42 protein-coding genes, 1 tRNA gene, 1 rRNA gene and 1 pseudogene (1 of these 45 running past the window's edge) are annotated in these 57671 nt (G+C 42.6%); 19 read left to right on the top strand and 26 right to left on the bottom strand.

The window, feature by feature from the left end; genetic code table 11:
- The 3 genes in view from dnaE to ACRD7P_RS01605 are tightly spaced (at most 19 nt apart) and all read right to left on the bottom strand, a layout consistent with a single transcriptional unit that may run on beyond the window.
- Positions 1-2788 carry the 5' portion of a DNA polymerase III subunit alpha gene (dnaE, locus tag ACRD7P_RS01615; RefSeq protein ID WP_430905944.1) on the bottom strand. 263 nt of this gene lie to the left of the window's left edge, so the window shows 2788 of its 3051 coding nt (coding positions 1-2788); it begins with the start codon at positions 2786-2788; its stop codon lies off the left edge, out of view.
- 2 nt (positions 2789-2790) lie between these two features.
- Positions 2791-3948 (bottom strand): DNA polymerase Y family protein, encoded by a 1158-nt coding sequence (locus ACRD7P_RS01610; RefSeq protein WP_430905725.1) that lies wholly within the window; start codon positions 3946-3948, stop codon positions 2791-2793.
- A gap of 19 nt (positions 3949-3967) precedes the next feature.
- Positions 3968-4297: a hypothetical protein gene (locus ACRD7P_RS01605; protein ID WP_430905724.1), complete on the bottom strand. Its 330-nt coding sequence runs from the start codon at positions 4295-4297 to the stop codon at positions 3968-3970.
- A 42-nt stretch (positions 4298-4339) separates the two neighbouring features.
- Here ACRD7P_RS01605 and ACRD7P_RS01600 point away from each other — a divergent pair, with 42 nt between their 5' ends.
- Positions 4340-5722, top strand: a complete 1383-nt coding sequence (locus ACRD7P_RS01600) for an exonuclease domain-containing protein (RefSeq protein WP_430905723.1) — start codon at positions 4340-4342, stop codon at positions 5720-5722.
- A gap of 129 nt (positions 5723-5851) precedes the next feature.
- Positions 5852-7909 (top strand): ATP-dependent helicase, encoded by a 2058-nt coding sequence (locus tag ACRD7P_RS01595; protein WP_430905722.1) that lies wholly within the window; start codon positions 5852-5854, stop codon positions 7907-7909.
- A 105-nt stretch (positions 7910-8014) separates the two neighbouring features.
- On the opposite strand, the gene ACRD7P_RS01590 is transcribed toward ACRD7P_RS01595, so the two are convergent.
- From ACRD7P_RS01590 to ACRD7P_RS01545, 10 genes are all read right to left on the bottom strand, one after another.
- Positions 8015-8215, bottom strand: a complete 201-nt coding sequence (locus tag ACRD7P_RS01590) for a CsbD family protein (protein ID WP_430905721.1) — start codon at positions 8213-8215, stop codon at positions 8015-8017.
- Positions 8216-8332: 117 nt separating this feature from the next.
- Entirely contained in the window at positions 8333-9448 is a 1116-nt protein-coding gene (locus tag ACRD7P_RS01585) for a hypothetical protein (RefSeq protein ID WP_430905720.1), read from the bottom strand.
- A gap of 2 nt (positions 9449-9450) precedes the next feature.
- Positions 9451-10107: an ATPase gene (locus tag ACRD7P_RS01580; RefSeq protein ID WP_430905719.1), complete on the bottom strand. Its 657-nt coding sequence runs from the start codon at positions 10105-10107 to the stop codon at positions 9451-9453.
- Positions 10091-10738, bottom strand: a complete 648-nt coding sequence (locus ACRD7P_RS01575; protein ID WP_430905718.1) for a hypothetical protein — start codon at positions 10736-10738, stop codon at positions 10091-10093. Before ACRD7P_RS01575 ends, ACRD7P_RS01580 begins: the two co-directional genes overlap by 17 nt.
- 6 nt (positions 10739-10744) lie before the next feature.
- Positions 10745-11026: a helix-turn-helix domain-containing protein gene (locus ACRD7P_RS01570; RefSeq protein ID WP_430905717.1), complete on the bottom strand. Its 282-nt coding sequence runs from the start codon at positions 11024-11026 to the stop codon at positions 10745-10747.
- A gap of 271 nt (positions 11027-11297) precedes the next feature.
- On the bottom strand, positions 11298-12143 hold the full coding sequence (locus ACRD7P_RS01565) for an RteC domain-containing protein (protein ID WP_430905716.1): 846 nt from the start codon (positions 12141-12143) through the stop codon (positions 11298-11300).
- A 223-nt stretch (positions 12144-12366) separates the two neighbouring features.
- Positions 12367-13278 (bottom strand): helix-turn-helix domain-containing protein, encoded by a 912-nt coding sequence (locus ACRD7P_RS01560; protein ID WP_430905715.1) that lies wholly within the window; start codon positions 13276-13278, stop codon positions 12367-12369.
- Positions 13279-13289: 11 nt separating this feature from the next.
- Positions 13290-13778, bottom strand: a complete 489-nt coding sequence (locus tag ACRD7P_RS01555; protein WP_430905714.1) for an asparaginase domain-containing protein — start codon at positions 13776-13778, stop codon at positions 13290-13292.
- A gap of 204 nt (positions 13779-13982) precedes the next feature.
- On the bottom strand, positions 13983-15206 hold the full coding sequence (locus ACRD7P_RS01550) for a site-specific integrase (protein ID WP_430905713.1): 1224 nt from the start codon (positions 15204-15206) through the stop codon (positions 13983-13985).
- A gap of 242 nt (positions 15207-15448) precedes the next feature.
- A tRNA-Lys gene (locus tag ACRD7P_RS01545) sits at positions 15449-15524 on the bottom strand.
- 138 nt (positions 15525-15662) lie between these two features.
- On the opposite strand from ACRD7P_RS01545, the gene ACRD7P_RS01540 reads away from it, so the two are divergent.
- Positions 15663-16178 carry a shikimate kinase gene (locus ACRD7P_RS01540; protein WP_430905712.1) on the top strand — a complete coding sequence of 172 codons (516 nt, stop codon included), beginning with the start codon at positions 15663-15665 and terminating at the stop codon, positions 16176-16178.
- On the opposite strand, the gene ACRD7P_RS01535 is transcribed toward ACRD7P_RS01540, so the two are convergent.
- Positions 16170-16667, bottom strand: a complete 498-nt coding sequence (locus tag ACRD7P_RS01535; RefSeq protein WP_430905711.1) for a phosphoribosyltransferase family protein — start codon at positions 16665-16667, stop codon at positions 16170-16172. The genes ACRD7P_RS01540 and ACRD7P_RS01535 overlap by 9 nt on opposite strands.
- An 83-nt stretch (positions 16668-16750) precedes the next feature.
- On the opposite strand from ACRD7P_RS01535, the gene ACRD7P_RS01530 reads away from it, so the two are divergent.
- The gene (locus ACRD7P_RS01530) at positions 16751-17659 is read left to right on the top strand and encodes a class I SAM-dependent methyltransferase (RefSeq protein WP_430905710.1); all 909 of its coding nucleotides are present in this window, start codon (positions 16751-16753) and stop codon (positions 17657-17659) included.
- A gap of 259 nt (positions 17660-17918) precedes the next feature.
- Here ACRD7P_RS01530 and ACRD7P_RS01525 read toward each other — a convergent pair whose 3' ends face one another.
- The 4 genes from ACRD7P_RS01525 to ACRD7P_RS01510 all read right to left on the bottom strand — a co-directional run bounded on the left by ACRD7P_RS01525 (position 17919) and on the right by ACRD7P_RS01510 (position 20752).
- Positions 17919-18560: a 4'-phosphopantetheinyl transferase family protein gene (locus ACRD7P_RS01525; RefSeq protein WP_430905709.1), complete on the bottom strand. Its 642-nt coding sequence runs from the start codon at positions 18558-18560 to the stop codon at positions 17919-17921.
- A 4-nt stretch (positions 18561-18564) separates the two neighbouring features.
- Positions 18565-19308, bottom strand: coding sequence for a thioesterase II family protein (locus ACRD7P_RS01520; RefSeq protein WP_430905708.1), 744 nt, complete (start codon positions 19306-19308; stop codon positions 18565-18567).
- Positions 19309-19418: 110 nt separating this feature from the next.
- Entirely contained in the window at positions 19419-19820 is a 402-nt protein-coding gene (locus tag ACRD7P_RS01515; protein ID WP_430905707.1) for an RNA-binding S4 domain-containing protein, read from the bottom strand.
- A gap of 170 nt (positions 19821-19990) precedes the next feature.
- Positions 19991-20752, bottom strand: coding sequence for a hypothetical protein (locus ACRD7P_RS01510; protein WP_430905706.1), 762 nt, complete (start codon positions 20750-20752; stop codon positions 19991-19993).
- A gap of 342 nt (positions 20753-21094) precedes the next feature.
- Between ACRD7P_RS01510 and ACRD7P_RS01505 the strand changes: the two genes are divergently transcribed.
- Entirely contained in the window at positions 21095-22048 is a 954-nt protein-coding gene (locus ACRD7P_RS01505; protein WP_430905705.1) for an FKBP-type peptidyl-prolyl cis-trans isomerase, read from the top strand.
- Positions 22049-22156: 108 nt separating this feature from the next.
- On the opposite strand, the gene ACRD7P_RS01500 is transcribed toward ACRD7P_RS01505, so the two are convergent.
- The 3 genes from ACRD7P_RS01500 to ACRD7P_RS01490 all read right to left on the bottom strand — a co-directional run bounded on the left by ACRD7P_RS01500 (position 22157) and on the right by ACRD7P_RS01490 (position 24692).
- Positions 22157-22780: a porin family protein gene (locus ACRD7P_RS01500; protein ID WP_430905704.1), complete on the bottom strand. Its 624-nt coding sequence runs from the start codon at positions 22778-22780 to the stop codon at positions 22157-22159.
- Between the two features lie 49 nt (positions 22781-22829).
- Positions 22830-23783 (bottom strand): transketolase family protein, encoded by a 954-nt coding sequence (locus tag ACRD7P_RS01495; protein WP_430905703.1) that lies wholly within the window; start codon positions 23781-23783, stop codon positions 22830-22832.
- 63 nt (positions 23784-23846) lie between these two features.
- The gene (locus ACRD7P_RS01490; protein WP_430905702.1) at positions 23847-24692 is read right to left on the bottom strand and encodes a transketolase; all 846 of its coding nucleotides are present in this window, start codon (positions 24690-24692) and stop codon (positions 23847-23849) included.
- Positions 24693-24978: 286 nt separating this feature from the next.
- On the opposite strand from ACRD7P_RS01490, the gene tgt reads away from it, so the two are divergent.
- The 12 genes and pseudogenes from tgt to ACRD7P_RS01430 all read left to right on the top strand — a co-directional run bounded on the left by tgt (position 24979) and on the right by ACRD7P_RS01430 (position 51903).
- Entirely contained in the window at positions 24979-26109 is a 1131-nt protein-coding gene (gene tgt / locus ACRD7P_RS01485; protein WP_430905701.1) for a tRNA guanosine(34) transglycosylase Tgt, read from the top strand.
- A gap of 2 nt (positions 26110-26111) precedes the next feature.
- Positions 26112-27191, top strand: a complete 1080-nt coding sequence (locus ACRD7P_RS01480) for an LptF/LptG family permease (protein WP_430905700.1) — start codon at positions 26112-26114, stop codon at positions 27189-27191.
- Positions 27178-28065, top strand: coding sequence for a DMT family transporter (locus tag ACRD7P_RS01475; protein ID WP_430905699.1), 888 nt, complete (start codon positions 27178-27180; stop codon positions 28063-28065). Before ACRD7P_RS01480 ends, ACRD7P_RS01475 begins: the two co-directional genes overlap by 14 nt.
- Before the next feature lie 65 nt (positions 28066-28130).
- A complete protein-coding gene (locus tag ACRD7P_RS01470; protein ID WP_430905698.1) occupies positions 28131-29084 on the top strand; it encodes an acetyl-CoA carboxylase carboxyltransferase subunit alpha in 954 nt (317 codons plus the stop codon).
- A gap of 168 nt (positions 29085-29252) precedes the next feature.
- On the top strand, positions 29253-30803 hold the full coding sequence (gene dnaB / locus ACRD7P_RS01465) for a replicative DNA helicase (RefSeq protein ID WP_430905697.1): 1551 nt from the start codon (positions 29253-29255) through the stop codon (positions 30801-30803).
- 188 nt (positions 30804-30991) lie between these two features.
- Entirely contained in the window at positions 30992-32254 is a 1263-nt protein-coding gene (locus ACRD7P_RS01460) for an asparagine synthetase B (RefSeq protein ID WP_430905696.1), read from the top strand.
- Between the two features lie 716 nt (positions 32255-32970).
- Positions 32971-35721 carry a glycoside hydrolase family 9 protein gene (locus ACRD7P_RS01455; RefSeq protein WP_430905695.1) on the top strand — a complete coding sequence of 917 codons (2751 nt, stop codon included), beginning with the start codon at positions 32971-32973 and terminating at the stop codon, positions 35719-35721.
- 542 nt (positions 35722-36263) lie between these two features.
- Positions 36264-37090: pseudogene (locus tag ACRD7P_RS01450) on the top strand (glycoside hydrolase family 9 protein).
- Positions 37087-39102, top strand: a complete 2016-nt coding sequence (locus ACRD7P_RS01445) for a glycoside hydrolase family 9 protein (RefSeq protein ID WP_430905694.1) — start codon at positions 37087-37089, stop codon at positions 39100-39102. Before ACRD7P_RS01450 ends, ACRD7P_RS01445 begins: the two are co-directional and overlap by 4 nt.
- A gap of 924 nt (positions 39103-40026) precedes the next feature.
- A complete protein-coding gene (locus ACRD7P_RS01440) occupies positions 40027-43917 on the top strand; it encodes a glycoside hydrolase family 9 protein (RefSeq protein ID WP_430905693.1) in 3891 nt (1296 codons plus the stop codon).
- A 118-nt stretch (positions 43918-44035) separates the two neighbouring features.
- Positions 44036-46867, top strand: coding sequence for a glycoside hydrolase family 9 protein (locus ACRD7P_RS01435; protein WP_430905691.1), 2832 nt, complete (start codon positions 44036-44038; stop codon positions 46865-46867).
- 470 nt (positions 46868-47337) lie between these two features.
- A complete protein-coding gene (locus tag ACRD7P_RS01430; RefSeq protein WP_430905690.1) occupies positions 47338-51903 on the top strand; it encodes a glycoside hydrolase family 9 protein in 4566 nt (1521 codons plus the stop codon).
- A 183-nt stretch (positions 51904-52086) separates the two neighbouring features.
- Here the strand turns inward: ACRD7P_RS01430 and ACRD7P_RS01425 are convergent, their stop codons facing one another.
- On the bottom strand, positions 52087-52905 hold the full coding sequence (locus ACRD7P_RS01425; protein ID WP_430905689.1) for an HAD family hydrolase: 819 nt from the start codon (positions 52903-52905) through the stop codon (positions 52087-52089).
- A 314-nt stretch (positions 52906-53219) separates the two neighbouring features.
- Between ACRD7P_RS01425 and ACRD7P_RS01420 the strand changes: the two genes are divergently transcribed.
- Positions 53220-53642 (top strand): secondary thiamine-phosphate synthase enzyme YjbQ, encoded by a 423-nt coding sequence (locus tag ACRD7P_RS01420; protein WP_430905688.1) that lies wholly within the window; start codon positions 53220-53222, stop codon positions 53640-53642.
- Between the two features lie 58 nt (positions 53643-53700).
- On the opposite strand, the gene rplT is transcribed toward ACRD7P_RS01420, so the two are convergent.
- The 4 genes from rplT to thrS all read right to left on the bottom strand — a co-directional run bounded on the left by rplT (position 53701) and on the right by thrS (position 56938).
- Positions 53701-54045 carry a 50S ribosomal protein L20 gene (gene rplT, locus ACRD7P_RS01415; protein WP_430905687.1) on the bottom strand — a complete coding sequence of 115 codons (345 nt, stop codon included), beginning with the start codon at positions 54043-54045 and terminating at the stop codon, positions 53701-53703.
- Between the two features lie 89 nt (positions 54046-54134).
- Positions 54135-54332: a 50S ribosomal protein L35 gene (gene rpmI / locus ACRD7P_RS01410; RefSeq protein WP_430905686.1), complete on the bottom strand. Its 198-nt coding sequence runs from the start codon at positions 54330-54332 to the stop codon at positions 54135-54137.
- Positions 54333-54419: 87 nt separating this feature from the next.
- The gene (gene infC, locus ACRD7P_RS01405) at positions 54420-54974 is read right to left on the bottom strand and encodes a translation initiation factor IF-3 (protein WP_430905943.1); all 555 of its coding nucleotides are present in this window, start codon (positions 54972-54974) and stop codon (positions 54420-54422) included.
- 26 nt (positions 54975-55000) lie between these two features.
- Positions 55001-56938, bottom strand: coding sequence for a threonine--tRNA ligase (gene thrS / locus ACRD7P_RS01400; protein ID WP_430905685.1), 1938 nt, complete (start codon positions 56936-56938; stop codon positions 55001-55003).
- Positions 56939-57607: 669 nt separating this feature from the next.
- Here thrS and ACRD7P_RS01395 point away from each other — a divergent pair.
- Positions 57608-57671: ribosomal RNA gene (locus ACRD7P_RS01395) — 16S ribosomal RNA — on the top strand; the annotation flags it as partial.

Genomic DNA, 57671 nt, shown 5'->3' with positions numbered 1-57671 from the left:
AATGAGCCGTATCGAAATAATCGCCATCATTATCGATCCATGTTCCAAAATACATATTCCCATTTTTTGTAGGTACTTGTTTAGTAGATACTAAATAGGCAAGCATACGTACTGTTTTCTTGTAATTGTCAAGAAGCTGTTTGTTCATAATGTCGCCGCGATACTTTGTTTTTAAAAGTTCAAAGGGAGAAAGGGATACTGAAAAGCCGAGTATCTCAATTTCATCGAATGCATCTTCGATGCTATTACGCTCCATTACCGGAAATTTGTATTCTTGTATCGGCTCTTCTATGAGAAGGGTAGGTGACTTTGACACCTCCCCCGATTGCAACATTTTGGCAATGATGATAAGGTCGCTCTTGGGTTTTCCAGTAAACCGAAAAGCACCCACAAATATTAAAGTTTGTAAAGTTTCACCACCAATATGTGTTCTTGATAGAAAATTCTCCAAGGAAGTATAATCGCCATTCGCTCTTCTTTCTTCAACCAACTGCACAGCCAGTTTTTCATCCATGGATTTTATAAGACCGAAACCAAGATAGATATCCTCACCTTTCAAAATAGTCTCCTGTTCGCTATTGTTCACGCACGGAACAAGAACATTGCCCCCTGCACGCTTGGCTTCATGGACATAAATTTCCGTACGATAGAATCCACCTCCATTATTTATGGCACACACCATGAATTCAATTCCGTAATACGTTTTCAGGTAGAGACTCTGGTAACTCTCTACCGCGTAGGACGCGGAGTGGGCCTTGCAAAAAGAGTATCCGGCAAAGCTCTCTATCTGCCTGAAAACCTCTACGCTCAATTGTTCATTACGTCCTAGTCTTTTGCAGGATTCGAAGAACATATACTTCACTCTTTCTATTTCCTTTTTAGAACGTGATTTACCACTTATTGACCTTCTTAGTATATCGCCATAGGTAGGCTCAAGACCGCCGTAATGAAGTGCTATTTTGATGACATCCTCTTGATAAACCATAATGCCATAGGTGTCACCCAAAAACTCTTCGAACACTTCATGGAAGTATTCAAAACTGTTCGGGTTGTTGTGGCGAAAAATATACTCCTTCATCATACCACTTTTCGCTACTCCAGGTCGGATGATGCTCGAAGCTGCCACGAGGGTCTGATAGTCATTACACTTTAACCTTCTAAGTAGGCCACGCATGGCAGGGCTTTCGATATAAAAACAGCCCAGAGTGTTTCCGATTTGTAGGTTGGTATTACATTGGATATCGTTTTTAAATGTATTGACCTGTTCAATATCGATACTGATGCCTTTATTCCGTTTGACCAATTCTACCGTATCGGCAATCGTTCCCAATCCGCGTTGGCTAAGGATATCAAACTTCTCAAAACCGATATCTTCGGCAATGTGCATATCAAACTGAACGATTGGAAAACCTTTCGGCTTAATCTCCAAAGCTGAAAAATTAGTTATCGGTTCTTCGGATATAATCACACCGCAAGCATGCATACTTCTCTGATTCGGGAACCCTATAAGCATTGCACCAAGTTTTGCCACACGGTCAACCACAGAATCAGTTCCGCCAGATTGCAAGCCTTCTCTGGACAACTGGTCCAACTCCGCTTTTTGCAGACCATACACCTTGCCTAGTTCGCGCATTATGGAGCGATGTTTAAATTCCACGATTGTTCCGCAGAATGCTACATGACCAGGAGAGAATCTTTTAAAGATATAATCCAGAATTTCATCACGCTCTTGCCAAGACCAATCGATATCGAAATCTGGTGGACTCTTTCTATTTTGGTTCAGGAAGCGTTCAAAATATAAATCAAGTTCAATGGGGCAGATATCTGTAATGCCCAGGGCATAACTGACAATACTATTTGGACCACTACCACGCCCAACATGCATAAATCCTTTGCTCTGGCTATATCTGACAATATCCCAAGTAATTAGGAAGTATCCTGTAAAGTTGAGCTCACCGATAACTTTAAGCTCCTTTTTCATTCGAACTTGAGCGTCCTTATTTTTTGCACCATAACGCCTTATAATTCCATCTTTGGCTAGCTGACTCAACAATAGCATATCCCCAGACTTTGTACCCGTATACAGTTTTTTATTCCTTGGTACCGTAAAATCAAATTTAAACGTACAGCGTTTGGCCAATTTTTCAGCATTGCGAATAATACCGGAATATCTTGAAAATTGTTTTTCTAAGGCCTTTGAAGTGTCCATAACCTCAGAAGGATGACAATGTGCATGCTCCGTTAATTGTGATAATAAAATATTATGGTCGATGCATCGAAGCGTCTTGTGAAGCTCGAATTCGTCCTGATTACGAATCGTGACGGTTTGAAATGCAATGGTCTTTCTCAGTAATTTTTGATATATAGGTTTAATCAATTGTGTGGTTTGGTGACCGTTCACTCCAAGAAATTCGTTCTTTTCCAAACGCACAGGAGCATTGGACAAGGGATAGACTATGAAAGCATTCTTAAACTTTGGTGCTAAGTTTGGCAGCAGTATTTTGCTAAGATTATATTCCGTCAAAAATTTACATAGCTCACCAATACCTTTCGTGTTTTTTGCAAGTCCGGTATATAGCTTTTCATCATCATTTCGAAATTCAATACCTACAATGGGCTTGATATTTTTTGTAGCGCACATTCGAATGAAATCGTAAATGCCTGTCACCGTATTGATATCGGTAAGACCCAAGGTGGTTACACCCAACTGCGAGGCCAATTCCACAAGTTCGTCCAATGGTATTGTTCCGTACCTAAGACTATGGTATGAATGGCAGTTGAGGAACATCTTCATTTCGTCCTGAAATTTTGAAAAGCGGAAGAAGTTCCAACAGCATTCATTCCGTACTTGTTTCTTATAGAATCGAGGGCGTTGTAAAGGGATAGTATTTCACCAGTATCCTCAAAGAGATTGATTTGATGCGAACCCGATACGATATCGGAGAAACGAACGCCAACTTTTACTAGGCGCATTCTTCTATGGTATAATTTGGAGAACAGTAGCTGCACTTCTTTTTTTAGAATGTGATCTAGTGAAGTATAGGGTATTCGGGATTGTTTAGTTTCCGTATCAAGGTTATTATATTTTACCTTGACGATGACCTTAGCGGTTACGAGGTTATCCTGTCTTAGCTTAAATGCTAATTGTTCAACCATGGCCATCAGCTGGGTTTTTATGGTTTGTAGGTCAATACAGTCCATCTCGAAGTCGTGTTCCATGTATACCGCTTTCTTTTCAGAATATGGTTTTACGGGTTCCCTATCAATACCGTTAGCATGTTGCCAAATGGTGTTGCCCCGCTTTCCCAACATTTTCTGTAGCACCATGGGTGGCATTTCCGAAACTTTGCCGATTTGGCGTATGCCGATCCTCGATAACAGCTGAAAAGTGGTATCACCGATTTTCGGTAATCTTTGTATCGGCAATGGATTTAAATAATGCTGGACTTTATCTTGCTCCAAAAGTCTTGGCATTCTGGGGGTGGAATCGACGGCGCCTATTTTTGAAACGGTTTTATTGACCGATAACGCCCAGGATGGGTCAAGCCCAGAGTTCTTTGAAATTTGTACCGAAAGTTCTTTAGTCCAATCGTAACAGCCAAAAAAACGGTCCATACCGGTAATGTCCAAAAAGAATGAATGAATCGACGACTTCTCGACTACGGGGGCATGCTCCTTGATTATTTCTGTAAGCTCCTTTGACTTATTGGCGTATGAACCATAATCTCCTTTGAGCACGGTCGCATTTGGGCATAACTTTAATGCATAGCCTGTGGGCATCGATACTCGAACGCCGAATCGGGCAGCTTCTTTGGAGCAGGCAGCAACTGTCCCCCGGTTTGTGCCACCTCCAATAATAAGGGGCATACCTTGCAAGGATGAATTTGCCAAACGCTCACATGCAATGTAATACTCATGCATGTCCATATGTACTATTGCTCTTTCCATTATCTTTTATCCAGAATCTTTAAGATGCCTGTTTGATTGTGTTAGGCTCTATTTGCCCGATTAATTTTTGCTCTGCTTCATAATAGAATCCCTCTTTCAATTCAGCTTCATATTTAGCTATGCGATGCGCTATAGTAGTCTGCGAGCCAAATAGTTCAATACGACACATAACAGTCTTATCCATTGCGTAATACGCCTCCACAATCACTTGCTCATATTGATAATCCGCCAATCTATAATCAAGTAACACTTTGATTTCTTCTTCTAAACATATCAGGTTTGGGTAGTTCATCATCTTAAAAGTATTTTCTAAATATGGAATATATCCAAAATTATGGATTAATTCCATTGGTTATAGTATTTTTACTGAACGAAATAAAATTTTAACGAAATGGACTATGTTGTCGTAGATATTGAAACAGCCGGAAAAGGGATTCGGAACAACCGTATTACGGAGATTTGTATCGTTCGAATGAACGAGGAAAAGATTTTGGATAAGTTCGTTTCGTTGGTAAATCCTCAAGTTCGCATTCCTAATTTTATAACAGGATTAACGGGCATTGATGATGACATGGTACGAACTGCCCCGCTATTCGAGGAGATAGCCGCAAAAATTATTGAGATTACCGAAGATGCGGTTTTTGTGGCACATAATGTCACTTTTGATTATACCGTTCTGCGTTCCGAATTTCGGTATCTGGGGTATAATTTTAATCGTCAAAAACTGTGTACGGTGCGACTTGCCAAAAAACTGATGCCGGGTAAACTATCGTATAGTCTTGGCCGACTGTGCTCAACATTGGGAATTCCACTAGTTAATCGGCATCGCGCTGAAGGCGATACTGATGCCACGGTTATACTCTTTCAACGATTGATGAGCCTTGACGATGGTGGCATTGTTTTCGATTCCTTCCTGAAATCAAGAAAGACCACCTTAGCACCGAATATCGATATGGAAATTATCGGGAATCTTCCACAGCGACCAGGAGTTTATTATTTTAAAAACGCCAAAGGAAAGATAATCTATGTCGGCAAGGCCGTTAGAATCAAAGAACGTGTCCTCAGTCATTTCTATGATAAAAAGAACAAGGAATATGACCTTTGCCAAGCGACCGCAACGGTAGATTTTATTGAAACCGGGAATGAGCTTATAGCTTTATTACTGGAAGCTGACGAGATACAAAATTACTACCCGATGTTCAATGTGGCGCAAAAGAAGTTGCGAGCGCCATACTGCATCATTCACTATGTAAACAGAAAAGGAATCATTCAATTTGCAATCGACAGAAAATCCGCAGCTGACTTGGGAGCGGTAACATATTATAAGCGTGATGAGGCAGTCGCTAAGTTGAAAAAAATCTGTGAGGAATTTGTCCTTTGTCCACGCTTCACAGGATTACAGAGTAGTAAGGAAAGTTGTTCCCATTACAGTATCAAGGATTGCAATAAAGTCTGCGAAGGGAAGGAGTCTGTGGCCATCTATAATATTCGTGCAAAGCAAGCGATATCGGAACTTCATAAGAATCGGGACAACTATGCCATAATTGGCAAGGGCCGCTCAGATAGTGAGCATGGTTTTATTTTGGTTAAAGACAGTCTTTATCAGGGCTATGGTTTTTTCGATAAGGAGGAGGGTATAGACGGTCTTGTAGATTTGGAAACATTTCTTACCGCCAAAAAGAATACCTACCATACTATGCGAATTATCGCTAGCTATTTGAATGCAAATCCGAAATCCATCAAGATTATGGTGCCTGAGGAAATAGTAGCCTAAAAGCACATTATTTAGTTTAACAGGATTAAAATATAATGTGATGCAAATAATCGAAACTGATAGAAGTGAATAATTTTACTGTCGTGCCTAATATCAGATGAACAAATTAAATTTTACCTTAGTTGTACTATGAATATTCCCGATACACTAAATAAAGGTCAAAAGAGAGCTGTCGAATATGACGGACAGCATCTCTTGGTGCTTGCCGGTGCCGGTACGGGAAAAACAAAAACGATTATCGCTAGGGCGGCCTATTTGATAGCATCAGGTGTAAACCCCTCTAAGATTCAGATACTGACCTTCACCAAGAAAGCGGCTAACGAAATCGTTGAACGGGTAAAAGCAACATTGCCCCAGTCCGCCGGAAACTCTTTAAGCGGAGCTACTTTTCATTCTTGGTGCAATCAGTTGATTGTTCGTTTCCCCAATTTATTCGGTGCGGCGGCCTATACGGTAATCGACCCTGACGATCAGTTGAGTATCATGAAAATGGTTTGCGGAAATCAAAATCTTGATTTTGGAAAGTTGAGGATAAAACCACAACAGTTAATCGATATCTATTCCCTGGCCCGAAATACAAAAAAGAACTTAACGGAAAGCCTACGGATCAAACTTTTTAAAAATAAGAAGGATGCGGACACCGACTATGAGATTTCCAGTATAAAGCCAAACGTCGAAAATATACTACGAGCCTATCAAATCAAGAAGGGTGAACAGCGGTACTTAGATTATGATGATTTACTTTTAGTAGTTTCAACACAGTTGCGAACCAATCCCGAAGCTCGGAAAATTCTGGCGCAGCATCTCGACTATTTATTGGTAGACGAAATGCAGGATACCAATCCCTTGCAATGGGAACTACTAGACCCGTTCGTAAATATCTGCAAGTTATTTTGTGTTGGGGATGATGCACAATCGATTTACTCTTTCCGTGGTGCTGATTTTAAAAACGTGCACTTGTTCAAGGAGCGCGTCCCAAATTCAGAAGTATACAAACTTGAAAAAAACTATCGTTCCACCCAGGAGATTCTGGATATATCGAATTGGCTGCTGGAAAAGTCGCCAATTGATTATAATAAAAAATTACAGTCGATTCGAGGAGAAGGCGAGTTACCGCAGCTTGTTAATGTCAGCGATGAATGGCAAGAAGCCAATTGGGTCGCAGATGAAATATTGAAGAACTTCACACATGAGGATAGAACTTTCTCCGACCATCTCGTATTAGCTCGGTCGCAATATTATTCCAAATCGCTACAAGCGGTCTTTATCAGAAGAAAGATTCCATATGTCACCTATGGCGGGCGAAAGTTTATGCAAGCGGCCCATATCAAAGATTTAGTTTCTTTATTACGCATTGTAAACAATCCATACGATGGGATAGCATGGATTCGTTTTTTAACTTTCCAAGAAGGTGTGGGAGAAGTAAGAGCCTCTCGAATTTTACAGCAGGTCATTGATAATGTGGAGAAAGATGATATTCCAAAAATTCTTCAAAATGCAATGCCTGGTGAAGATGGGAGTAAGATCGCGGGATTGTATGAGACCATTGCGGCTCAAAACGATGTAGGTCAAATGGTCGATACGGCGTACGATGCTATGTCTCTTGGGTTGGCATTTCGATATCGAAAAGATTGGAACGAAAAGCGAAAGGGGGACTTTCCCGTATTAAAGCTACTTGCCAAGAGTTATCCTACTCTAGGAGAATTTATTGGCGAAGGTCTTTTAGATAATTCAGAAAATATGAATGGCGTAAATGTGCTTAACGAATCCAAGCTTAAAACAGATGAGAATAAAGACCACGTCATCATATCTACGATTCATTCCGCAAAAGGATTAGAAGCCGAAGTCTGTATCGTTCTCAATGTATCGCCAAAGGCTTTTCCTTCTGCATGGTCGTTAGATAATGTTGATGAAATTGAAGAGGATAGACGTGTTCTTTATGTCGCTCTTACACGAGCGAAGAGTAGGTTGATAATAACGCGAAATACAGCATCGATTTCCGCTGTGCACCAAAGTGCTATTCCTCAGATTAAAAGTGGAAGCGGCGATGATGCAGAGACCTACTTTTTTAATGAACTACCCGATAATTTAGTAAATCAAGTAGTAGTCGAACACAAATTCGGCAAGGTCAAAGATGCAGCAACCCCGAATAAAATTGATTTGTCATCGGGTATGGATTTTAGTTGACACAAGAAACTATTACTTTAAATATAAAATTCACGTAATCGAATGATGCATATAAATAAAAAATCCCGCGGTTAGTAGCGGGATTTCAAAATGATAAATGTCGACCTAATACTTCAAATCGTCGAGAAACTCATTGACACGCTCCTTGCTTTCACCTGTCTTCTTTTGAATGCGACCTACCAACTCATCTTCCTTTCCCTCTTCATAATCGAGGTCATCATCGGTAAGGTCCCCCCATTCTTGTTTAATTTTTCCTTTAGCAATGTTCCAATTTCCTTTAAGCTTATCTTTCCATGGAGCTGACATAATATAAATTTTAAAATTAGATATTAAAGTAAATATTTAATAATTAGACTCTTAACCTGATTGCTATAACTTTTAACTTGATAAGAAAGTGTGAAATTCTAATTTTAATGTACAAACTCAAAGGACAACCCTCCCCCAAACTAACGGATGTTCACTAGCAGAATTATATCGACTCGTGACTTCCTTATAAGTAGACCATTGTGGTTTTTTGTTCGGCCACATCGCCTTACGATTTAGACCACTATCCTGCATTTGTTCAAAGAGTACTGGGGAAAATAATAAATAATCTTTCTGTTTGATATTTACGCCCATTCTGTAAGCACCCAATCTGAAATAGGTAGCATCCTCACCTTCATCAGTAACTACTTCAAAAGAAAAGTGTTTGGTAATATCTTTGGCATCGGTATTTTGAAATAGGGGAGCCAAGGAGTCACAATATGATGGGGTGTTAAATGTGCCTGCAATAATCACATTGGTCTTACCTTGAGCAACAAGGCCTTTATATATTCTGGCAATGTTTTCCACTTGACTTTTTCGAATGGTATCTGCTATTTTTATATCATCCGTTTGTCTGGCTAAGTAAGTTGCCAAAACATATATTTTCTCTGATGTAGGAGTACTGATTTCATACTCGATAAGATTTTGAAAAAGGTCACTATAACCCCCGATTAAATGAGTTTTAATTGTTTGTAGTGTATAACCACCACGTAGCAAAATAGCAATTTCCAATCCCTTCATATCATTGCATTGTATAACTAAAGAGTGGTCATAGGGTTTGCAATCGAACTTTGGCAAAACCTTCTGGTTGAAATCTTCTAAAGATGCTCTGTCCTCAACTTCTTGCAGTAAAAGAATATCCGCATTCACGTTTGCAATCACCCTAGCTTTATTATCGGTCGCACTTGGGGGTATGGGTTTGGTCTGAAGTTCAATCCATCCATTCCAATTGGTCAAATGGCCTGCCCTTGTTTCTGTGGAATGGTGAATGCCTTTTAGATATAGTAATCCTGCTTTTCTTCTTAAAACTGCATAGGGTAGGGGCTTGGTTTTTTCAAAACCTAACAAGAATGATAACTCTCGTATACGTTCTTGCTCTGAAATTGTTTTACCAGACTTTCGCATAAGGGTATCGAGTTCTTGAATCCAATCTGTGATGGATTTACTTTTTGGATTATCAAGAAGGCTTTTATCTCTATGGAATAAATTCTGAATGTTGAAGGTTGCTATTTTCATATCTATTTTCTTTTATCGTTCGTGTTTTTATCAAAGGCGACCAAATTGAATAACTGGCGCATCCGGCTTCGTACTCTATTGCCATACATCTCTTCCAGTTCCTTAGCGCTCAAATTGGTTGTTGCATGTGTTTTAATCTTGGTCTTTAAAAAGAGCTCGTAACGAGATAGAAGCACTTCACCCATTACATTACAATCTTTGCCAAAATGCCTACCGATAGGCTCCACGCCCAAGTCATCAAAGCAAAAGAATTGTCCATCGCCATAATCCTCGATAGTTTTATAACCAATGTGATTAAAACCAAAAACAATGTTACGGGCAGGAATAACCCGATAAGGTCGCTGAATGGGTACGAGATGTTTTAGTAAGCGCATCAAGGTAGTTTTGCCGCATCCTACAGGTCCAGATAGTAAAATTCCTTTGTTTGGGTCAATGTCGTTTTTAGCGCACTTCTCAACGTCCTTTATGAAGTAATTACAGAGTTTGAAGATGATAGCGTGGTCTTCTTCAAAGATTTTGAAATCCTTCCCAAAAAGAAGTTTTCCCTTTGCGTTCAAGTACACGAGCACTTTAGGGAAATCATAGGTGACGGTTTGTCCGTCAAACTTTCCAATGGAATACTGTACTCCGCCTTCAACAATTTCAGAGGGGTTCACCATAGTCTTTTATTTTAGTTGTTCGAAGGTTGTCCTTAAAATGGGACAGCTCTTTTTCGGTTTCTATTTTCTTTGCTTTTAGTACCCAATTAGCCGCGCTTCCCGTCCAATTCACGATTTTTATCTTACCACCTATTTTCCATCCAATGGCTGTATAGTGGTTATGAAATTTCTTTGCTTCTAATACGGGCCAATCTTTATTTTTAAAAAAATCAATTACTTCATTTTCATTTTTTGGTAGCTTAGGTTTACTATTGTTTTCTTTTTGTTTAATACTGTTTGTATTAGATATCGGTACTTGTCCATTCCTTGTTTCATGGTTGGCCTGCGCTTGTCCAGAGCTTGTCCCAAAAATGGGCATCCTTACTTCGCTGCCTTTGTACATATTATGTGAGGGCAGGTATTCAATGTATTTCCAGTTTGTTAAATCGGTTAAACATCTGTGATAGGTGCTTTTTGAGCCTATTTTTGAAAGTTGCATCACCTCTTGTCGGTTGATATAAAATACCTTCGAGAAACGTGTGATATTCCAGAGTTGAAACAATGCCATATACAAGCTTACATGGGTAGGGTTGAGCCTGGAATCGTCCACAATTAATTGAAAGGCAGCATTGAGTTGTTTTATGTAGTTCATACATCCTTAATCTCTTTTATTGTGAATGCGATTGGAAAGCATTACTTTTTGAATCTCATCAGAATCGTAGAAAATGATATTTCCCATTTTTGTATAGGGTAGTGTACCATTGATTCGAAGATTCTGTAATGTGCCTTGACTAATTTGAAGTAACTCCATTATCTCGGCAGATTTTAAGTACTTCTTTAATTTTGCATCTGATTGCTTGGTGAGTAATTTCTTGATATCGTCAAGGAGTTCCAATTTGAAATCCTGGAGGTCATCTGTAGTTATTAAACTTGTCGGCATAATGAATTGCTTTTTAGAAAGGGACCATCAATGGTTACACTTTTTAGATGATAGTCCCTGACCTGATTTGACTTTTGTTCGACAAATTTGATTTGATTTAATGGGCTTTATTCACCAGTACAACAGGACTACGGTGAAAATTTAACATCTTGATAATTGATGTGTTTTGATACTATTTGGTGACAGGGATTGCCCTACTGGACGTTAAAAAGAGACACATTCTAATCAGAAGTGATAAAACAGGAGTTCCACCGTAATACGGTATTTAATGCTAGTTTTCTGAGTCGTCCATAAAGGAAATAAGACCTGTGGAAAGGTTGTCCATAAACTTCGTTCTACTGTTTTTTCGAAATTTGATTTCAGCATATATTTTGTAGAAGTCACCCATGTCAAAGTGAAAGACTCTCTGTAGTGCAATAGCAATTTCTTTAATCTCTGCATTACCATTATTAAGAGCCCCGTTTACATATAGGGCATACACCAGTTCGGTAAGCGCTGCCTTAGTTGAAGTCCATTTTAAATTTGGAATGGAGTCAAAAGCTCTTGTCTGATTACTGTTATAGTCTTGTCTTTTATCAGTTGGTCTGTTCTGAAGATATTTTATAAACCGACGATACGCTTTTACTTTACCTAACAACATATCACGTGAAGTCGTGAAATCAGGATCCTGAAAATAAAACTTAGAAGAAATGATATGATAGGAGTCTAAAAATGTTCTAGTAAAGTATTGTTGGTCGAAATGAGTATGACCTTTTTCTATGTATTGTACGAAATCGATATTGAGATTAAAGAAGCGATTCAGTTTGGTGAGTTTTTTATTGATATACTTTCTCTGCGTATGGGTATTAGCCATGGGAAATTGAAGTTCAAACGAACGTACTTCTGAATAGTAAATTAGGGGAGTGGCAGAAATCTGCTTGATATTCCTAAAGAAATTAATTTCATTTTCTACGGATTTAAAATCTTTTTGAAGAAGCAGACTTTTAAGGCTATGCAATGTTCGGCGACAAAGAATGATAACATCATTGGCGCAATCCATACTATTAGGATTACCAGCTTCAATGTCATTTAGCTCTGACAAGAATTCGTTCGATATTTCTTTAAGGCGCACGAGCATTTAATTGATTTAGTCTTAGAACTATATCTAGAAAATGACCCTTTTAAGAATGCCTATTCATTCCTTACGTCATACTTAAGTAAAATTTGAGTTTTTTTTCATTGGACATAGCTATTAAAATTAATCTATGATGTCTATAAATGCATAAAGGATTGCCCGTATTTTTTACGGAATCAACCGTATTTTTCTACGGAACAAAAGTAAATTAAAGGTGATGCGGCATTTAATCAGGTGAAAATTGTTTCAAAAAAGTAACTCGATTTTTCACATCCATCTTTTTGAAAATATTTGAGGCATGTTTTGACACCGTACTATCTGCAATAAATAAGTCTTTGGCTATTTGCTTATAGTTTTTGTTTTCGAGAATTGACATTGCTATTTCCATTTCTCGCCTTGAAAGACCATTCTTATCAAATTGTGAAGCAATGCTGTCACTCTTGAGATTGCTGTAATAATTAAATACCTCTCGCATTTTTCCTTTATTCTCTAGGAAGTATAAATACCTATCAATTTCCATGAATGTAATGCAGTAAAATGCGGTATTCATAACTGAAAAAGTTAACCACGGATAATCGCCTACAACGGTTAATATTGGCAGCAGACCGATGCAAACGATGCTTATAAGTGAAAATCGATTTCTACGTACTACAAACGGATATGGTTTTTCAGGGTCTGATATTTTTTTAAAGAAAGCCCAACAGATATAGAGGCAAATAGCAGAAACAGGAACAGAAAAATAGATTCTTGATAGTTCTATTGAATCATTGAAGTAATATGGAACTAGGAACAACAATAAGAAGCAAGCAATTACGTAGTACGCAATATTGGAAACCGTTAATCTAAATTTTAAAACAACGATATCATATTCATTGTAAAGGTATTTAACTACATAGACGCACATTGCAATAGCTACACCATATGTTATGATGTATTGTGTGATAAATGGACCAGGAAAATTATCGATTGGAAGTAAACCTCCAGTTAGGTTATAGACAATAAATAAACCCCCTAGAATCATATATCTGTTAAGATTGGTGTGTTCCAATCTTTTTGATTGTATGAATGCTAAAATGATTAAGATTAAATCAATGAGCGTATAAAAGAAGGTTGTCCAATGTAGCGAGGTTCCAAACATAGGCTATTGATTTAATCCGCATTTTTTTCAAATCTGTTTTTATCTATATTTTTTTTGACATTATTCCAAGGAAATAGTTCCCCGTTCATAGCAATATAAACTCCTTTTTCTAAAGTTTGTAAAGCACAAATCGCGTAACCTAAATTGAAACTAGCATCTGAATTTTCTTCGGTACCCAGTATAAATGAACCTACGATAACAATAGTTTTATCAATGTTAAGCTTGCCTAAATAAGAAGCAGTTTCAACCATGCTAATGGTACCATGGGTAATTAGTATTTGTTTCGAGTTAATGGTGTCTATTTTTTCCTTCAGTAACGCTCTATCTTCGGTTGTGATAAAACGACTATCTTTTGAAAAAGCTTGGACAACTTCGAATTCGAACGAAACGTTTACATTTTGTAAGAGACTTTTGATGGAAACAGTTGCGCCTGTATTTTCAGACTCATTCTTGTATTCGAGTCCTTCAATAGTTCCACCTGTAGTAATTATGTGAATCATAGAAATAGGCTTTGCGTGAACAAAAGTTCAAACTTTAATAATCCCATTACCAAAAAATATCTTGTTTGTTTTTCGGGGTTTAAAAAGTATTCTGTATGGTTTAAGATACGTAATTATAATTAAAAACTTACAAATTGTGAATTTGGTATTGTACGTGTTTACAATATCAAAATACCTATTCTGTTACTTCGTCGGATGTTTAAACTAGGCTAACTTTTTTTTGAGAACCATCATATCTGCACTTAATTTTCTCTCGATTACTCTAGCGTATATCTGAGTTGTTGCTAATTTAGTGTGTCCTAATAGTTTTGAAACAGTTTCAATGGGTACACCGTTAGTGAGTGTTACCGTGGTAGCAAACGTATGTCTGGCCATATGAAAGGTTAAGTTCTTTTCTATGTCGCAGAGGTCTGCCACTTCTTTTAGGTAACTGTTAAGTTTTTGGTTGGAAATAGATGGCAATAATTTACCATTGAAATGTGTACGATGATGATTCTGGTATTTGTGAATCAATTTTTCAGCTACCGGTAGAATTGGAATTTTGAATGGGGTGCCCGTTTTATTTCTATTTGCCATTAACCATAGGTTTCCGTCAATACCGGTAACAATGCTGTGTTTGTTCAAATCCATGATATCACCATAGCATATTCCAGTATAGCAACCGAATACGAAAAGGTCTTTAACTACCGCTAATCTCTCAATAGAAGTTGAAAACTGTTCTATGCGCTCAAGTTCTTTCTCGGTAAGAAATTCACGTTCTTTCTTTTCTAATTTGGGTTTGAATTTAACAAATGGGTCGCGTTCTAACCATTCCATGTGATAGGCCAAAGTAACCATTCTTCTGAGTCTTTGAATATGTTTCATCACGGCATTATTGCCAATACTACCTTGATAATGTCTTGGCTGATATGAACGTAGAAAGCTCTCAAAGCCTAGTACGAATTCATAGTCCAAATCTTGGAGATACATATCTTCTTTATTATACTCAGCTTTAATATATTCTAAAATATATTTTTGGCTTGTTTTGTAGTGACAAAGGGTTTTTCGAGCCAGTTTGCTTCCCATTTTATCATTATGATACTTAAAAACATCTCTTAATGATTGGTTTTTTTTATCATCTCCAAAAAATCGTGCTTTTATAAGTTGTGGTGTTATCACTTTTGACTCAGCCTTTAAATCGCTATAAGCACTTACTAGTTCTGATTTAACTTCATCTAAATAATAATTGATGGCTCTAGATTTTTCACTATTACCTCTTGCCCTTTGACGTTTTGAATCCCAAGAGTCGACATTGATTTTTCGCTTTACGCTGAAATTGAGTTTTTGACCATTTAGAGTAATTCGAGCATAAATGTTAGAAGAATTGTTTCCGTCTGCTCGACTGCCGTAAATCCAAAAAAGAATTGAAAATGTTAGTTTTGCACGCATAGTTGTTGTCTTAATTGTTAAACAATAATTGAGACAAAAGTCAAATCAACTAGGCAAGTATTTTGTTGTTCTTAGAGGTCAATTTATAAAACTGTTGACACTTATGTTGACGAATTGAATAAATGTTGACGATTTGTGAACATTTAGAATCATATTAAATCAATTTAAATGACTTCCCTAAAAACAAAAAACCTTGCAAATCATAAGATTAGCAAGGTTTTGGTCTCGGATGATGTTCCGATTGGTGACCTGGCTGGGGCTCGAACCCAGGACCCTCTCCTTAAAAGGGAGATGCTCTACCAACTGAGCTACCAAGTCAAAATTTAAGCACCAAGTTTTTGCCCTTGGCGGGTGCAAATATAAGGTCAATAATTTATTTTACAAGTCGATTTTACCAGAAATTTATCTTTTCTTTGAATTCGGAAAAAAATGAATTGACGTTTTAAAACAAAGTCTTTGAAAATCATATTGTTAGGGTACATGGGTAGTGGTAAGTCTACCGTAGGAAAAGTGGTCGCTCAGCTTTCCGCAACCAGGTTTATTGATTTGGACGACTATATCGGTACACGGGAGGGCATGTCCGTTCCGGAAATTTTCTCCAACAAAGGAGAACTTTATTTTCGAAAAAAGGAATTGGAATACTTAAAAGAGGTACTTGCAATGGATGGGAATGTTGTGTTGGCCACCGGTGGAGGTACACCCTGTTATGGCAACAATGTTGTGGCGATGTTGTCCGCTACCAAAAATGTGTTTTACTTAAAACACGGGTTGCCGCAATTGGTCGAACGGTTGAAAACGGAGAAAGAACAACGCCCCTTGATCAAAAACGTTCCCGATGCGGAACTGATGGAATTTATAGGGAAACATTTGTTCGAACGAAGCTTTTTTTATAATCAGGCCCCACATAAAATAGCATGCAAGGCCAAAACTCCAGAACATTTGGCTCAGGAAATCCTAGAAAAATCAGTCTAGAAAAACACTGTCGTTTCGGGCCTGAAACGCCACATGTACATGCTCCTGTAAAGAGGTGGAAAGCGAAATACCTTTAAAATCGGCCTTTACCGGATACTTTTTATGGTTTCGATTCACCAGCACAGCGGTTTTCAACTGTTTTAAAGGGGTTTTTAGAAAATGATGGACCCCATAGATCAAAGTTGTTCCGGAATTTAAAACATCGTCCACCAGAACAATGGATTTATGTTCGTAATCCGAACTCGCAATGGAGGTAGTAACTCCGCTACCAAGCGGATTGGTTTTGTCCATGCTTACCTTACACAATAAAATTTCCGCATCGGTAATCCTGCGCAAAACCCGTTGCAGCTTTTTGGCCAGTTTTAATCCGCCCCCATCGATACCCGCAATCACGATTTCGGTTTCCGTTACATTCGCCTCATAAATTTGATAGGCAATGCGCTGTACGGTATGCTGTATTTGTTGGTGCGATAATATGTTATTTTTCATGGAACAGGACCTTTGCTTTTTCAAAGATAAAGAAGAAGGGGCTTACTTGTAACCGATACCTAATTTACACTGTTATTCCTCTAATGAAAACAATACATAATTTTTTAGGACTGTCGCTATATTATTTTTTTAAACCGTTTTTGGTACTGATCGAGCACTATAAAAATGCGCGCTACCATCCAGGTTATAATTCTTCTTCCGTAGTTTCCGTACCGGAATTAAAGAAAAGACAGGATGATATTTGGACCGAAAAGAATGTAAATGATATACAGGGTATCGATTTCAATCATTCCCACCAATTGGGGCTGGCCAAACAATTTGCGGAACATTATAAGGAAATGCCCTACCCTGAAAAAGCGTTATCGGATTTCAGGTACCATTTGAACAACCTTTGGTATCCGTACACGGATGGAATCGTCCTATATGCCATGATACGACAGTCCAGGCCAAAGAGGATTATAGAAGTCGGGTCTGGATATTCTTCCGCAGTAATGCTGGATACCAACGAATATTTTATGGACCACAAAATGCAGCTTATGTTTATTGAACCCAATCCAAGAAGGTTGTTTTCGATATATAAGAAGGAAGATTATGGGCAGTGCGAAATTTTGGAGTCCACCATTCAACAAGTCCCTTTGGAAACGTTTAAAAAGTTGAAAAAGGGGGATGTCTTTTTTGTGGATAGTAGCCACGTAGGAAAAACGGGAAGCGATGTATTGCATATTTTGTTTGAAATACTCCCCGTGCTGAAATCTGGTGTCATCATTCATTTTCACGATGTTTTTTATCCGTTCGAATATCCGAAACAATGGGTTTTTGCAGGTAGGAATTGGAATGAGGATTACTTTCTAAGAAGTTTCTTAATACATAACCAGCACTATGAAATCCTTTTCTTTTCGCATTATCTTCATACAGTATCCCCGGAGGCATTTGAAGAAATGCCCTTGGCGTATAAGCAATTGGGAAGTAATCTATGGATCGAAAAAAAGTAGTTCCATTTAGAACGCCCATGTTTTAGCTACCGTGGAATTTTTCTTTGGTTTGGTTCCGTTTCTTTTGGACAAGTAAAAAAAATGAACGGAAGGCCAAATGAAATGATAAACAGCCGATTTATGGTGTTCATTTTATAATAAGGCCGTTTTTTACGTCGAACTCACGTTATTTATACACTTGCAATCCAAATCAAATGGACAATGAAGGAGTTAGAATAGCTTATTTTAAAAGTAAATTGGTATTAATGATATGTCGGTATTAAAACACCATTTCTAGCAACTGGATTTTAGGAAAGTGTTGTTCTAGCACATAACTACAGGCATACCCTTCCCATTCAAAACTATGGATACGCCATTTTTTTTGTTCCAATACTATTTCGGGTTTTTGGGTGTCGATAGCGGTGAAGGGAATCCCCATTCCTTTTCCATTTGCTTTGACCACCGCCTCTTTACGGGTCCAGTAGTAAAAAAAACGATGCATGCCCCCAGTAGTAATATCCTTTAATTCTCCTTCGGTAAAAAGATTTGGAAAATCTTCTAGTTTGTTGGCCTGTATTTTTTCCACGTCAATGCCAACAGGGGTAGTGCCGAATAGGGACGTTACCGTATGACCACTATGTGAAATGTTGAAGTGCAGGGGACTGTTTAAAAGGAACGGTTTTTTATGGAAACCTTTCGAAAACGTATCGAAGTCCAATAAGGTTCCGGTGCCAAGATAATGGCCTGCATACAATAATAGCTTACCGACCAAGCAATTCGCTTGATCCACTTTTCTGCGGTACCTGAAAACCTCTTTTTGTAGCGTTTCCGGCAAGAGCGTACGGTAGTTGGCCAACAGCACGGAAAGGTCGGTATCTTTTAAATTCGACCATAGCATTAAAGGAAGATCGAGGGTGGCCAACGGCTTAGGTGGGGCAATGAAATTTTTGAATAAAAGTTTGGGCAATGGTTGCTCCATGGTCGTATATGAAAAAATGATTTCCAGGAAGTACGCTTACCGTTACGGGCGCAACGGTTTCTGCTTCCCAAGTTTTTTTTATGAAGTCGTGATCGATTCCACCGTTCTGATGCCCGTCCGAATGGTCTTCGTTTAGTTTTTGCAACTCTTCATCCCCATAAAGTACGGTAATCGGGAGGTTTATTTTGGGGTTTTCTTCAAAAACATAGTCTTCTACAATTTGGAAATCCGCTTTAAGGATCGGTTCGTAAAAACGTTTCAGGTCTTCATTTTCCAATACCTGTTCCGGTAGGCCCCCAAGCGTGGCAATTTCTTGATAAAATAAATCTTTTTGAAGATGTGAAATTTTATGCCTTCTTTTTAAATGGGGCAGTGGCCTTCCCGATGCCACTAAGGCCGTCGGTTTTTTTAGCCCCATTTGATCGATACGTTGACATACAAGTAAACCTAGCAGTCCGCCTAAACTATGGCCGTAAATAATGTATTCCTCATGGGTGATGTGCTTTTTTAGCTGTACCATGGCGTCTTTTAATAGTTCATCCATGGTAACGAGCAGTGGTTCCCTGATTCGTATGCCCCGTCCGGGGTATTCCAAAACCACTAATGACATCCCTTGAGGACCAAGAAAATTACTTAAAAAATTAAAAGAATAGGTATTGCCGCCGGCAAAAGGAAATGCAATGATTTTCACTGTGCTATTTATTTAGGTCAAGTTACGGTTTTATGGTCTAAATGTACTTGATGTAGATCAAAAAAGGTATCCGTTTTATGGAAGTCGGCAACAAAGGAATCTTTACCCTGCTATTCCTCTTCGGAAGTATCGGTAAAAAAATCGTCATGGGCATCGGTATAGCCCTCGATTTCCCGTCGGTCCTTTTTGGTGGGCCTTCCCGTACCTTTCTTACGATAATAGTCTTTGGAGTATTGCAACAGGTCCTTTTGGGCAAAGGCTTCCTTGGGCGTGGTATCCTTGCGGTAAATGTCCACCAATTTGGCACCGACCCGGCTAGGAGGGATATCCAATACGGTAAGCTGGTAGTTGATCTGGTTTTTTCGAACGATAAGTTTATCCATCGGATATACTTCCCTGGAGGGTTTTACCGCTTGTTCGTTTACTTTGATATGCCCCTTTTTACAAGCGATGGTGGCCTGGTTCCGGGTCTTAAAATAACGGGTGCTCCATAAGTATTTGTCGATGCGCATTGAAAATAAGTGTTTTACTGACTTGACACCATTATTGAGAAAATTAACAGGTCCAATAAATCAGATCAATCTCGGGATTGTGAAGATATGCGATTTTTGTTTCACAAAACAAAAAAGCGAGAATCTAAAAAAGATTCTCGCTTAAAGGTTTTTTAAAAAGAAAGATTAAACTAGTTAGAGAGTTTGATTGAGCTAATTCTATTATCCCATCGACCTCTGTAACGAACACTTTTTAATCGGCTATATTCGCTAATACGGCTACCATACCTTGCGTCTCTTACAATTGAACGTCCTCTATAATTTGCATCTTCATAAAAACGGGCAAATACATTTCTAACGCTTACAGAACTGATTTGATCGTTTGGTGCGTTACTGCTTGGACAGCCATATACAGCTCCCTGAGATACAGTTCTCCAATTAGTAGATAAAGCTAAATTTTTAAGGCGGTCTTCATTACTTCCAGCCGCAAAGGTACAGTATTGATAGTATCCACCGGTGTTGGTGGCAATGTTTCCCAAACTGTTTACAGCCCATGGTATTGGGGAGTTTAAATAGGAGTCACGATGGATTGCTAGGTTTTGCCATGAGTAGAGACTGCTCCTGTCGACATTTGATTTTTTTGATAAAGGTCTACCGGATTCAAATAAAAATTTCTCTAATTTTTCCTCTGTGGCAAACAACATGATATTATGTTCATCAACATCATGAAATATCAAATTCTCATTATTCTCTATGATGTTATCGATTGCTTTTGAATCAATACTTTCAACAGTTTCTAATTCTTGATTTTGGTTTTTGATAAACTCAATTTTATAATTTTTGCCATCAAATGAATAGTTAATTGTTTCGGTTATAATGTTGTCGCTTGATTCTTGATCATTATTACACGAAAATAGTAAGACAGATGTAAGTAAAATAAAAATTTTTTTCATGGTGAGAAGATTTAATTATTATAATATTTTTCGCTAAAATATAGTTTTTAATTGTAGGGTAAATGAAAATTTTAATATTAAAATGTTAACCTTGTTCGTAGTTTAATTTGAAAAAAAATGCTATGCCGAATAGTAATCTTTACTGATTTTATGAAGTAGTTGGAAAGAAATAATAATACTGAAGAAATACCATCTGTTACAATAGAAAAAACAGTGCGTTCTAGAACTTTTAGGGTGCTATGTTTTTTAGAAAACCTTTCAATTTGTTTACAAATTCTTTGTTAAGACTAACTTTAAAGGATATTGAAAATTGTATCTTGCTCCACTTAAATACTTAGGGATATGATACGTAGTTGCATTATACTGGGCTTAGGAATGGTGATAGGGCTTTCGTCCTGTAATAACGATGATGATGCACCCTTGGGCGATGTTGATCCACCAAGACCTTTAAGCGAGGTTGCTGCGGAAAACGATGCAGAGATTCAAGCATATTTTAGTACACATTTTTACAACTACGAAGAGTTTGAAAATCCACCTGAAGATTTTGATTATCGAATAGTGATAGACACCATAGCAGGTGAAAATCAGGATAAAAGACCCATTTCGGAAAGTGGTGATTTATTGTCTTCCGTTGATATTAACGTTTCATCAACCGCTTTTCTCGGACTGGATGAAGAAAATGATGTTCCACACAGACTGTATTATTTATCGGTCAGGGAAGGACAGGGCGAGAACCCTTCAATTGCAGACTCTGTCTATGTCGATTATGAAGGATTTCTTTTGAACAATGAGGTTTTCGATGCCAATTTAACTTGGTTCGATTTACAGGGAACCGGTACGGCATCTAATGCTGGTTCGTTTGTTCGCGGGTTTGAGGAAGGCCTTACTTTATTTAAAGACGGAACGGAACTGATTTTAAATGATGACGGAACTTTTGAAGTGAATGATTCCGGGATAGGCGTACTATTTATGCCCTCAGGTTTAGGTTACTTCAATAGTAGCAGCCAGGTAGGTGAAAGTTTTGCCCCGTTGGCCTTCAAAATAAACTTGGTAGAAACAAATATAGCCGACCATGATGGAGATGGAATTCCAAGCCTACGGGAAGATTTGGACAATGATTTGGATTTATTTAATGATGACACAGATGGGGATGGAATACCCAATTATTTAGACGTAGACGATGACAATGACGAGAGATTAACTGAAGATGAAATTGTGGTCAATGACGATGGTACCATTACATTTGAAGATTCCGACAACGATAATATCCCCGACCACTTGGACCCGGATAATTAAGCCTCCTCTGCGGGTATTGAAATAAAAAACACCATTGTTGTAGACAACAATGGTGTTTTTTTATGTTCTTGTTTGTACCATTTCAAAGTTAAAATGGTATCGGTATCCCTACAATTTCAAGGAAACCGCTAAAATCACTTGGGAAGGTCTGGAATCTACTCGACCGTTAATTTCGGGGGTAATGTTGTCGCTTACAAAATTGGCCTCGTTTTGGGAAAATCCCCTTTCATAGCGCACATCGAACCCGAGTTTGCCCAAATTAACCCCTGCTCCAAGGTGCAGGCCTACGGTAAAGTCGTTTTCCGCTTCGTTGATGCTAAAGTTTTCCAAATCGTTCTCCAATAGGTATTGAAAGGCCGGTCCGGCAAACACATGCAAGGGTCCTACGACTTTAACGCCCAAAAGCACGGGAAGGTCCAGTTTAGAAATGTCATACGTATTGGTAGCGCCGTTCAGCTCGTAGCTGCTAGCTGTTTTGGTATAGATCAACTCCGGTCTAAGGTAGATTTTGGCCAGTTTACGTTTGTAGAACACCCCGATCTGATACCCGACCTTGCCGTCCGAACCTTGAATGATGTCTTCCGCGGCATCGCCGACACCGGCAATAAGGTCACCGTTCTGGTTGTAGTTGAACCCTGCTTTTATCCCAAAGCCCGAACCGGCTTGGGACATGGCGGCAAATCCTGTCAACAGGGTAACCGCGAATACTAGTACTCGTTTTTGTAGTTTCATAATGTGCTCGTTTTTTAATACGTTCATGGCATCAAAAACGATACCATTATCATTTTCTTCTCAGTACCCTATGAACGGCCTCCGATATCGCTTTATTGTTCAGGCCGTATTTCTCCATGAGCTGCGCCGGCGTACCACTTTCACCAAAGGTATCCTGTGTCGCTACGAACTCTTGGGGCGCCGGGTGGTGCAGGGCAAGCACTCTGGCAATACTCTCACCAAGTCCGCCCAAATAATTATGCTCTTCCGCGCTCACCACACAGCCTGTCTTTTTAACAGACTTTAACACAGCTTCGTCGTCCAAGGGCTTTATCGTATGGATGTTGACTACCTCTGCAGAAATGCCTTCTTTTTCGAGATTTTCGGCGGAAATAAGCGCCTCCCATACCAAATGGCCGGTCGCAATGATCGTTACATCGGTGCCTTCGTTTAAAAGCACTGCCTTTCCAATTTCAAATTTTTGATCGACGGGCGTGAAATTTGCCACTTTCGGCCTTCCAAAACGAAGATATACCGGACCTTCGTGTTCCGCAATGGCAATAGTAGCGGCTTTGGTCTGGTTGTAGTCACAGGGATTGATGACCGTCATCCCCGGCAACATTTTCATTAGTCCAATATCCTCTAGAATTTGGTGGGTCGCACCATCCTCTCCCAAGGTAATTCCTGCGTGGGAAGCACATATTTTCACATTCTTGTCCGAATAGGCGATGGATTGTCGTATTTGATCATAGACCCTTCCCGTGGAAAAATTGGCAAAAGTTCCCGTAAATGGAATTTTGCCACCAATGGTCAAACCGGCCGCAATGCCCATCATATTGGCCTCTGCGATGCCTACCTGGAAAAAACGTTCCGGGTTTTCATCGATAAACGTTTGTATTTTTAAGGACCCCACCAAATCTGCACAGAGTGCGACAACATTAGGGTTGGTTCTTCCCAATTCGGTCATTCCGGCCCCGTACCCGCTTCGAGTATCGTTTTTGCCTTGGTCTACGTATTTTGTCATAAGTTTCATTTTATTTCCATTCCCAAAGAAGTCGGGAATCGAACCTGTGGTAATCCAAATCTTTTAATAATCCCCTAAAGTTTCCGCGTTTTGTGCCAAACCGGTGGCCAATTGCTCATCGTTGGGCGCCTTTCCATGCCATGCGTGGGTATGCATCATAAAATCTACCCCGTTCCCCATTACCGTGTGCAATAACACGCACACCGGCTTACCTTTGCCCGTTCGGCTTTTGGCTTCCTGCATGCCGTTGACTACGGCCTCCAGGTCATTTCCTTTTTCAATTTCTAGAACGTCCCAACCAAAGGCTTCGAACTTTGCCCTTAAGTTGCCCATAGGGAGCACATCGTCCGTGGCACCATCGATTTGTTGACCGTTAAAATCTATGGTCGAAATCAGGTTGTCCACGTTGTTCCCGGCGGCATACATAATGGCCTCCCAATTTTGGCCCTCTTGCAACTCACCATCTCCATGTAGGCTATACACCAATCGCTCGTCCTTGTTCAATTTTTTGGCCAGTGCGGCACCGATCGCTACCGACATTCCTTGGCCCAAAGAGCCAGAGGCGATGCGGATGCCCGGAAGTCCCTCATGGGTGGTCGGGTGGCCCTGAAGTCTGGAATCGATCAGTCTGAACGTATTGAGCTCCTCAACGGGAAAGTACCCTTTGCGGGCCAAAACACTATAGTAAACCGGGGATATGTGGCCGTTGGAAAGGAAAAACAGATCCTCTCCGGCACCATCCATATCGAACCCCTCGTTCAGGTGCATAATTTCGTGGTACAGGGCTACAAAGAATTCAGTGCAGCCTAGGGAACCTCCGGGGTGTCCGGAGTTCACCTTGTGTACCATTCGTAAAATATCGCGGCGTGTTTGTTCAACTACCGCTTCCAACGCTTCAAGTGTGGCCATAATTTTTTTGTTTTCGATGCCCAAAAGTAACGCAATCTTTTCGCAGGACAAGCGGTAGTTATGATAATTTATTAACGGGAGGCGGAAGGTTTTGGGAAGAAAAACTACATCGATTTCGCCCCAGAACTTTAAAATAGGGAAATCATGCCCGCTAGCGCCCAATGCCGCTCCCATAGCTTCGGAAGTATTCCGGTTTCATATATAACAAAGTACCCGCAGAACTTTATTTTTTTGTTAAGCATCTTCTCGATTGGAGTTGATTATATTTGCGCTCATAACAGAAGATTTGAAATTTACCCTACACCAAACCGATTCGCAGAGCAAGGCACGTGCGGGAAGCATGGTCACCGACCACGGCACCGTTCAGACCCCCATATTCATGCCGGTGGGAACCGTAGCCTCGGTCAAAGGCGTACACCAAAGGGAATTGAAGGAGGAAATTGATCCCGATATCATTTTGGGAAATACCTACCACCTGTTCCTAAGGCCTAAGACCGATATTCTAAAAAAGGCGGGCGGACTGCACAAATTTATGGGTTGGGACCGAAACATTCTCACCGATAGTGGGGGCTACCAGGTATACTCCCTATCCGCCAACAGAAAGATCAAGGAAGAGGGCGTAAAGTTCAAATCCCATATCGACGGGTCCCTGCATCTGTTTACACCCGAAAATGTGATGGAGATCCAACGGGTGATCGGCGCCGATATTATTATGGCGTTCGATGAATGTACACCATATCCCTGCGAATACAACTACGCCAAAAGGTCCATGCACATGACCCATAGGTGGTTGGAACGCTGCATTACACATTTGAAGAAAACCCCTTTCGAGTACGATTACGAACAGACTTTTTTTCCTATCGTTCAAGGATCGACCTATAAGGACCTTAGAAAACAATCGGCGGAGTACATTGCCGGGGTAGGGGCCGAGGGAAATGCCATCGGTGGACTATCGGTAGGGGAACCGGCAGAAGAAATGTATGCGATGACCGATGTGGTCTGTGAAATATTACCCGAGGACAAGCCCCGTTATCTGATGGGAGTAGGTACACCGATCAATATTTTGGAGAATATTGCCCTTGGGGTCGACATGTTCGATTGCGTGATGCCGACACGTAATGCACGGAATGGAATGCTCTTTACCGCTCATGGAACCATCAATATCAAAAATAAAAAGTGGGAGGACGATTTTTCTGCCATAGACGACATGGGCATTACCTTTGTCGATACCGAGTATTCCAAGGCCTATTTACGACACCTGTTCGTTGCCAAGGAATATTTGGGAAAACAGATTGCCACCATTCACAACCTCGGTTTTTACCTTTGGTTGGTGCGTGAGGCGCGAAAACATATTCTGGCAGGAGATTTTACCGTGTGGAAGAACATGATGGTCAAACAAATGGATAAACGACTATAGCCTTGACGATTTTAGACAAGTATATCCTAAAAAGGTATCTCGTTACGTTTATCGTAATGATTTTGCTGTTCGTGCCGATTGGCATTATGGCGAACTTGGCCGAACAGATCGGTAAAATGATCGATAACGAGGCGCCCTTGAACGAAATTTTTCGATACTACGGCAACTTTACCCTGTATATCGGCAGTCTATTATTCCCTATATTTTTGTTTCTGTCAATCATTTTTTTCACCTCAAAACTCGCTGGAAATACCGAAATTGTTGCCATTTTAAGTTCCGGCGTATCGTTCGGTCGTTTTTTAAGACCATATATTATCGGCGCCTCCCTAATTGCCACGCTTATGTTTTTAATGGCGATGTTCATAGTGCCCAAAGCAAGTGCCGGGTTCAACGAGTTCAAGTTCAAATACCTCAAAAAGGGACGTCAAGATCGGGTGACCACCAATATTTTTACCCAGCTGAACGAACGCGATTTCATCTATGTAAGCAGCTTCAACCCCGCGCGGCAAAGTGGTAGCAACTTTACCTTTGAACGCTTCGGGGAGGACAACAAGTTGGAATTCAAAATTTCGGCAGCAATGATCCGCTGGGTGGCCAAGGATACTACCTATCGCCTTACGTCATATCAAAAGCGAACGGTAAACGGGGACGAAGAAATTTTGGAGACCAAAAGAAGGCTCGATACCGTTTTCGATTTCAATATTGCCGATCTTACCCCAGTGTCCTATGTGGCCGAAACGAAGGACTTTTTTCAATTGAATAAATTCATAAAAGATCAAAAGAAAAAAGGGGCATCCAATATTAACGCGTACCGTTTGGTAAAATACAAACGTTGGGCATTGCCGGTAAGTGCCTTTATCCTGACCATTATCGCGGTAGCGGTATCGTCTACAAAGCGTAGGGGCGGTATGGGCGTGAACCTTGCCTTTGGTATTTTTGTGGCCTTTATTTTTATTTTCTTCGATAAAGTTTTTGGAACCTTGGCCGAACAGGCCGGTTTTTCACCGCTATTGGCGGTAGTTATCCCCAACATTTTGTTCGGTATCCTCGCATTTTATCTCCTTCAAAATGCCAAACGCTAAGCTTACCGATCAGCTCCATTTACATTTCATCGTATTCATTTGGGGCTTTACGGCAATTTTGGGCAAGCTCATTACCATTACGGCCCTACCATTGGTATGGTACCGAATGGGGATCGCTACGGCACTGATCGGACTATACCTATTGTTTAAGGGCATAGGACCCAAAGTAACAAAAAGGGACTTTGGGCTACTGATTGTCGGTGGTGTGGCGTTGGCCGTTCATTGGGTAACCTTTTTTATGGCCATTAAAACCGCAACGGTCGCCGTGGCGTTGACCGTTATGGCATCGGGGGCATTTTTTACCGCCCTGATCGAACCCTTATGGAACAAGGGCAAGATTATTGGGTACGAGCTGCTTTTCGGGATGGCCGTATTGTTCGGGTTAGCGGTAATATTCGGTTTGGAACCACAATATGTGACCGGTATGCTGCTGGCCTTGCTATCTGCTTTTCTTGCCGCGGTATTTTCGGTCATCAACGGTAGACTGGTAAAAACCGCAAGGCCCTCCGTAATCACCTTTTATGAGTTGTTGATCGGGGTAACGCTGCTATCCTTGTATTTGGGTGTGACCAACGGTTTTTCAAAAGCATTTTTCGACCTACCCGCAAACGACTGGTCCTATATTGCCATTTTGGCCAGCATATGTACCGCATACGCCTTCATTGCATCGGTACGGGTAATGCGAAACCTATCCGCCTATACCGTAATGTTGACCATTAATTTGGAGCCCGTTTACGGTATCGTTTTGGCCTATTTTATTTTAAGTGATTCCGAACGGATGAGTGCGCCCTTTTACATCGGTGCCGGGGTCATCGTACTCACCGTAATCGCCAATGGATGGATAAAAAATAGGGCGCGTTTAAAAAGGAGATGATTTCATATCCGTTCTACATAAAGTTTTATATTTGTCCATCAAAAGAACGCAACCGATCGTGAATTATGGAATATTTAGATTTTGAACTGCCCATTAAAGAACTTGAAGATCAGCTGGACAAATGCATGATCATCGGCAAGGAAAGTGATGTCGATGTAACGGAGACCTGCAAACAGATCGAGAAAAAATTAAAGGATACCAGAAAAGAAATCTATAAGACCCTTACAGCCTGGCAACGGGTACAATTATCACGGCATCCGAACAGGCCCTATACCCTGGATTACATACAGGCCATATGCGGGGATACCTTTTTAGAACTGCATGGCGATCGAAATGTAAAGGACGATAAGGCGATGATCGGTGGCCTTGGAAAAATAGGGGACCAAACCTATATGTTCATTGGGCAACAAAAAGGATACAATACCAAAACCCGGCAATACCGAAATTTTGGTATGGCGAATCCGGAAGGGTACCGGAAAGCGTTACGTTTAATGAAATCCGCAGAAAAGTTCGGTGTTCCCGTAGTGTGTTTGATCGACACTCCGGGCGCATACCCGGGAATAGAGGCCGAAGAGCGTGGACAGGGAGAGGCCATTGCGCGGAACATTATGGAGATGACCCGTTTGAAAGTTCCCATAATGGTAGTCATTATAGGAGAAGGTGCTTCGGGAGGGGCACTGGGGATCGGTGTTGGCGATGTGGTATTGATGTTGGAAAATACATGGTATTCGGTAATTTCCCCGGAATCCTGTTCTTCCATTCTTTGGAGAAGCTGGGAGTACAAGGAAATTGCGGCCGAGGCTTTAAAACTCACTGCCAACGACATGAAAAAATTAAAGATCATCGACGAGATCGTTAGGGAACCCGAAGGGGGGGCACATGCCAATAGGGAAAAAACGTTTCAGATCGTAAAAAATAAAATTTCCGCACATTTTGAAAAATTGGAAAAGTTATCACCAAAGGAATTGGTGAACGCCCGAATGGAAAAATATGCACAGATGGGCGTTTTCAACGGCTAACCACCGCACTATCCAAGAAATTTAAAATCCGGAAGACCGACTTTCCGGATTTTTTTCGTTATCAACATAAAATCGTAACTTATCAACAGCACATTTGTGAATGAGTTGTTGATATCGCATCGGGTGTTACCGATGTTAACTTAAGGTTAATTCCATACTTTCGTCACCATGGAGAGCAGAGAACCCACTATAGCGCGCAAAATCGATAAATCAACGCTAATCAACTTGGAGCGTGGTAAAATACCGCCGCAAGCTGTTGATTTAGAGGAAGTTGTATTGGGGGCAATGATGATTGATAAAAAAGGGGTCGATGAGGTAATAGATATCTTACATCCCGATGTATTCTATAAGGACGCGCACCGATTTATCTATGAAGCAATTTTCAAATTATTTGAAAGTTCGGAACCGGTCGATTTATTAACCGTTTCGTCCCAATTAAAGAAAAGCGGACACTTAGAGGCGATCGGGGGGGATTTTTACCTCATAAAACTAACGCAAAAGGTAGCTTCTTCCGCCCATATCGAGTTTCATGCGCGAATCATTCTTCAAAAATTCATTCAACGAAGTTTGATAAAAATTTCAAACGAGATCATTGAGGAGGCGTACGATGAGGGTACCGATGTTTTTGACTTGTTGGATGCCGCTGAATCCAAACTGTACGACGTAACCCAGGGCAACCTAAAACGCTCTGCCGAAACGGCCCAGGATCTCGTTATACAAGCAAAAAGGCGGATCGAGGAAATTGCCAACAAGGAGGGAATGAGTGGGGTGGCCTCCGGTTTTGACAAGGTTGACAAGTTGACTTCCGGTTGGCAGCCGAGTGATTTGATCATTGTAGCGGCACGGCCGGGTATGGGTAAAACGGCGCTTACGCTGTCCATGGCCAAGAATATGGCCGTGAATTCCAATATTCCAGTGGCGTTCTTTTCCTGTGAAATGTCCTCCGTACAGTTGATTACGCGACTTATTTCTTCGGAAACAGGACTTTCCTCCGAGAAATTGCGTACCGGTAAGCTGGAAAAACACGAGTGGGAACAATTGAACGTAAAGGTAAAGGCGTTGGAAAAAGCGCCCTTGTTCATAGACGATACACCCTCCTTATCCATTTTTGACCTTCGGGCAAAAGCAAGGCGTTTGGCCTCCCAGCATGGTATTAAACTGATCATCATCGATTACCTGCAACTGATGACGGCCGGAGGGTCGCAAAAAGGAGGGAATAGGGAGCAGGAAATTTCTACCATTTCTCGAAACCTAAAAGCCTTGGCCAAAGAATTGAACATACCGGTCATTGCCCTGTCACAGCTTTCGCGGGCGGTAGAGACCCGTGGCGGCAGTAAAAGGCCGTTACTGTCGGATCTAAGGGAATCCGGGGCCATTGAACAGGATGCCGATATCGTATCCTTTATATACCGTCCAGAATACTACAAAATTGATGAGTGGGACGATGAAGAGCGCACGCCCACACAAGGGCAGGCCGAGTTTATCGTAGCCAAACACCGTAACGGGGGATTGGAAAACATCCGTTTGAAGTTCATTGGAAACCTTGGTAAGTTCGACAATCTGGACGATTTTGATTCGCCTTTCGAATTTCAATCGAAAATGAACGATGGCGATGAAAACCCGTTCAATACCAGCAGCCTTCCCGATGCCAACGAAGCATTTGGAAGCTCCATGAACGATGGTCTGGGACCGGAAGACGATAGCGGGGTACCGTTTTAAATCTAATATATTGCTGCCATCGAGGGGAGAGAAACTGTTCTTCCTGAAAACGGACTTCTAATGATGCTCTTTACCTATTTTCAGAAACCGGTAAAGTACCTCCTTTTCTAAAATCTTTAACGTTGCCAAAAACAAAACGGAGGTAATTTCCGTTATATTTGAGAAGTACCCCTCAAAGAAAACCAGGCATGCGAAAAAGTATCCTCTCCCTTCTCTTTATTCTGTCCGCTTACCCCATTTTCGCTTCCTCCATTTTAATCCCCATGGATGTGGAAGGACAAAAAAATCATCTTAAGGCATACGGTATTACTTACTGGGTGCTGACCAAGCAACAAAAGGTTCAGTGGTTGTTGAACTATAGGGGCGGTTCGTTCCTATTACCGGATGGGGAAAACATCCGTAAGGAATGCCAAATTCGCGGGGTGTCCTTTGAGGTGTTATCGGATGGGGAAGCACAGTCCATTTTGGACGATATCGGTAGCCCCTCCATGAACCAAGAAGCGGTGGTGTTGGAAAAAGCGCCAAAAGTGGCCGTGTATTCCCCTAAGGGAAACCAACCTTGGGACGACGCGGTGACCATGGTACTCACCTATGCCGAAATTCCCTATGAGACGGTTTATGATGAAGAAGTGCTGCGCGATGAACTGGCACTGTTCGATTGGTTGCACTTGCACCACGAAGATTTTACGGGACAGTACGGTAAGTTTTATGGTGCTTATCGTGCGGCGCCTTGGTATATCGAACAAAAACAGAACGCCGAGGCCTTGGCCACTAAATTGGGATTTGATAAGGTTTCCGAACAAAAAAGGGCGGTAGCGCAAAAAATTAGAAACTATGTGATCGGGGGAGGCTTCATGTTCGCCATGTGTTCCGCAACCGATAGTTTTGACATTGCGCTATCCGCCGAAACGGTAGATATTTGCGAACCCATGTTCGACGGCGATCCCTCCGAAGCAAACTATCAATCAAAGCTCGATTTTTCCAGAACGTTTGCCTTTAAGGATTTTGTGTTGGAGCGCAATCCCTTGCAATACGAATTTTCCTCTATTGACATGACTACCAAAAGGGGTAACGTACCAAAAGAGTCCGACTATTTTTCGTTGATGGACTTCTCCGCAAAATGGGATCCCGTACCCACTATGCTCTGTCAGAACCATACCGCTCTGGTAAAAGGCTTCATGGGACAAACTACCGCCTTCGAACGAAAGTTGGTAAAACCTACCGTTATGGTTTTGGGGGAAAACAAGATCAACGGCGAAGCGCGCTACGTGCATGGGATAAAGGGTAAAGGCTTTTTTACCTTTTATGGGGGTCACGATCCCGAAGACTACCAACATCGCGTAGGGGACCCAAAAACGGAACTGGAACTGCATCCTACTTCCCCCGGGTATCGACTCATCTTAAATAATGTACTTTTTCCTGCCGCACAAAAGAAAAAGCAAAAGACCTGAGTATTTTGGCGCTACAGATACTCAAAATTAACTACTTGCCTTACTTTTTTTGTTTGATCAACCCCCGTGAGGTTCCAAACAGCTTGTTTAAAAATGATTTTTGAAATTTTGTTTTCTGGTATTATCCTGTCAATTTGTTGATTTTATTGACTTCAGCGTAATGTTATTTGATCATTTCGCAATTTTTAGATAGAAATTTTATTAACTATGTAATGCCGAGAGGTCTAGATTTGGCACATGCATTTTTGTCAAAAACAGATCTTAAAAGGTATTAAAATTCTTTTTTTAATTAAAAACACCACAGTATTATGAAACAAAAAGTACGTAAAACGGTTGTTTAAAGTAGCTGAAACAACCTGGTTTTTTCCGATGAGTGCACTCCAAAAAAACACCGATATCGGATTTGATCATTGATGGATTTAAATAGGCCTTACAGGTCCGTCGCAATACCAGCTGTTCAATACCCTAAATTTTAAATGAAATGCCACATAAGCATCACAGCACCGTTTGAAGGTGCCTACCGAATAGTGATACAATGTGCCGTTCCGTTAAAAAACAGGGATGCTTCTAAAAATGGGGACAGGGAAACCTAGGCCCAACTGAAACAGCTGTTGAAATTTACAGAATTTAAAAGAAACGCTTCTTGGCCAAGTACTGGCCGTACCCTGAGGTACCGTAAAACAAAAGAAGAGGTTAACACGCAAATAGTTTAAATTATGGAAAAAAATGACATATTTCGAAAGGGCTTGCTTTTGCTCCTTTTCATCGTTGGGGCCATGGTTTCCGGTTTTTCGCAGGGAATCGACACGGATAAAAATTACATTCGGGTAGACCAATTTGGCTACATGGAAAAAGCTGAAAAGAAGGCTATTATCGCAAAGTCCCTAGAGGGTTTTAATAACGATCAGGGCATTCTGTTGGATGCCGATATTGCCGTGGAGCTGCGAACCCTTGAAGGTGAGGTAGTACTTCAAAAAAAGGCCAACATCTGGAGAAATTCGGAAGAGCAGGATGAAGAACGTTCCCTTTTGGATGTGGCCTCGGGAGACCGCGGTTGGACATTTGATTTTACCGAATTTCAAACACCAGGGGAGTACTATATACAGGTTACCGATGAAAATGGGTCCAAAATAGACTCCCATACCTTCAAGATCGGTGATGCCGTATATGAAGATGTGCTTCGGGTTGCTTTGGAAACCTTCTACTACCAACGTATCGGACAGGACAAAACGGCGGAATACGGTTCAGGCGCGAATTGGGTAGATACCGCATGGTACCAGGGAAAATTTCAAGATACCGCGGCACTGTCACCATGCAATTACGATGAAAAATATCCTGGCGGTAGCGCTAGGGACGTCGGTAAAGGTTGGATAGACGCTGGAGACCCCAATAAATATATCAACCTGGCTTCTCCACCGGTACACAATTTACTGACTACGTATCAGCAACACCCTGAATTTTGGAACGATTTTGCACTTCGCATTCCCGAAGCCGGTGGAAACCTTCCCGATATTCTGGATGAAATTAAGTGGGAATTGGATTGGGTCATGGCCATGCAAGATCCCGATGGTGCGGTCATATCAAAAGTTGGGGTAGTAAAGGATGCCTACATATCTCCGCCAAGCACCGACGACCGCCCTCGTTTTTATTCGCAAACCTGTCCCAGTGCTTCCATGGCAGCCGCCGGAATGTTGGCACATGCCGCCTTGGTATATAAGGATTTTGATACCGAATATTCAGATCTGCTCCTGGAGAAGGCCGTCTTGGCTTGGGAATACTACCTAGGGTATGCGGAGCCATTGGATTTGATTACTCCGGGAGTGATTACCGATGCCGAAGTTGCCAATATTACCTGTCAGTATACCGCCATTAAAGCGGGAGATGGCAACGGTCCGTTACGAATATTTTTAAATGAACATTATGCAGAAGCCGCTGCTGCTGCCGTATACCTGTTCGCGATGACCGGGGATACGAAGTATGATTCATTTTTCATCTCGCATTATGAAAAAGCAAAATTGTTTCGACCTAGAGGAACCTGGGGATTGTTAGGCCCAACCCAAGGGGAGGCATTTCTGTATTACACTGGTTTGGACGGGGCCAACCTGGGGGCCGTAAATAAAATAAAAAGCGCCAAAGAAGCAAAAATCGATGAAAAAGAAGAGTTTTACGATCCTAAGGATGCGGTATCCCTATATGGTATACGGAATCCCGATTTAAATTGGGGCAGTAATTCGGCCTTATCACGTCAAGGATCTGATAATCTGGATTACCTGAATTATGCCATTGACCTTCCCAACCATCAACAAAAGTATCAGCGAATGGCCGATGCGATCTTGCATTACTTTCATGGTGTAAATCCCTTGGGAATTACGTATTTGACGAATATGTACGAGTACGGTGGCGATTTTTCCGTGGATCAATTATGGCATACCTGGTTTAAGGACGGTACCGATTTTGATGGCAGGTCCTTTGTAGCAGGTTCGGCCAAAGTAGGGCCCGTTCCCGGATTTATATCAGGTGGTGTGAACAAAGAAGCGAACGCCGGATATATCGACATCTATTTAGGCGGGAACCGTTATACGGATATCGTTGAGAACCAGCCGCTGCTCAAAAAGTTCTCCGATGAAAATGGATGGAACCCGAATAAGGAATATTTGCGCGGGAGAGAGGCGTACCGTTTCGTGGAAAATGCGAATAATTACCAAGCCAGTTACATTAAGTTTTTGGCCAACTATGTGGCCAATACCACCTTGGTAGCACCCGACCCGAATACGGATACTGACCCAGACCCAGACCCAGACCCGGATTCGGATCCGGACCCAGACCCAACAGGAGATTTGAACACCTTGATCGTAAGGGCCAAGGGAACCTCGGGAGGAGAAGCATTTCGCATTCAGATAAACAATCAGTATTTCGGTAACACCAATACGGTCGGTACGGAGTATCAGGACTACAGTTTTGAAAACGTGCCTTCGGGAACGGGCAATATTAAAGTGCGTTATATAAACGATAACGGTGACCCCGCAAAAGATTTACAGGTAGATTATATTCAGGTAGGGGCACAAACGATACAGGCCGAAGACCAGCGGTTGAATACGGGAGTGTCGCAGAATGGAACCTGCGGCGGATCCAATTCGGAAATGCTGAATTGCAATGGATTTATTTTGTTCGGAAACGTCGTTTTTGGTGGTGCCGAATTGAAATCTAATTTGTCGGGGAGCAACGGTTTTTCCGGGGCGTTCAAGGTTGTTCCCAACCCGTCATCCAATAAAACGGTAACCATTACTTCGGAAGCATCCTATAATGTAACTCTTTATGATTTGGTCGGGCATACCGTTTTCGTCGAAAAGGGGGTACAGGGCACAAAGCAAATCCGTTTTCAAGGAGTCCAGAGTGGGGTGTATCTTTTGGAACTGACGAATTTGTTGATCGGAACTTCCGAAACCTCTAAAATTGTAATCGATTAGTTTCAAGTATTGGTAGTAACTGTGATAAGGGTAGGAGCCCCGACAACCGCAAGGAGTCGGGGCTTTCTCTGTTTGCCATGGTTTGGCCGCAATAGCGGTCCAGAACTAGAATCACTTCTTTGGTGGTGGCACCAAGGTAAGGTAGTAAGCACTGAATTTAGAAATTAGAATGGTAGGTGATCCCTAGTGCACCTTTCAAGAATTAGTAGTAGAGTACAGGATAAAACCTCATATGCAATAGGATTTTGTCAAAAAAGAGGGTTTTAATATTCGATTTTTTGTTTACTAAAAAATCTTTTTCAATTGAACAAATTGGTAATCAATTGTTTATAAGAATCAATAATTTTGAATATAATGATCAATTGTTAATCATATTTTTAATTTTTTGTGATTTTTTATGTGCATTTGGTAATTTTTTAAGATTTATTGATTAACTAAGTAACATTGAAAAAGAGATTTTGCTATTGCTTTCACCATGATTGATACTTTTTTGTCAATAGCGAGGCTCAAAAAACTAAACCTTAAATCCTAAAAAAAAGATTATGAGCAAGAGTACCTCCAAAAATTTTGGCGATGCCAAAATCTTTCTAGCGGGAAGAGAACAACACCTTATAATTGGGAAGCCATCCTTTAATAATATCAGAACATTGATGGTATCGGTGTTTCTATTAATGGCGACCTTTTTCATCAGCGCACAAAACAATAATGATTTTGACGATGGACTTACAAAGTCCATTTTATTTTATGATGCACAGATCTGTGGTAAACAACCATCTTGGGTCCGTTTCGATTGGCGTTTCAATTGCCATATGAACGATGGAAAAGACGTAAACAGGGACCTGACCGGTGGCTATCACGATGCCGGCGACCATACCAAATTCAATTATATCACCGCACATGCAATGCGGGTGTTGGCCTGGTCCCTTATCGATTACCGCGGGTCTTTTAACAATACCGGAAACGAGCAACATTTATTGCGCCATTTGCGATGGGGTGCAGATTATATGATAAAAATGCATCCATCCAAAAACGAATATTATTCGCAGATAGGGGTCGCTAAGGCATCTCCCAATCCTGAACACGGGGAATGGGTGCCCGCACACAGGCAAAGTCCGAACATCGATCGCAGTGCAAAAAAAATCACTACCAAAAACCTGGCACCCATATGGCGGCCGCAACGGCCGGGGCATTGGCAGCGACCGCTATCGTTTTCAAAAACCGCGATAGCCAGTATAGCAATAAATTGTTGCGCCATGCCAGGGAATTGTATGACTTTGCCGACAAGCATAGGGGATACCACGATGACCTTACCCCAAATTTCAGGGGGAGTATCGAGCCATACCCCCTTCGCAAAAAAATGATGAAGTGACCGATAATAATTATCAGGATGATCTTTTTACCAATGCCGTATGGTTGTGGCGGGCTACCGGAGAACAAAAATATAAGAGCAAGGCCGAAAGCGAGTTCAATCACCCCTCGGTAAAAAACGCAAAAGGGTGGATGATGCATTATAGGGACCATGCCTATGAGGGATTTTTGCTGATGTCCAAATTGACAGGGGAAGCAAAGTATTTCAATGCGGCCGAGGTCTGGCTCGATGGGGAGTTAGATGCTCCAAGGACCAATGGCGGACTTTATTTTCGAAGTAATTTTTTAGCAGCCTCGTTGGGTGCCTCCATGGCATACGGCGCATTGTATTATGCAGAACTTAGGGGAACTTCGTTTTCCAAATACAATAGATATCGCAGATTCGCTTTTGATCAAGTCGACTACATATTTGGGGACAATAAACTAAAGATGTCCTACATTCCCGGTATCGGTACAAAGTTTCCCAGAAGGGTACATCACCGTACGGCGAGCAACACCGACAGAATAATAGAAAAGCGCAATGATACCTATGAGTTGACAGGTGCTTTGGTAGGCGGGCCCAGCGACCCCAACGATAATTTTGACAATGACCGGGGGAATGTCAAAACCACGGAACCTTCCATCAACAATCAGGCATTTTTTGTAGGCTTAATGGCCCAAATGGTAAAAGAATCGGACGGTGGCACCCAGCCTCCAAGTGGAAAGGACGAAATTGTTTCCATCACGGCCCCCGGACAGGTGACCCAGGGAAAAACTGCCCAGCTTACCGTAAAGTACAGCGCCAAAACGAATCGTGACATTGGGGTGTTGTTCCGAAGGGACGGAAATCCAAACTATCAAAAATTTAATGAAGTCAAGTTGGCCGTAGCCAAAGGTTCAAGAACGGCGACCATCAATGTGCCCATTCCGAGCAATGTTCCGGTAAAGAACAATGACTATCAATTTCAGGTGTACATTGTTCCAAAGGGAGGTAGTTTCAGTAACAGACTTTCCTCAAAAGTGAGGAATGATGTCAATGTATTAAGAGGGCAGTCCACACCGCCCGGAAATGGGATGATCAGAATTCGGGTCAAGGGCGATTGCGGTTCGGAGAGGATGCAATTACGGGTCAATAATGTCGTAAAAAAGATCTGGAACACTGTCAGGACCAATTATACCGTTTACGAATATAACGGTTTCAGTTCCGGGAGGGTAAGTATTCATTTCGTAAATGCGGCCAGAACGAACGGTTGTGATAGGAATCTGGAGGTAGATTGGATTGAGGTCTGTGGAAAACGCCTGCAAACGGAAACCAAGGCGACCGAAACTTCCAGCTGCTGCAAAGGGGACCGGGATAAATTGTATACCAACGGAAACTTTAACTTCGGCAACCAAACTTGTGGGAGTAGTCCTTCGGGAAATATTGTTATACGTGCCAAGGGGGATTGTGGTGACGAGGTAATGGAACTCTACGTGAACGGAGCACAAAAAAAGCGCTTTACCGGTATCTCCAACGGTGGTTTTGCAGATTACGTGTACAGTGGTTATTCCGGCGGACGTATTGTGGTGCGGTTTGTCAACGACGGCAGCGGATCTTGTTCGGACCGAAATCTTACCATCGATTATATCACGGTATGTGGGCGAAGGTTGCAAACGGAAACGGAAGCGGTAGAAGAGAATTCAACCTGTTGTTTGGGGAATAAGGAAAAACTGTTTACCAACGGTCAGTTCAATTTTGGAAATCGCAGTTGTTCCGTTGCCTTGAAAACCAAGCTCATCGGCACCGAAGAAGAAAAGGCTACATTGGCCGCTTTTCCCAATCCGGTCACCGATGGAATGTTGCATGTTTCGGCAAAGAACGGCTTCTCCGTGGAAATCTATGATCTGTTGGGAAGGGAAGTATTGACGGACACCCGAAACACGGGCGGCGATCATCGTATTTTCGTTAAAACGATTCCCTCGGGCATCTATCTATTGCGATTGACCGATGCCGTTACCCTAAAATCATATACTTCCAAGTTAAGCATTCGGTGAGTGCCATAGGTTCTCGGCGGTAGTGCTGTAAGAATAAAAAAGTTCGAACGTTTGTACGTTCGAACTTTTTTTAAACGGTCGTTATGGTTATGCTGATTCATAAAATGCCATTTCTGAACCTAAAACCAGCTTATCCAAATGCATAGCTAAAAAAAAGAAACGATAAACCAATATCCATAGCTGTGCGAGAGATAATATACTGATGCGATGAGTCACATGCCGTGATAATGCGGCGTATGAACTGGTTTTAGGATTGAATTTTTCCAGACAAAAAAACAGTGTTCGAAAGTAGTGCCAAAAAGTAGTTTTGTACTGTAAATATTTGTTAAAGCGGAGTGGTCCAACTGATGTTATCGGATTAGCCTACGGGGCACTGGTATGGTAAGTTCAATTGCGGTAAAACGGACTTGCCGTTATCATCGATTGGCTTTTGTACAACCAATAGGGCAGGTTAGCGGAACCAAAAATTCACTAGGTGAAATCCTATTGATACTTTTAAGTAGATGATAATGAGTTATTTAAATTTTTTTTTTAGCATCGTGCTGTCAGAACGGTTATGGACAAGTCCTGAAAAAAATTGCTCCGTTTTGAAACAAAGCTTATACTATTTTGTCAAAAACAGAAGAAGGAAATCATTTCTTTTTGTTAAGGCGTTCTTCAGATTTCTTCAACATTGCCATTTTTTTACCATCGACGAACTGCACGCCTATGGTATGAATTCATCATTTTTTTATCGTATTCCTATAATTATGTCGTTTTTTTGATGATTTAACGATTAAATAGCGCTGAAATTATTAACTATATGCTATGAAGTAGAGTTGTTCCACTATGGCAAAAAAGACAAAATGATATTATTTTGTCAGTTTCCAGATGATGTAAACATCGGAAACCTCTGGTTAATTAACACTTAAAATTTTATTGTTTATGGTTAAAATTACTCCACGCTTATTATTGTTTTTGTTGGTGTGTGTTTTCCTTGGAAATTTCCATGGTGAGGCACAAGGCATCAACACAAAAAAGAACTACGTACGTGTAGACCAATTTGGTTACATGGAAAATGCCACTAAAATGGCCATTATAGCGAAAGCCGTAAACGGTTTCAATGCGGGTACCGGTATTGATCTCAATGTTAATGTAAACGTTCAGTTGCGAAAAAATAGTGATAATGCTATCGTTTATCAAGCAAGGGCTACGGTTTGGAACGGTGGCGGTACGGATGAACTTTCCGGGGACCGCGGTTGGTATTTTGACTTCAGTTCTTATACTACGCCGGGTACCTATTATATAAGGGTGACCGAAACCAATGGCAATACGGTAGATTCCAATCGGTTCAAAATAGACGACAACGTATATGATGATGTACTACGTGTTGCGATGGAAAGTTTTTTTTACCAAAGAATAGGTCAAAATAAAACAGCGAGCCACGCTTCCGGATCAGACTGGGTAGATGGTCCATGGTATTTGGGGACCAATCAAGATACCAATGCAAAATATCTATACAGCAATGAGCGTCGTAATGTAGGGAAAGGCTGGATTGATGCCGGTGACCCCAACAAATATGTGACCTTTGCCACACCTGCGGTACATAACCTATTGACCACTTATCAACAACATGAGAATTTTTGGAAGAGTTTTAGCTTGCGTATTCCTGAAAACAACAATGACCTTCCTGATATCTTGGACGAGATAAAGTGGGAAGTGGATTGGGTGGTGTCCATGCAACGGAATGATGGAACCGTTCACGCAAAGGCGGGAATCAAGGAAGATGGTGCTTACGTATCCCCGCCAAGTACCGATTCGAGAGAGCGCTGGTACAGCCAAACCTGTCCTGCCGCGGCCATTACGGCTTCCGGTATGATGGCACATGCGGCGGTGGTGTTAAGAGACTTTCCTTCGCAATCTTCCTACGTGTCCGATCTTACCTCGAGAGCTGAGCTCTCTTGGGACGCCTACACCAATGCTTCGGACAAGGATGCCATTTGCGATAATGGGGAAATTGAAGCAGGGGATGCCGACGGTCCTGGGAATCAGTATCTTTTGGAAAACGTAGCCGAGGCGGTCTGTGCTGCGGTTTATCTTTACGACCTTACCGGAAAATCGAAATACAACGACTTTGTCAAGAACAACTATACCCAGATTCGTTCCATGTTCGATAGGGATTGGGCGATTTACAGGGCCAACCAAGGCGAGTCTTTACTCTACTATACTACCTTGAGCAATGCTGACAATGCTGTTAAAAATGCGATTATCGATCGGAAGAATACGAGTATATCAAGGCAACCCACGATTTACAAAGTAGATCCTAGCAACGATTTTTACGGATTCGACCCATTTTACCTGAACTGGGGTAGTAACAGTTTGATCGCCAGACAGGGATCGGATAACTATGACTATATCAACTATGGTCTGGACAGCGGCAACCACAACAATTACCGAGAGGTATCGGATAATATTTTACACTATTTTCATGGAATAAACCCTTTTGGAATAAGTTATTTGACGAATATGTATAATTATGGCGGGGATTTCTCGGTTGATCAAATGTGGCATACATGGTTCTTCAATGAAGGAAAATATGATGGTACACCAAATGGTTCCAATATCGTGGGACCGGCACCCGGGTTTGTGACCGGAGGTGCTAACCCGGTTATCAACAGGCCGAATACGGTGGTTACGATCGGTGGGGTTAAGTATAACGGTCAAACCGTAGGCAACCAACCTGGCTTAAAGGCATTTGCAGATGAAAACGATTACATCGTGGGGGAGAGCGAAGCACCTTATGCCCTAGTAGAGAACGGTATTTACTATCAAGCAAGTTACGTAAAGATGTTGGCTAATTATGTGGCCAATGGTGGAGGTGGTTCCAACCCTGGTCCCGATCCGGACCCGGTTACCGAAGGATCTCAGGAAATAGAAGGCAATTTTACTGTGTTCAATGAAGCCGGAACCAGCTTTAGTATCGGTGTCGATGGTTCCAATCCAGGAGCGAGCAACGGACAATATGTTCGATTGTTCGATATCGATGACGAATTGTCCACCACCTTTAGCGTAGGTGAGGCGGGAGACTATAAAATTGATCTGAGGGTAAGGACTGGTGAGCAATCTGCTAACAGTACCAGTAATATGGTCGGTAATTATGAAGTCAGGATAGACGGAACAGTGCGAACCTTTAGTTTCGTATCGGGGTCTGCATCCGCTCTGGACGGGGATACCTATTGGGGTCTAATTTCCCACACTAGGAACCTTTCCGCGGGAAGCCATACCATAAGGATCAAGGCAAAAGGACCATGGCTGAAAGCGGACCGGTTGGATTTTGCCAAGACCTCTGGCGGTGGAAGTGGCGATGTTTTCGGAGAGGTAGGAACCTCAAGTACCAATGCGAATTGGAAAACGGTGAACTATGCAAACAGTTATACCGATCCCGTAGTGGTCATGGGGCCATTGGGCATGTATGGCGGCCAGGCGGCAACCGTTCGAGTGCGCAACAGTGGCGGCACCAATTTTCAATGGCAAGTGGATGAATGGGAGTACTTGGACCAATCGCATAACGCCGAAACGGTAGGGTATATGGTCGTTGAAAAAGGAACGCATACCATGGCGAACGGCAACAAGATCATAGCCGGTAAAAAAACAACAGGTACCGCAGTTACCACAGTCACCTTTTCCTCGGCATTTTCGGCCAAACCAACAGTATTGGTACAAGCCGTCACCAATAATGAGGCGCAGGCGATCAATGTTCGCGTGAGGAAAGTGACTAATACGGGTTTCGAACTCTACATTCAGGAGGAGGAAAATGGCGGTACCTTGGACGGCAATCGGTCGCATGTGAACGAGACCGTCGCCTGGGTCGCCATGGAACGTGGCAGCGCCAACGGTAGTGGTGTAGGCAAGTTTGAGGTCGTCAACTCGGCGAACGAAATCACCGATCAGGATAAAAGAATTTCCTTTTCACAAACTTATAATAGCAATAACAGGGTACTTATCGGCCATAGCCAAACCACGGATGGTGGTGATGCCGGGGTAATCCGATACCGCGCCAATAGTACCTCCAATACCTTTAACGCAACGGGAATCGATGTCTTTTTTCAAGAAGAAGCGTCCAAAGATGCTGAACTCGCGCATGCGACAGAGGTTTTCGGGTATATCGTTTTTGATGGTAAAGGCAACTTGACCGGTTCCGGCAGTGGCGGTAGTGGAAACATTGTTGTTAGGGCAAAAGGAGATTGTGGAACGGAGACCATGCAATTGCGCGTGGACGGTACCACGGTGCAGACCTGGAACAATGTAAGTACGAGTTTTACCAATTATACGTATAACGGGTTTACCTCGGGAGCGGTCTCCATCCACTTTACCAATGACGGAAGTTCCGGAAGCTGTACCGATAAAAATTTGGAGGTCGATTGGATCGAGATCTGTGGCGCACGTTTACAGACGGAAACCGCGTCCACCAAAACGTCTACTTGTTGTGCAACGTCCTTGGATAAATTGTTTACCAACGGTAACTTTGCCTTTGGATCGCAAACCTGTGGCAGCATTTCGTTAAAGGTCGCCGCAGCACCAGAGGAAGCCATTGCGGAAAATGTGATCACGTTTTTCCCAAATCCGGTTCGTGGCGGGGTAATCAACCTTGTTTCGCAAAACAACTTTAGGGTCCGTTTGCTCGATCTGTTGGGCCGAGAGGTGTTCAATAGCCCGGAAATGCAAGCAGGTACACAGGAGTTGAATTTGGACGGACTTCATTCGGGGCTGTACATCTTACAAATGACAGATGAATTAACCAAAAAATCGAGTACTTCAAAACTCATTATCGAATAATTTAGTTAGCTAAGGTTTAAAAAAACGGACTGTCATTTTAGTGGCGGTCCGTTACGAACCGGCACCTATTTTTCAAAAACGAAGCTTAAAAAACACGAACAAAAAATCAATTTTTAACATGTTAAAAAATAATCTAAACAGTATACTGTTATTCCTATTCTGTTGCTATGGTAATTGGGCCATAGCCCAAGGCGATTTCAACTATAGCGATGTATTAGGCAAATCCATAGAATTCTACGATGGTCAGATCTGTGGTCCGCAACCATCTTGGAGCAGGGCCGCTTGGCGGAACAACTGCCACATGAACGATGGTTCGGATATTGGCAAAAACCTTACGGGAGGTTGGCACGATGCAGGCGATCATACCAAGTTCAACTATGTGTCGGCGCAGGCCACCCGTGTGCTGGCCTGGTCCTATTTACAGTATAGGCCATCCTTCGACAATTCCGGAAATAAAACGCATTTATTGAACCATTTGCGACTATCGGGCGATTTTATGATAAAGCTCCATCCATCGGCCAACGTATTTTATGCGCAGATCGGTCGTGCCAAGACCGGTAGCAATCCAGAGCACAATGAGTGGGTTGCACCGAGTTTGCAGTCACCAAGTATCGATAGGAGCGTAACGACTATCAACACTTCCAAACCCGGTACGCACATGGCGGCCAGTAATGCTGCCGCCTTTGCCAGTCTTGCGATGGTGTTCAAAAACGAGGACGCCTCTTACAGTTCCTCCTTGTTGCAGCATGCCAAGGACCTTTTCAGTTTCGCGGACAACCATAGAGGAAACCACTACGATCAACTGGGTTCTCCCGAACCCTACCCGATGAACGATTTTGACGATGATCTTTTTGTTGCGGCAATATGGTTGTACAAGGCCACGAACGAAAATCAATATCTTGACCGTGCCAAAACGGAATACAATAAAGTGAGCAATAACGTAGGTTGGATGATGCATTACCGGGACCACGCGTATGAAGGATACCTGTTGATGGCACAAATTACCGGTGAACAAAAATATTACAACTCTGCTGAAAACTGGTTGGACAATGAGATCGATAACGCTCCAAGAACGAATGGAGGCCTTTACTACAGAAGTAACTTTTTGGCCGCTTCCTTGGCACAATCGATGGCCTTTGGCGCCTATTTCTATGCGGAGCTTCGCGGTACCGGTTTCTCAAAGTATAACAAATATCGAAACTTTGCCTTTCAACAAATTGATTATGTGCTTGGGGACAACCCAAGAAATAGCTCCTATGTAGTAGGCTACGGGAACAACCCTACAACGATTACGCATCATCGTGGCGCAAGTGGTGTTCCACAGAACAGTACCGCCCCCGATAAGCACGTCCACGTAGGTTCATTGGCTGGTGGTCCGCAACAGAACGACAGTTTTAACGAAGTACGTACCGATGTAAAATCGACGGAACCGGCTATCAGCCAACAAGCGTTTTTCGTGGGAATGGCAGCGATGATGGTAAAAGAAACGGGCGGTGGTACCCCTGTCCCGGATCCAGATCCCGTTACGGAGGGTTCTCAGGAAATAGAAGGCAACTTTACTGTGTTCAACGAGGCTGGAGGCAGTTTTAGTGTTGGTGTGGATAACAGTAACCCGGGCGCTAGCAGCGGGCAATATGTACGTTTGTTCGAAACCAACGACGAATTATCCACGACATTTACGGTTGCGGAGTCCGGTGATTATAAGATCGATCTGCGCGTGCGTACCGGAGAGCTATCGGCGAGCAGCACCAACAATATGGTTGGCCAATATGAGGTCCGAATAGACGGTACGATACGTACCTTCAGTTTTGTATCGGGCTCCGCTTCGGCCTTGGACGGCGATACCTATTGGGGACGCATCTCCCATACGCGCAACCTTTCCGCTGGAAGCCATACCGTAAGGATCAAGGCAAAGGCGAATTGGCTAAAAGCGGACCGTCTGGATTTTGAGAAGACTACCGTAACCCCACCGCCACCGCCAAGTAGCGGCAATTCCATTACCATACGGGCCAAAGGCGATTGTGGAACGGAAACAATGCAGCTGCGTGTGGACGGAACCACAGTTAAAACTTGGAACAATGTAAGCACCTCCTTTGCCACGTATACTTATAATGGATTTGCCTCCGGTGAGGTCAGTGTCCATTTTACCAACAATGGTAGTTCTGGAAGCTGTGGCGATAAAAATTTAGAGGTCGATTGGATAGAAGTATGTGGTACACGACTCCAGACCGAAACCGAAGCTACCGAAACGGCAAGCTGTTGCTTGGGAGATCCAGATAAATTGTACACCAATGGCAACTTTAATTTTGGGTCACGCAGCTGTGGCGGTCCGGAAACCGGTTCCGTTGTTGTCCGTGCAAAAGGGGATTGCGGTACGGAGACTATGCAATTGCGTGTGGACGGAACTACCGTAAAGACATGGAACAACGTCAGTACCGCTTTTACCAGTTATACCTATAACGGATTTACTTCCGGAGCGGTTTCCGTCCATTTTACCAATGACGGGAGCTCGGGAAGCTGCAGCGACAAAAACCTACAGGTCGATTGGATCGAGATTTGTGGTGCACGACTGCAAACGGAGACACAGGCAACGGAGACCTCCTCTTGTTGTGCTTATGACCCCGATAAACTATATACGAATGGAAATTTCAATTTTGGGAACCGCAGTTGTGGTAGCGCTTCATTAAAAACGGAACTTTCGGAAACCGGAGCACCAGCAATTTCATTTTTTCCAAATCCGGTCCGTAACGGAGTTGTCAACCTTGTTTCGCAAAACGACTTTAGGGTACGGATATTGGATATGCTAGGCAGAGAGGTGTTAAATAGTCCGGAAATGCAAGCAGGTACAAGAGAGTTGAGTTTGGACGGACTACGTTCGGGGCTTTACATCCTTGAAGTGACCGATATGCTTTCAAGGAACCGAAGCACATCTAAATTGATTGTAGAATAAAGGAAGTTTTGAGATTCGAAAAGCGAACTGTCGTTCAATGGCGGCAGTTCGTCTCGAATCTTATATAAAGCGTCAAATGGTGGCATTTTGTTGGATTAAAAACCACCTGTACGTATTCTTGAGAATAAAATAGGACAGAGTACCGTGCCGATCAAAGCCGGTATACAGGTCGAACAGGGCCATTATGGCACTGCAGTAAAAAGGCAAACGCCTTTATAAATGTTATCCCAGATCATACCTATAATCTAAGGAAGTTTATGGCAATACGTTCTTTTGACTGAACTGATATTGCATCTGATCGCCAGAAGTACCCATGCGGTATAATGGACAGGATTTCAATTGTTACCTAAAACGAACAGATGATCAAGAACTTGTAACTTAATAACCCGTGGTTCGTTACGATTTTTAAAAGGCCTCCACTATGGATGGCCTTTTTACATTGTAATGAAGCGCAAATACTTGAATTAAATATGAAAACAACATTACACGACCAATTTAAAAAAGCCTTTGTTTTAGGAGGGCTATTTTTTCTGGTGTTGGGTTCGGCCTCACTGTTCGGCCAGGCCATCAATACCAAAAAGAACTACATTCGGATAGACCAATTTGGATATCCGATAACCGCCAAAAAGAAGGCGATTATTGCTAAGGCCATGGAAGGCTTCAATGCCGGTGCCGGAATTGATCTGGACGCGACCGTTCCCGTAGTACTGCGAAAGGTATCGGATGATACGGTGGCATTCGAAGCCATGGCAACGCTTTGGAACGATGGTGGCACGGACGCACTCTCGGGCGATTCGGGCTGGTGGTTCGATTTCTCGAAACACTGTGCCGCCGGCACCTATTATATAGAGGCTACCGAAGAAGGGGGGAACAAGGTGGCGTCCAACGTATTTGAAATCAGTAACTCGGTATATGACAACATACTGCGCGTAGCGGTAGAAACGTTTTATTACCAACGCATGGCCCAAGATAAAACAGGGGCATACGGCTCTGGTTCACGATGGACCGATGGACCTTGGTATTTGGGTGCGGGACAGGATACCGAAGCAAAATACCTGTACGGTGAGGAGACCAAAGATGTCAGCGGGGGATGGATCGATGCCGGTGACCCGAACAAGTATATCACTTTTGCCACAACGCCCGTTCATCAATTGTTGACCACCTACCAACAACATCCGGAGTTATGGAATAGACTCGAATTGCGTATTCCCGAAAACACCAATGCCCTTCCCGACCTATTGGATGAAATAAAATGGGAACTGGACTGGATACAAAAAATGCAGAACGAGGACGGAACGGTGCACAGCAAAGCGGGAATACGGGAGGATTTTAACTATGTTTCGCCACCAAGCTCCGATACTAGGGAGCGATGGTACGCACAAACCTGTCCCGCTGCGGCCATAACCGCTTCCGGTATGATGGCACATGGCGCCGTAGTGTTAAGGGATTTTCCTTCGGAGGCCGCTTATGCCGAAACGCTTTTGAACCGTGCCGAATTGGCGTGGCAGGCGTATAGTAGTGCGCCCGACAAGGCCGCAATTTGTGATAACGGGGAAATAGAGGCGGGGGATGCCGATGGTCCCGGCGACCATTATCTTTCCGAAAACGTGGCGGAAGCCGTTACTGCGGCGGTTTACCTGTACGAGGCAACGGGAAAGGCGGAATACAACGACTTTATTATAGCGAATTACAATACGGTCCGACCCTTCGTTTCGGGCGATTGGGGCATCTATCGCGCACACCAAAGCGAGGCCATTTTATACTATACTACACTGCCCAATGCGGACGGTGCTACGGCAAATGCCATTCGCTCCCATAAAGAGAGTGCCCGTACAAGAGAAGCAAGAGGATATGTTTTGAACGATAATCAAGATTTTTATCAGGTAAACCCATACTTTTTGAATTGGGGAAGCAATGCCCTTTTGGCAAGACAGGCGACCGACAATTATGATTATTTAAACTACGGTTTGGATGAAGGGGCCCATTCCGAATACGAGAAAACTGCGGATGGTATTCTGCACTACTTCCATGGGAGCAACCCGCTGGGAATGGTTTTTCTTAGCAATATGTACGATTATGGGGCCGAATTCAGTTCCGATGAGCTCTGGCATACCTGGTTCGTACCAGGCGGTGCCTATGACGGTACGGCCAATGGCGTAGGGCCCGCGCCGGGATTCATAACCGGTGGGGTAAACCCATTGGCGAACGGGGGTACTAAAATCGCCTTAGGCGGTGTCGTTTACCAAAATGCGTCATTGGGTGACCAACCCGGACTAAAGGCATATAGCGATGAGAACAATTACATCGGCGGGGCAAGCGAAAGCCCATGGGCCCTTGTAGAGCCAGCTATTTACTATCAAAGTAGTTATATCAAGCTTCTGGCCAACTATGTGGCTCGTAATGGAGGAGAATCTCCGGTTCCCAATGTGGAGCGGGCCGTTGCGGGTAGCCTTGAGATCGAAGATGTTTTTGAAGTATACAAGGAAGCAGGTGATAAAAGCGATATCGTAGCGGACGGCTCCAACGCAGGGGCCAGCGCCGGAGGATTTGTACGGCTTTTTGATTGTGGCGATGCCCTAAGTTTCGATTTTGAAGTGGGTATTACGGCCAAATACGACTTGGCCCTACGATTGCGGGTCGGCGAAGTCTCGGAAACCCTGACCAGTTTGGCACCGAATTATGAGATTTCCATAGATGGTGAGGTAGTCACCGATTTTGATTTGGACGAAGACACGATATCGGACTTGGACGGAGACACTTATTGGGGAGAATTAAAAGCTGCCCGGTACCTTTCCGAAGGAACCCACACCGTTGTGGTAGCGGTGAGCAAATATTGGTCAAAGGCCGATCGTTTTGATTTTGGCCTATCGGAGGACGATGCTACCTATGTGGATGATATTAGTGCCGTTACAGTTAACGAAGAAGTTGCCCCGGGTAGCGTTCAAGAAGTGGTGGTCGATTATACTGCGGGTGTGGACCGGGAGGTGGTGGTTGCCTTTCAACAGGCAATAACCCCATATACGGTATACGATGCCGTGGTAACACCGGTAGCCTCCGGTAACGGGCAGATTACGGTAGCATTGACCATACCGGAAGACGTGCCGATCGCTCAGGACGAATATCAATTTCAAGTGTATATCGTACCTGCTGGCGGTGGCTTTAACGATTTGATCGACAGTTTGCCCGTAACGGGAATCGATGTTACGGATGGTACGCCACCCCCGGGGAATACCGAGGGTATTTTAGAAATAGAGGATGTATATGAAGTGGTCAGTGATGTCGGGAACAACAATTCCGTCAGTGTGGATGACTATAATCCGGAAGCAAGCAATGGCCTTCACGTGCGGTTGTTCGATGCCGGGGACGCATTGCGTTTTGATTTCAACACGGCCCAGGACGGCGAGTATAGGTTGGCCGTGAGACTTCGGGTAGGAGAGGCGACAGGTACGGAATCGAACCTGGCTACGGAATATCAAATTAGTGTAGACGGTGAAGTAGCCACCTTTGAACTCGATGAAGCTACCATTACCGAGCTAGATGTGGATTCCCATTGGGGCGAAATGGTATTGACGACTTCGCTTACCGCCGGAATTCATAACATACAGGTCGAAGCGCTTCGAGATTGGTTAAAGGCGGATCGGTTTTCTTTCGAACTCATCGGCGGCGATTTTGAGGACGACGTGGTCAGTGTGGATGGTCCGGATGTGGTGGCACCAGGTGGCAGTTACACGCTTAGTGTAGCCTATTCCGCGAGTGAGGCAAGGGAAATCAACGTTGCTTTCCAATTGGGAATCGCACCTTACACTACTTTTGATTCTCAAACAGTTCCGGTAAACCTCGGAACCGGTACCGTGGAGGTTGTTTTAAATATACCAGCGGATGTAGAAATAGCCGCCGATATTTATCAATTTCAGACCATATTGGTCCCTATTGGGGGCGGTTGGCCAGATCGTTTGGACAACTTGAGTATCGGAAGTGTGGACGTTAGCGATAGCGAACCTGATACGGGAGGTAGCGATGTAATAGAAATCGAAGATGTTTTTGAGGTTGTGGCCGATGTCGGCACCAATAATAGTGTTGCGCCCGATTCCTTTAACCCGGAAGCTAGTAACGGACAACATGTTCGTTTGTTCGATGCCGGAGATGAATTGAAGTTCGATTTTACGGCCTCCGAGTCCGGTGACTATACCTTGGCGGTCCGTTTGAGGGTAGGGCAGGCTTCAGGTACAGATCGTGATTTGGTGCAGAGCTATGCGCTTCGTGTAGATGGAGAAGCTGCAGCGTTCACCTTGGATGAAGATTCCATTAGTGCATTGGATATCGATTCCTATTGGGGATACCTAACGGTAACCATGGCGTTGACCGAGGGACAACACACTATAAACGTAGAAGCTTTGGCCGATTGGTTGAAGGCCGACAGTTTTACGTTTGAGATGATCCCTGATGCTACCGTAGCTTTTGAGGACGACATCATAGCGGTAGATGGACCGCAGGTAGTAGAACAGGGTGGAGAGGCCCTGGTTACTATTGAATATTCGTCAAGTACCGATAGGGAGGTAGTAGGATGGTGGCAATTGGGAGTGGCTCCCTACACCATTTTTGAAACCCGTACCGCTTTGGTCTCGGAAGGTACCGGAACATTGGAATTTACCTTTCCGATCGCTGCGGATTTGGCCCCTTCTACCACCGATTATCAAATACAGATATTGATCGTACCGCCAGGAGGTGGATGGCCCGAAAGAATAGATAATATGGCATTGGCACCAGTAGAGGTTAAAGCTTCTGGTTCGGGTGCTAAAGCGGCTACCTATTCCGTATTCCCTAACCCCTCATCTACGGGAAGCGTTACGGTGGATACACAAAATGAGTTTTCGTTCCAATTGACCGATTTTTCGGGAAGAACGGTTTCGGAAGGCAAAAAAACAAGGGGAAACAATACCTTGGACATCAATGGTTTTACCCCAGGGCTTTACATCTTACAAACAAAGGATAAAAGCACCGGAAAAGTCAAGACGATGAAATTGATGATTAAGTAACCCACCATACCAAGTGAAACGAAAAAGCCCTGGTCCTTAGGATCAGGGCTTTTTTTATATCATATCGTTCAATACCCTAGCACACCATATAGCCAAGGATGCCCTTTGTTTTTGCATCGGCCAAACTGGATAGCGTATATCATTTTTGCTTTTTATTTGGGTAATTTTAAGGTAGAAATGGGATTACGATTCCATCGTCCCGGGATTTATATGGAGCAGTTGTTCCAGAACGCGCTCTACACCAAAATCATCATTACTGTTCGTGCTATGCTTGGCCGCTTTTTTTACATCGGGATGCGCATTGGCCATGGCAAAACTGTAATCTGCCAAAGCCAGCATTTCCAAGTCGTTGAAATAATCGCCGAACACCATAGTCTCGCTGGGCTGTGTTCCATAAAGCGATTGGACTTTCTGAAGCGCATGACCTTTATGTGCGTTGGGGCTGGAAATGTCCACCCAATTCGGACCAGATATTTTCACCATTAAATCTCCGTTCAAGTGCGCTACGACAGGGTAAATATAACGTTCCGAACTTTCGGGGTGGTAGATCGCAATTTTAAGAAGCTCCCCATGGTACGCCTTTAGTTCGGGAAGTGTTTGGTAACTGGAGTAGTACTCCTTTAGCTTGTTAAGAAAATTGGAGGCGTTCTTGGCAATATAGGCACATTTTTTTCCGCACAGTACCGTATTGATGTCGGGAATGTCGGCCAAAAGTTCAAGAACCTCATATTGTTTTTCCGAAGCAAGGGGCGTAGAAACGATTTCCGTACTGCCCTCCATCGCAAATCCGCCGTTTTCGGCAATCACCGTAATCTCATTTTTAATGGGTTGTAACTTATCGATGATGCTATCATACTGTCTACCGCTGGCGGCTACAAAACGTATTCCATGTTGGGCCAGTTTTGGGAAGAGCTCAAAAAAGCGTTCGCTCACTTCGTGGTTCGAGTTGAGCAATGTACCGTCCATGTCGCTCACTACCATCTTAACGCTTGAAAAATCCATAGGCTTATAATTGAATGCGCAAAGGTATTTGTTATGTGTTTGATATTGGTTTGGTTTATATCATTTCTAATGTTAAATTATGCAAGTAAAAACCAGGGATTTTTTGGGTAGGCGAAAAAAAGAATCCAAGCATACCAGTAGCTCTGGTTAGATTTTATTTTGAAGCATACACAGAAAAGAACAATTTTTAATGGGTAATCTAACATCAGAAATGGTATGAGCACCTTTTATCGTTAACTTAATGGTGAACGCGTTTAAACGTTTTCTTGGGGCCTAGCAACAAGTTTAAACGAGTTCAATAAAAACAACAGTGTATGCAACTAGTTCAAAAAGAAATCCGGTTACAGGCCTGTAGGAGGGGCTTTCATTTGATTACCGAACAGATTATCAACGCCATTCCAGAAATTGGCACTATGGATCGTGGTACGCTCCAAGTTTTTATAAAACATACCTCTGCAAGTCTCACCATAAACGAAAATGCCGATCCTACGGTCCGAAAGGATTTTGAGAGCCATATGAACGTAATGGTTCCCGAAAACGCGCCGTATTATATTCATACTTATGAAGGACCGGATGACATGCCCGCACATATAAAAGCTTCCCTCATGGGAGCATCGGTACAAGTGCCCATTTCGTCAGGAAAGTTGAACCTGGGAATATGGCAAGGGGTGTATCTTTGTGAACATCGCGATCATGCTTCCGGCAGAAGCTTGGTGCTAACTGCTTTTGGTATATAAAATAAAAAGGTCCAACCATTCGGTCGGACCTTTTTTAAGTGAGATAGGTTTGAGATAATTATTTTACTTTGTCGACCACAGCTTTGAACGCATCGGGATGATTCATGGCCAAATCGGCCAATACCTTTCTGTTGAGTTCGATTCCGTTGGATTTTACCTTGCCCATGAATTGGGAATAGGACATACCGTGCATCCGCGCACCGGCATTGATTCTGGTAATCCACAAAGCACGAAAATTACGTTTTTTGTTCTTACGATCGCGGTATGCATAAAGCATCGCTTTTTCTACGGCATTTTTAGCTACCGTCCATACATTTTTACGTCTTCCAAAGTATCCTTTGGCTTGCTTCATCACCTTTTTTCTTCTGGCTCTTGAAGCTACTGAATTTACTGATCTTGGCATTTTTTTTAATTTTTTGTAGCAGGCGCCCCAATACTTTGAGAACTTTTTGGCCCGACTCCATGGTTATTAATAACTGACCTGTGAACGGATTACTTTAAGCGTAATTGTTCTTTGATACTGTTTACATCCGACTCATGCACCAATGTGGAATGCGTCAATGCGAGCTTACGCTTTTTCGATTTTTTAGTCAGGATGTGACTCTTAAAAGCGTGCTTTCTTTTGATTTTACCCGAGCCCGTAAGCTTAAAACGCTTTTTGGCACTGGATTTTGTTTTCTGTTTAGGCATGTTTTCCTATTAAATTAAATCTCACTTATGAAATGTAACAAGCCCCTTTAAGGGACTTGTTATCATATTTTAAAAACGGCCTTACCGTTATTTTTTCGTTTTCGGCGCAATGAACATCGTCATACGCTTTCCTTCCAATTTCGGCATTTGCTCCACTTTTCCAAGCTCTTCCAGTTCGGAAGCCAATCTCAAGAGCAAAATCTCTCCTTGGTCTTTATAGACGATCGAACGTCCCTTAAAAAAAACGTACGCTTTTAACTTGGCCCCGTCTTTCAGGAACTTCTCTGCGTGTTTTTTCTTGAACTCGTAATCGTGGTCATCGGTATTCGGACCGAATCGTATTTCTTTTACGACTACTTTTGAGGCTTTCGCCTTTAATATCTTCTCGCGTTTCTTTTGCTCGTAAAGAAACTTTTTGTAATCGATAATTTTACATACCGGTGGGTCCGCTTTTGGCGATATTTCTACCAAATCCAAACCGGCCTCTTGGGCTTTGTCCAAGGCGGCTCTTATGGGATAAACACCAACTTCAACATTGTCACCTACCAAGCGTACTTGGGACGACAAAATTTTTTCATTGATCTTGTGGGGATTTTTATTCTCCCGTCTAGGTTGGGGCCTAAATCTTTTACGTATTGCTATGACTGATACTTTTTAGAGTTAAACATTTAAAACGACTTTAAGGTACTATTTATTTCGGTATTCACCAACTCCTTAAAATCTTCGATTCCAATGGAGCCTAAATCTTCCCCTCCATGTTTTCTTACGGAGATGGTGCCATCGGCTTCCTCTTGTTCCCCTACAATAAGCATATACGGGATTTTCTTCATTTCGGCCTCCCGTATTTTTTTGCCTACTGTTTCATTTCTATTGTCAATGAGGGCGCGAATTTCGTTATTTTCCAAGGAATTTAAAACTTTTTCGGCATATTTTTCATGCTTCTCGCTAACCGATAGCACTACCGCCTGGTCGGGAATCAACCATAGCGGGAAGTTTCCACCGGTATGTTCGAGCAGTAAAGCTATAAATCGCTCCATACTTCCAAAGGGTGCCCTATGTATCATAACGGGCCGATGTAGCTCGTTATCACTACCTTTATATGTAAGTTCGAAGCGCTCGGGTAGGTTGTAATCTACTTGAATGGTACCCAATTGCCAGTTTCGGCCCAAGGCGTCCTTTACCATAAAATCGAGCTTCGGTCCATAAAACGCCGCTTCTCCGGTTTCCACAACATAATCAAGACCTTTTTCTTTGGCCGCGTTGATTATGGCGTTTTCCGCTTTTTCCCAATTTTCGACCGAACCGATGTACTTTTCCGGGTTGTCCAGATCCCGTACCGACACTTGCGCGGTATAGTTTTCAAAACCTAGTGAGCCCAACACATATAAGGAGAGGTCGATTACGTTTTTAAACTCGTCATCCAATTGGTCCGGGGTACAAAAAATATGGGCATCGTCCTGGGTAAAGCCTCGCACCCGAGTAAGACCGTGCAATTCGCCACTTTGCTCGTAGCGGTAGACCGTTCCAAACTCGGCATATCTTTTAGGGAGCTCTCGATAGCTAAAAGGTTTGTGCTTGAAAATTTCGCAGTGGTGCGGACAATTCATCGGCTTTAGCAAAAACTCTTCGTCTTCCTTTGGGGTCTGTATCGGCTGAAAGCTATCCGCGCCATATTTTTCATAATGGCCGGAAGTAACATAAAGTTCCTTTTGCCCGATATGGGGGCTGACCACCATTTCGTATCCGGCCTTTTTTTGGGCCTTTTTCAAAAATTGCTCCAACCGTTCTCGCAATGCGGCACCTTTTGGCAGCCATAAGGGCAATCCTTGTCCCACCTTTTGGGAGAAGGTGAACAGTTCCAATTCGCGTCCCAATTTTCTATGGTCCCGTTTTTTTGCCTCTTCCAGCATTTCAAGATATTGGGTAAGCTCTTTCTGTTTTGGAAAGGAGATGCCGTATACGCGGGTAAGCATTTTGTTGTTTTCGTTACCTTGGTAGTATGCTCCGGCAACGCTTAATATTTTTACCGCTTTTACGATACCGGTATTGGGGATATGACCTCCCCTACAAAGGTCGGTAAAGGTAGCATGGTCGCAAAAGGTGATGGTCCCGTCTTCCAACTTATCGACAAGGGCGACCTTATATTCGTTTTTATCTTGATAATAGGAAAGTGCCTCGGCCTTGTTTACCGCTCGCATACGAAATTCATGTTTCTCCCTAGCTATGGAAAGCATTTTGTCCTCAATCGTCTTAAAATCCTTGTCCGATATGTTGTGCTCCCCCAGATCGACATCATAGTAAAAACCATTTTCAATGGCCGGGCCTACCCATAACTTTACACCGGGATAGAGCTCTTCCAGTGCCTGGGCCAAAATATGCGCCGAGGAATGCCAAAAAGCCTTTTTTCCATCGGCGTCCCTCCAGGTGTACAGGACCAATGTGCCATCTTGCGATAAGGGGGTGGTCGTTTCTACCACGGTATCGTTGAATTTTGCTGAAATAACGTTTCTGGCAAAACCTTCACTGATGGTTTTGGCAACGTCCATAGGAGTACTGCCTTTCGGGCAAGCTTTTACGGCGCCGTCTGGTAATGTAATATTGATCATGTCCCGGGTTTAGGATTAAGTCGGCAAAGATAACACCTAGTTCCGATGCCTACAACAGCGATCGTATTTTTAAACGGTCGCCCCTTTATCCCGCATAAACGGATTAAAGGAATGACGCGCGATTGTATTTCGATAGGCGGCGATACGGTAGGGTCTGAAATATAGTAGGGGATTTTTATCGGTATGTAATGTAGGGCGTCAAATAGTATTAGTATGGCATATGGATAAGAGTGTTGTTATGGTGTTTTTTGGAGTATCTGTTTGGAGCGAGGGACAAAAAAGGTTATTTTTAATGCCCTTTAAAAAAAGAATAAGGCTAAAACCTTAGGAATTAAGGGGTTGAAATAAGGGGGTGAAATTATTTTAAAAAAGATTTCGATTTTTATTTTTTATTTAAAAAACCCTCTTATATTTGCACCCGCTTTGGCACTGAGGCGTGATAATGAATAGAGGGCCGAGCGAGTTACCGGACGGATAATTTGGGCCGGATAATAGGAGTTCATTGACATATTGTAAAGACAACGAATAACCGATGGGAGCTACTCCTATCGGAACCTTTTCCCTTCTTTTTTATAAGAAAGTGGAAAAGCGCAAGATGAATTAAATCGAGCGACGGGGCCGGGAATTTTTTTTGGATTTGAGAGGTTACTATATATTATATAAGAATCGACAATGAAGAGTTTGATCCTGGCTCAGGATGAACGCTAGCGGCAGGCCTAACACATGCAAGTCG

Source organism: Maribacter sp. 2-571 (genome assembly GCF_050589625.1).
GTDB lineage: Bacteria > Bacteroidota > Bacteroidia > Flavobacteriales > Flavobacteriaceae > Pelagihabitans.
This window is presented reverse-complemented; position numbering and strand designations above follow the sequence as displayed.

Coding starts and splice junctions, on each gene's coding strand:
- ACRD7P_RS01610 (WP_430905725.1), bottom strand. CDS start 3,948: ATGGAAAGAGCAATAGTACATATGGACATGCATGAGTATTACATTGCA.
- ACRD7P_RS01605 (WP_430905724.1), bottom strand. CDS start 4,297: ATGGAATTAATCCATAATTTTGGATATATTCCATATTTAGAAAATACT.
- ACRD7P_RS01600 (WP_430905723.1), top strand. CDS start 4,340: ATGGACTATGTTGTCGTAGATATTGAAACAGCCGGAAAAGGGATTCGG.
- ACRD7P_RS01595 (WP_430905722.1), top strand. CDS start 5,852: ATGAATATTCCCGATACACTAAATAAAGGTCAAAAGAGAGCTGTCGAA.
- ACRD7P_RS01590 (WP_430905721.1), bottom strand. CDS start 8,215: ATGTCAGCTCCATGGAAAGATAAGCTTAAAGGAAATTGGAACATTGCT.
- ACRD7P_RS01585 (WP_430905720.1), bottom strand. CDS start 9,448: ATGAAAATAGCAACCTTCAACATTCAGAATTTATTCCATAGAGATAAA.
- ACRD7P_RS01580 (WP_430905719.1), bottom strand. CDS start 10,107: ATGGTGAACCCCTCTGAAATTGTTGAAGGCGGAGTACAGTATTCCATT.
- ACRD7P_RS01575 (WP_430905718.1), bottom strand. CDS start 10,738: ATGAACTACATAAAACAACTCAATGCTGCCTTTCAATTAATTGTGGAC.
- ACRD7P_RS01570 (WP_430905717.1), bottom strand. CDS start 11,026: ATGCCGACAAGTTTAATAACTACAGATGACCTCCAGGATTTCAAATTG.
- ACRD7P_RS01565 (WP_430905716.1), bottom strand. CDS start 12,143: ATGCTCGTGCGCCTTAAAGAAATATCGAACGAATTCTTGTCAGAGCTA.
- ACRD7P_RS01560 (WP_430905715.1), bottom strand. CDS start 13,278: ATGTTTGGAACCTCGCTACATTGGACAACCTTCTTTTATACGCTCATT.
- ACRD7P_RS01555 (WP_430905714.1), bottom strand. CDS start 13,778: ATGATTCACATAATTACTACAGGTGGAACTATTGAAGGACTCGAATAC.
- ACRD7P_RS01550 (WP_430905713.1), bottom strand. CDS start 15,206: ATGCGTGCAAAACTAACATTTTCAATTCTTTTTTGGATTTACGGCAGT.
- ACRD7P_RS01535 (WP_430905711.1), bottom strand. CDS start 16,667: ATGAAAAATAACATATTATCGCACCAACAAATACAGCATACCGTACAG.
- ACRD7P_RS01530 (WP_430905710.1), top strand. CDS start 16,751: ATGAAAACAATACATAATTTTTTAGGACTGTCGCTATATTATTTTTTT.
- ACRD7P_RS01515 (WP_430905707.1), bottom strand. CDS start 19,820: ATGCGCATCGACAAATACTTATGGAGCACCCGTTATTTTAAGACCCGG.
- ACRD7P_RS01510 (WP_430905706.1), bottom strand. CDS start 20,752: ATGAAAAAAATTTTTATTTTACTTACATCTGTCTTACTATTTTCGTGT.
- ACRD7P_RS01505 (WP_430905705.1), top strand. CDS start 21,095: ATGATACGTAGTTGCATTATACTGGGCTTAGGAATGGTGATAGGGCTT.
- ACRD7P_RS01500 (WP_430905704.1), bottom strand. CDS start 22,780: ATGAAACTACAAAAACGAGTACTAGTATTCGCGGTTACCCTGTTGACA.
- ACRD7P_RS01495 (WP_430905703.1), bottom strand. CDS start 23,783: ATGACAAAATACGTAGACCAAGGCAAAAACGATACTCGAAGCGGGTAC.
- ACRD7P_RS01490 (WP_430905702.1), bottom strand. CDS start 24,692: ATGGCCACACTTGAAGCGTTGGAAGCGGTAGTTGAACAAACACGCCGC.
- ACRD7P_RS01475 (WP_430905699.1), top strand. CDS start 27,178: ATGCCAAACGCTAAGCTTACCGATCAGCTCCATTTACATTTCATCGTA.
- ACRD7P_RS01470 (WP_430905698.1), top strand. CDS start 28,131: ATGGAATATTTAGATTTTGAACTGCCCATTAAAGAACTTGAAGATCAG.
- dnaB (WP_430905697.1), top strand. CDS start 29,253: ATGGAGAGCAGAGAACCCACTATAGCGCGCAAAATCGATAAATCAACG.
- ACRD7P_RS01460 (WP_430905696.1), top strand. CDS start 30,992: ATGCGAAAAAGTATCCTCTCCCTTCTCTTTATTCTGTCCGCTTACCCC.
- ACRD7P_RS01455 (WP_430905695.1), top strand. CDS start 32,971: ATGGAAAAAAATGACATATTTCGAAAGGGCTTGCTTTTGCTCCTTTTC.
- ACRD7P_RS01440 (WP_430905693.1), top strand. CDS start 40,027: ATGGTTAAAATTACTCCACGCTTATTATTGTTTTTGTTGGTGTGTGTT.
- ACRD7P_RS01435 (WP_430905691.1), top strand. CDS start 44,036: ATGTTAAAAAATAATCTAAACAGTATACTGTTATTCCTATTCTGTTGC.
- ACRD7P_RS01430 (WP_430905690.1), top strand. CDS start 47,338: ATGAAAACAACATTACACGACCAATTTAAAAAAGCCTTTGTTTTAGGA.
- ACRD7P_RS01425 (WP_430905689.1), bottom strand. CDS start 52,905: ATGGATTTTTCAAGCGTTAAGATGGTAGTGAGCGACATGGACGGTACA.
- ACRD7P_RS01420 (WP_430905688.1), top strand. CDS start 53,220: ATGCAACTAGTTCAAAAAGAAATCCGGTTACAGGCCTGTAGGAGGGGC.
- rplT (WP_430905687.1), bottom strand. CDS start 54,045: ATGCCAAGATCAGTAAATTCAGTAGCTTCAAGAGCCAGAAGAAAAAAG.
- rpmI (WP_430905686.1), bottom strand. CDS start 54,332: ATGCCTAAACAGAAAACAAAATCCAGTGCCAAAAAGCGTTTTAAGCTT.
- thrS (WP_430905685.1), bottom strand. CDS start 56,938: ATGATCAATATTACATTACCAGACGGCGCCGTAAAAGCTTGCCCGAAA.